General features: G+C 65.2%; 47 protein-coding genes, 1 tRNA gene and 1 pseudogene (1 of these 49 running past the window's edge). 22 read left to right on the top strand and 27 right to left on the bottom strand.

The features are described from left to right. Positions 1 to 431: 431 nt before the first annotated feature. The 7 genes from lpxH to ACFPPB_RS06370 form a co-directional block, all read right to left on the bottom strand. Positions 432 to 1,157: a UDP-2,3-diacylglucosamine diphosphatase gene (gene lpxH, locus ACFPPB_RS06340; protein WP_377325486.1), complete on the bottom strand. Its 726-nt coding sequence runs from the start codon at positions 1,155 to 1,157 to the stop codon at positions 432 to 434. Positions 1,158 to 1,162: 5 nt separating this feature from the next. Beyond that, positions 1,163 to 1,885 (bottom strand): peptidylprolyl isomerase, encoded by a 723-nt coding sequence (locus ACFPPB_RS06345; RefSeq protein ID WP_377325488.1) that lies wholly within the window; start codon positions 1,883 to 1,885, stop codon positions 1,163 to 1,165. A gap of 82 nt (positions 1,886 to 1,967) precedes the next feature. Then, a complete protein-coding gene (locus tag ACFPPB_RS06350; RefSeq protein WP_377325490.1) occupies positions 1,968 to 3,485 on the bottom strand; it encodes a Ppx/GppA phosphatase family protein in 1,518 nt (505 codons plus the stop codon). A 220-nt stretch (positions 3,486 to 3,705) separates the two neighbouring features. Next, positions 3,706 to 5,799 (bottom strand): polyphosphate kinase 1, encoded by a 2,094-nt coding sequence (gene ppk1 / locus ACFPPB_RS06355; RefSeq protein WP_377325492.1) that lies wholly within the window; start codon positions 5,797 to 5,799, stop codon positions 3,706 to 3,708. A gap of 57 nt (positions 5,800 to 5,856) precedes the next feature. After that, entirely contained in the window at positions 5,857 to 7,128 is a 1,272-nt protein-coding gene (phoR, locus tag ACFPPB_RS06360; RefSeq protein ID WP_377325494.1) for a phosphate regulon sensor histidine kinase PhoR, read from the bottom strand. A gap of 81 nt (positions 7,129 to 7,209) precedes the next feature. After that, a complete protein-coding gene (gene phoB, locus ACFPPB_RS06365; protein WP_377325496.1) occupies positions 7,210 to 7,899 on the bottom strand; it encodes a phosphate regulon transcriptional regulator PhoB in 690 nt (229 codons plus the stop codon). 94 nt (positions 7,900 to 7,993) lie between these two features. Continuing rightward, a complete protein-coding gene (locus ACFPPB_RS06370; protein ID WP_377325498.1) occupies positions 7,994 to 9,715 on the bottom strand; it encodes a M48 family metalloprotease in 1,722 nt (573 codons plus the stop codon). A gap of 148 nt (positions 9,716 to 9,863) precedes the next feature. On the opposite strand from ACFPPB_RS06370, the gene grxC reads away from it, so the two are divergent. The 4 genes from grxC to ACFPPB_RS06390 all read left to right on the top strand — a co-directional run bounded on the left by grxC (position 9,864) and on the right by ACFPPB_RS06390 (position 13,065). Continuing rightward, positions 9,864 to 10,127, top strand: a complete 264-nt coding sequence (grxC, locus tag ACFPPB_RS06375; protein WP_377325500.1) for a glutaredoxin 3 — start codon at positions 9,864 to 9,866, stop codon at positions 10,125 to 10,127. After that, on the top strand, positions 10,124 to 10,519 hold the full coding sequence (locus ACFPPB_RS06380; RefSeq protein WP_377325502.1) for a carboxymuconolactone decarboxylase family protein: 396 nt from the start codon (positions 10,124 to 10,126) through the stop codon (positions 10,517 to 10,519). The genes grxC and ACFPPB_RS06380 overlap by 4 nt, the downstream gene beginning before the upstream one ends. A 228-nt stretch (positions 10,520 to 10,747) precedes the next feature. Continuing rightward, the gene (locus ACFPPB_RS06385) at positions 10,748 to 11,761 is read left to right on the top strand and encodes an isocitrate dehydrogenase (RefSeq protein WP_377325504.1); all 1,014 of its coding nucleotides are present in this window, start codon (positions 10,748 to 10,750) and stop codon (positions 11,759 to 11,761) included. 128 nt (positions 11,762 to 11,889) lie between these two features. Continuing rightward, positions 11,890 to 13,065 (top strand): helix-turn-helix domain-containing protein, encoded by a 1,176-nt coding sequence (locus ACFPPB_RS06390; RefSeq protein ID WP_377325506.1) that lies wholly within the window; start codon positions 11,890 to 11,892, stop codon positions 13,063 to 13,065. Here the strand turns inward: ACFPPB_RS06390 and ACFPPB_RS06395 are convergent. The 9 genes from ACFPPB_RS06395 to ACFPPB_RS06435 form a co-directional block, all read right to left on the bottom strand. Continuing rightward, positions 13,028 to 14,419: a serine hydrolase domain-containing protein gene (locus ACFPPB_RS06395; RefSeq protein ID WP_377325507.1), complete on the bottom strand. Its 1,392-nt coding sequence runs from the start codon at positions 14,417 to 14,419 to the stop codon at positions 13,028 to 13,030. The genes ACFPPB_RS06390 and ACFPPB_RS06395 overlap by 38 nt on opposite strands. A 125-nt stretch (positions 14,420 to 14,544) precedes the next feature. Further along, positions 14,545 to 14,748: a hypothetical protein gene (locus ACFPPB_RS06400; protein WP_377325509.1), complete on the bottom strand. Its 204-nt coding sequence runs from the start codon at positions 14,746 to 14,748 to the stop codon at positions 14,545 to 14,547. Positions 14,749 to 14,877: 129 nt separating this feature from the next. Continuing rightward, on the bottom strand, positions 14,878 to 15,333 hold the full coding sequence (locus ACFPPB_RS06405) for a carboxymuconolactone decarboxylase family protein (RefSeq protein WP_377325511.1): 456 nt from the start codon (positions 15,331 to 15,333) through the stop codon (positions 14,878 to 14,880). A 37-nt stretch (positions 15,334 to 15,370) separates the two neighbouring features. After that, positions 15,371 to 16,273, bottom strand: coding sequence for an RNA polymerase sigma factor SigJ (gene sigJ, locus ACFPPB_RS06410; protein ID WP_377325513.1), 903 nt, complete (start codon positions 16,271 to 16,273; stop codon positions 15,371 to 15,373). A gap of 72 nt (positions 16,274 to 16,345) precedes the next feature. After that, entirely contained in the window at positions 16,346 to 17,302 is a 957-nt protein-coding gene (locus ACFPPB_RS06415) for an aspartyl/asparaginyl beta-hydroxylase domain-containing protein (protein WP_377325515.1), read from the bottom strand. Between the two features lie 62 nt (positions 17,303 to 17,364). After that, entirely contained in the window at positions 17,365 to 18,462 is a 1,098-nt protein-coding gene (locus ACFPPB_RS06420) for a class I SAM-dependent methyltransferase (protein WP_377325517.1), read from the bottom strand. Between the two features lie 108 nt (positions 18,463 to 18,570). After that, entirely contained in the window at positions 18,571 to 19,953 is a 1,383-nt protein-coding gene (locus tag ACFPPB_RS06425) for a PhoH family protein (protein ID WP_377325519.1), read from the bottom strand. Positions 19,954 to 20,086: 133 nt separating this feature from the next. Continuing rightward, on the bottom strand, positions 20,087 to 20,548 hold the full coding sequence (locus ACFPPB_RS06430) for a peroxiredoxin (RefSeq protein WP_377325521.1): 462 nt from the start codon (positions 20,546 to 20,548) through the stop codon (positions 20,087 to 20,089). 219 nt (positions 20,549 to 20,767) lie between these two features. Next, positions 20,768 to 21,349, bottom strand: coding sequence for a glycine cleavage system transcriptional repressor (locus tag ACFPPB_RS06435; protein ID WP_377325523.1), 582 nt, complete (start codon positions 21,347 to 21,349; stop codon positions 20,768 to 20,770). Between the two features lie 125 nt (positions 21,350 to 21,474). Here ACFPPB_RS06435 and dapA point away from each other — a divergent pair, with 125 nt between their 5' ends. Next, positions 21,475 to 22,371, top strand: coding sequence for a 4-hydroxy-tetrahydrodipicolinate synthase (gene dapA, locus ACFPPB_RS06440; RefSeq protein WP_377325525.1), 897 nt, complete (start codon positions 21,475 to 21,477; stop codon positions 22,369 to 22,371). Between the two features lie 33 nt (positions 22,372 to 22,404). After that, complete coding sequence (locus tag ACFPPB_RS06445; RefSeq protein ID WP_377325527.1) at positions 22,405 to 22,998, top strand: hypothetical protein; 594 nt, start codon at positions 22,405 to 22,407, stop codon at positions 22,996 to 22,998. Positions 22,999 to 23,080: 82 nt separating this feature from the next. Here the strand turns inward: ACFPPB_RS06445 and fdxA are convergent, their stop codons facing one another. Both fdxA and ACFPPB_RS06455 read right to left on the bottom strand, forming a co-directional pair. After that, positions 23,081 to 23,404, bottom strand: a complete 324-nt coding sequence (fdxA, locus tag ACFPPB_RS06450; RefSeq protein WP_377325529.1) for a ferredoxin FdxA — start codon at positions 23,402 to 23,404, stop codon at positions 23,081 to 23,083. 151 nt (positions 23,405 to 23,555) lie between these two features. Next, positions 23,556 to 23,631, bottom strand: a tRNA-Glu gene (locus ACFPPB_RS06455). Positions 23,632 to 23,806: 175 nt separating this feature from the next. Here ACFPPB_RS06455 and pcnB point away from each other — a divergent pair. The 5 genes from pcnB to panD all read left to right on the top strand — a co-directional run bounded on the left by pcnB (position 23,807) and on the right by panD (position 27,859). Beyond that, positions 23,807 to 25,165, top strand: coding sequence for a polynucleotide adenylyltransferase PcnB (gene pcnB / locus ACFPPB_RS06460; RefSeq protein ID WP_377325531.1), 1,359 nt, complete (start codon positions 23,807 to 23,809; stop codon positions 25,163 to 25,165). Then, positions 25,162 to 25,647, top strand: coding sequence for a 2-amino-4-hydroxy-6-hydroxymethyldihydropteridine diphosphokinase (folK, locus tag ACFPPB_RS06465; RefSeq protein WP_377325533.1), 486 nt, complete (start codon positions 25,162 to 25,164; stop codon positions 25,645 to 25,647). The genes pcnB and folK overlap by 4 nt, the downstream gene beginning before the upstream one ends. 30 nt (positions 25,648 to 25,677) lie before the next feature. Continuing rightward, positions 25,678 to 26,508, top strand: coding sequence for a 3-methyl-2-oxobutanoate hydroxymethyltransferase (gene panB / locus ACFPPB_RS06470; RefSeq protein WP_377325535.1), 831 nt, complete (start codon positions 25,678 to 25,680; stop codon positions 26,506 to 26,508). 18 nt (positions 26,509 to 26,526) lie between these two features. After that, positions 26,527 to 27,372 carry a pantoate--beta-alanine ligase gene (gene panC / locus ACFPPB_RS06475; RefSeq protein ID WP_377325537.1) on the top strand — a complete coding sequence of 282 codons (846 nt, stop codon included), beginning with the start codon at positions 26,527 to 26,529 and terminating at the stop codon, positions 27,370 to 27,372. A gap of 100 nt (positions 27,373 to 27,472) precedes the next feature. After that, entirely contained in the window at positions 27,473 to 27,859 is a 387-nt protein-coding gene (gene panD / locus ACFPPB_RS06480; RefSeq protein ID WP_377325539.1) for an aspartate 1-decarboxylase, read from the top strand. Between the two features lies 1 nt (position 27,860). Here the strand turns inward: panD and queG are convergent, their stop codons facing one another. Next, positions 27,861 to 28,973, bottom strand: a complete 1,113-nt coding sequence (queG, locus tag ACFPPB_RS06485; protein ID WP_377325541.1) for a tRNA epoxyqueuosine(34) reductase QueG — start codon at positions 28,971 to 28,973, stop codon at positions 27,861 to 27,863. Between the two features lie 15 nt (positions 28,974 to 28,988). Between queG and ACFPPB_RS06490 the strand changes: the two genes are divergently transcribed. The 5 genes from ACFPPB_RS06490 (at position 28,989) to ACFPPB_RS06510 (ending at position 35,527) form a co-directional block, all read left to right on the top strand. Next, positions 28,989 to 30,485, top strand: a complete 1,497-nt coding sequence (locus ACFPPB_RS06490) for an NAD(P)H-hydrate dehydratase (RefSeq protein ID WP_377325543.1) — start codon at positions 28,989 to 28,991, stop codon at positions 30,483 to 30,485. Continuing rightward, entirely contained in the window at positions 30,482 to 30,955 is a 474-nt protein-coding gene (gene tsaE / locus ACFPPB_RS06495; protein WP_377325545.1) for a tRNA (adenosine(37)-N6)-threonylcarbamoyltransferase complex ATPase subunit type 1 TsaE, read from the top strand. Before ACFPPB_RS06490 ends, tsaE begins: the two co-directional genes overlap by 4 nt. Before the next feature lie 181 nt (positions 30,956 to 31,136). Beyond that, on the top strand, positions 31,137 to 32,693 hold the full coding sequence (locus ACFPPB_RS06500; RefSeq protein ID WP_377325547.1) for an N-acetylmuramoyl-L-alanine amidase: 1,557 nt from the start codon (positions 31,137 to 31,139) through the stop codon (positions 32,691 to 32,693). A 76-nt stretch (positions 32,694 to 32,769) separates the two neighbouring features. Further along, the gene (gene mutL / locus ACFPPB_RS06505; RefSeq protein WP_377325549.1) at positions 32,770 to 34,587 is read left to right on the top strand and encodes a DNA mismatch repair endonuclease MutL; all 1,818 of its coding nucleotides are present in this window, start codon (positions 32,770 to 32,772) and stop codon (positions 34,585 to 34,587) included. A 34-nt stretch (positions 34,588 to 34,621) separates the two neighbouring features. Then, a complete protein-coding gene (locus tag ACFPPB_RS06510; protein WP_377325551.1) occupies positions 34,622 to 35,527 on the top strand; it encodes a DUF1684 domain-containing protein in 906 nt (301 codons plus the stop codon). 38 nt (positions 35,528 to 35,565) lie between these two features. Here the strand turns inward: ACFPPB_RS06510 and ACFPPB_RS06515 are convergent, their stop codons facing one another. Further along, positions 35,566 to 36,348 carry an enoyl-CoA hydratase-related protein gene (locus tag ACFPPB_RS06515; protein WP_377325553.1) on the bottom strand — a complete coding sequence of 261 codons (783 nt, stop codon included), beginning with the start codon at positions 36,346 to 36,348 and terminating at the stop codon, positions 35,566 to 35,568. Between the two features lie 170 nt (positions 36,349 to 36,518). On the opposite strand from ACFPPB_RS06515, the gene ACFPPB_RS06520 reads away from it, so the two are divergent. The 3 genes and pseudogenes from ACFPPB_RS06520 (at position 36,519) to ACFPPB_RS06530 (ending at position 38,931) form a co-directional block, all read left to right on the top strand. After that, entirely contained in the window at positions 36,519 to 37,274 is a 756-nt protein-coding gene (locus ACFPPB_RS06520) for an FKBP-type peptidyl-prolyl cis-trans isomerase (RefSeq protein ID WP_377325555.1), read from the top strand. A gap of 27 nt (positions 37,275 to 37,301) precedes the next feature. After that, positions 37,302 to 38,083: pseudogene (locus ACFPPB_RS06525) on the top strand (NUDIX hydrolase). After that, entirely contained in the window at positions 38,080 to 38,931 is an 852-nt protein-coding gene (locus ACFPPB_RS06530) for a sulfurtransferase (RefSeq protein WP_377325557.1), read from the top strand. Before ACFPPB_RS06525 ends, ACFPPB_RS06530 begins: the two are co-directional and overlap by 4 nt. A 647-nt stretch (positions 38,932 to 39,578) precedes the next feature. On the opposite strand, the gene ACFPPB_RS06535 is transcribed toward ACFPPB_RS06530, so the two are convergent. Both ACFPPB_RS06535 and ACFPPB_RS06540 read right to left on the bottom strand, forming a co-directional pair. After that, a complete protein-coding gene (locus ACFPPB_RS06535) occupies positions 39,579 to 40,337 on the bottom strand; it encodes an enoyl-CoA hydratase/isomerase family protein (RefSeq protein ID WP_377325559.1) in 759 nt (252 codons plus the stop codon). A 22-nt stretch (positions 40,338 to 40,359) separates the two neighbouring features. Further along, entirely contained in the window at positions 40,360 to 41,823 is a 1,464-nt protein-coding gene (locus ACFPPB_RS06540; RefSeq protein WP_377325561.1) for a DUF4139 domain-containing protein, read from the bottom strand. Positions 41,824 to 42,144: 321 nt separating this feature from the next. Here ACFPPB_RS06540 and ACFPPB_RS06545 point away from each other — a divergent pair, with 321 nt between their 5' ends. Beyond that, entirely contained in the window at positions 42,145 to 45,099 is a 2,955-nt protein-coding gene (locus ACFPPB_RS06545; RefSeq protein ID WP_377325563.1) for a TonB-dependent receptor domain-containing protein, read from the top strand. A gap of 70 nt (positions 45,100 to 45,169) precedes the next feature. Here ACFPPB_RS06545 and ACFPPB_RS06550 read toward each other — a convergent pair whose 3' ends face one another. The 4 genes from ACFPPB_RS06550 to ACFPPB_RS06565 form a co-directional block, all read right to left on the bottom strand. Continuing rightward, positions 45,170 to 46,570, bottom strand: coding sequence for an MFS transporter (locus ACFPPB_RS06550; protein WP_377325565.1), 1,401 nt, complete (start codon positions 46,568 to 46,570; stop codon positions 45,170 to 45,172). 99 nt (positions 46,571 to 46,669) lie between these two features. After that, on the bottom strand, positions 46,670 to 49,702 hold the full coding sequence (locus ACFPPB_RS06555; RefSeq protein WP_377325567.1) for a TonB-dependent receptor plug domain-containing protein: 3,033 nt from the start codon (positions 49,700 to 49,702) through the stop codon (positions 46,670 to 46,672). 104 nt (positions 49,703 to 49,806) lie between these two features. Beyond that, a complete protein-coding gene (locus tag ACFPPB_RS06560) occupies positions 49,807 to 50,892 on the bottom strand; it encodes a YncE family protein (RefSeq protein ID WP_377325569.1) in 1,086 nt (361 codons plus the stop codon). Between the two features lie 9 nt (positions 50,893 to 50,901). Further along, positions 50,902 to 52,737 (bottom strand): YncE family protein, encoded by a 1,836-nt coding sequence (locus ACFPPB_RS06565; RefSeq protein WP_377325571.1) that lies wholly within the window; start codon positions 52,735 to 52,737, stop codon positions 50,902 to 50,904. Between the two features lie 364 nt (positions 52,738 to 53,101). Here ACFPPB_RS06565 and ACFPPB_RS06570 point away from each other — a divergent pair, with 364 nt between their 5' ends. Together ACFPPB_RS06570 and ACFPPB_RS06575 are read left to right on the top strand one after the other, a co-directional pair. After that, positions 53,102 to 53,761, top strand: a complete 660-nt coding sequence (locus tag ACFPPB_RS06570; protein WP_377325573.1) for a response regulator transcription factor — start codon at positions 53,102 to 53,104, stop codon at positions 53,759 to 53,761. Continuing rightward, entirely contained in the window at positions 53,758 to 55,149 is a 1,392-nt protein-coding gene (locus tag ACFPPB_RS06575; RefSeq protein ID WP_377325575.1) for a HAMP domain-containing sensor histidine kinase, read from the top strand. Before ACFPPB_RS06570 ends, ACFPPB_RS06575 begins: the two co-directional genes overlap by 4 nt. A gap of 228 nt (positions 55,150 to 55,377) precedes the next feature. Here the strand turns inward: ACFPPB_RS06575 and ACFPPB_RS06580 are convergent, their stop codons facing one another. Beyond that, positions 55,378 to 57,671 carry the 3' portion of a WD40/YVTN/BNR-like repeat-containing protein gene (locus ACFPPB_RS06580; protein ID WP_377325577.1) on the bottom strand. It continues 835 nt past the right edge of the window, so the window shows 2,294 of its 3,129 coding nt (coding positions 836–3,129); the start codon falls outside the window, past its right edge; it ends in the stop codon at positions 55,378 to 55,380.

Here is a 57,671-nt window from a genome sequence, read left to right on the forward strand (position 1 = left end):
GGCCCACGATCAGCAGCGGCGCGACGTCCCGCTGGGCAACGGCAGCAACGATTCCACACATGGCAAAGCTTCCTCTGAGAGACACGGCGCCGGGCGGCCCCCGCGTGACGTCGGCCATTCTGGGCGGCCCGCATTACGGCAAACTTTCGTGGCGCGAACCGCAGGCAACGCCGCGCCCGACCCTCCGCTCAGTTCACCTTGCGGCGCAGATAGTTCAGCAGGTCGAGCCGGGTTGCGGAGACGCGTTCCATCGACATTTGCGCACCCATGCGCCGACCGGCTCGTAGCCTCCGATCACGGACGCGACACGTCTTACAGCGTGATGCGTGTATGGGCGGTGAGCGCAGTTCGAACCGCCGATCATCATGGTGCCGCATGCCAACCCTGCGAAGCGTATCGATCGGCCCCGGGGTACCGCACGGCGCGCGTTATCAGATGGCCAGTCCACGCAATTCGGCACCGTCGTCGTCTACCCGCAGCACAGATCCCTGCTCGTACCAGTCCCCCAGCACGATCCGCTCGGCGGCTTTTCCATCCAGCTCGAACGCATGTACCGCCGGCCGGTGCGTATGTCCATGAATCAGCCGCGTCACGCCGGCCTTGCGCATGGCCTCGGTCACCGCATCGCCATTCACGTCCATGATGCTTTCCATGGTGTTACCGGTATGCGCCTTGCTGTCTTCGCGCGCTTTCGCGGCGAACGCGCGGCGCGCTTCCAGCGGCATGGACAGGATCTGCTTTTGCCATTCGGGTTGGCGCACCTGCCGGCGCACGGCTTGGTAGGCGACGTCGTCGGTGCACAGCACGTCGCCGTGCATCAGTAACGTGGGGCGGTGGTGGATGTCATGCACGGTGCCGTCGTCGAGCAAGGTGAGGCCCGCCCGTTCGGCGAATGCCGCTCCGAGCAGGAAGTCGCGGTTGCCGGCCATGAAAAACACCGGCACGCCGGCGTCGCGCACGGCGCGGGTGGCGGCCGCGATGCGTTGCGGCAGCTCGGCATCGTCGTCGTCGCCCAGCCAGGCCTCGACCAGATCGCCCAGGATGTACAGCGCGTCGGCACGACGAACCTCGTCGCCGGCCAGATAGCTCTCGAACAGCTCGGTGATCTGCGGCCGGCTGGGATCCAGGTGCAGGTCGGAGATGAACAATGTGGACATCGGGATCAACCGCTGCCGGTGGGTTTGGCCGCTTTTCTGACCTTTTTGGCCACCGGTTTGGCGGGCGCCGGTCCGGCCTTGGCAGGCATCGCCGTGCTGCTGGCCGGGGTCGGGGTTTCCTCGCCGATGACGTGGGCGCTTTCGATCAGCACCAGCGGATCGGGCACGTCACCGGCGAACGGACCGAGCGCGCGGGTGGGCAGGGCGGCGATCTTGTCGACCACGTCCATGCCCTTGATCACCTTGCCGAACACGGCATAGCCCCAGGTCAGGCCGCTCTGGTTGCCGACAAAATCGAGCCGGCGGTTGTCGACCAGGTTGAAGAAGAATTGCGCGGTACCGGAATTCGGGTCGGCGCCGCGAGCTACCGCCACGGTGCCGCGCAGATTGGACAGGCCGTTGTCTGCCTCGCTGGGCACCGCCGGCCGCGTGCGCCTGGGCTGCAGGTCGCGCGTATACAGGCCGCCCTGCACCAGGTAGCCGGGAATGGCCCGGTGCAGCAAGGTGCCGTCGTAAAAGCCGTCGCGCACGTATTGCAGGAAATTCGCCACGCTTTTCGGCGCCTTGTCCGGGTACAGCTCCAGCGTGATATCGCCTTGCGAGGTGCGCAGCAGCACTTGCGGTGGCGGCGTGGCGGCGGCGGTGGCCGGTGGTGCCGGCTTGGCGGTTTGCGCCGTCAGCGTCAGCGGCAGGGCGAGAAGCAGCGTGGCGAGCAGGGATTTCAGCATGGGCGTCAAAGAGTTTGGGCGTCCGCACATGATACGCGGCCGCGGCGGGGCCTGGTTTGACGGGTTGGACCGAGCGGCACCATCAGCTGCTGGTGATGTCCAGCTTCAGGCCCAGTTCGGTCATCGGCGACTGCTCCTGCTGCAGATCGGCCTCGGTGAGTGGATGTTGCTCCAGCCAGCTCAGCGGCAGGGTCAGGCGCAGCGATTTGCTGCTGGCGGCCAGCCGCATCTGCGGCAGCGACTCGGCCCGGCGGGCACGCCGGAACAGCACGGCCAGGCGCAGCAGCGCGGTGGTGTAGCGGGCCAGCTGGCGGTAGCGTTGCGGCAGCGTGGCCACCATCGTCTTGTCCGGCTTGCGGCGATGCATTTCGACCACCGCGGCCAGCAGCTCCTGTTCCTGCCGCGAGAAGCCGGCCAGGTCGGCATGGCGCAGGATGTAGGCGCCGTGATGGTGATGCTGGCTGTGCGCGATGGCGAGGCCGATTTCATGCACACGCGATGCCCACGACAACCATTCGCGCGCGTCGGTGTCCAGCTTCCATGCGCCTGCGACCTGGTCGAACAGCATCAGCGCGGTCGATTCCACCCGGCGCGCCTGGGCGCGGTCCACGCCGTAGCGGGTGGCCAGGGCATCGATGCTGGCGGTGCGTGGATCGCTGCCGCCGGCGCGGCCGAGCAGGTCCCACAGCAGACCTTCGCGCATCGAGCTTGCGCATACGCGCAACCGCTCGATGCCGAGTGCGGCGAATGCTGCCTCGAAGATCACCACGCCGCCGGCGATCACCGGTGCTCGATCCTCGATCAGGCCAGGCAGCTTGAGCGCGCCGATCGAGCCCTGTTCGATCAGCGCGTCGCGCAGCGCGGCGAGCGATGCCGGGGTGATGCCGTCGTCGGAAAAATTCATTGCCTGCACGACCGCGCCGATCGACTTGGCGGTGCCGGAGGAGCCGTACGCATCCTGCCAGCCGGATTCGCGGTAGTCCTCAGCGAACTGCTGCAGCAGCACGCCAAGTTCACTGCGCGCGCGCTGCCAGCGCTTGCGGGTGAGCTTGCCGCCCGGGAAGAAACGCAAGGTCGAGGCGATGCAGCCGGCCTGCACGCTTTCGGTGTGCAGCGGAGCGACGCCACGGCCGATGATGAATTCGGTGCTGCCGCCGCCAACGTCGATCACCAGCCGCGGTTCGCGCGAGGCGGGCAGGTCGTGGGCAGCGCCGAGAAAGATCAGACGGCCTTCCTCGCGGCCGGACACGACTTCGACCGGATGCCCCAGCGCGGCTTCGGCGGCGGTCAGGAACGCGTGCGGCGAGGCCAGCCGGCGCACGGTATTGGTGGCCACCGCGCGCACCCGGATCGAGGGCAAACCCGCGATGCGCTGGCCGAAACGGGCCAGGCACGCCATGGCGCGGGCGCGCCGTTCGGCATCCAGCGTGCCGTCGGCGCGCAGGCCGGCCGCCAGACGCACGGTGTCGCGCAGGCGGTCGATCACCCGCGGCTCGCCGTGTTCCATGCGCGCCACCACCATGTGGAAGCTGTTCGAGCCCATGTCCACGGCGGCGATCAGTTCGCCATCGCGGATCGGTGTCTGTTCGGCTGGACTCACGCCCACGCTCCCGCAATGACAAAGCGCGGATTCTCGCATGGGTGCGAGAGGCTGAGAGGCTGTGCATTGAACGGCCTCTCAGCCCGGCCATGGATGGCCGGGCGCGAATCGGGCACGCAAGTGCCTGGTTCGCGTGAGCGAGTCCGGACCTGTGCCGGACTCGCGATGGGAAAAAACCACAGGAAGTGGTTTTTTTCACAAGCTCTGATGCGAAGCCGGCTCACTGGCAGAACCTGTCGAGCAGGGCTTGCTGTGCGTTGTAAGGCGGATTCTCGCCGGGGTCCGCGTGCACGTAGCGGCCGTCGCTGCCGAGCAGCCACGCCTGGGTGTTGTCGGCCAGCCCGTTGGCCAGGGTTTCCTCGAACACCCGTGCCGCCAGCTCGGGGTCGAGGATGGGGAAGGCCACCTCGATCCGCCGCATCAGGTTGCGCTCCATCCAGTCGGCGCTGGCGCAATACAGTTCCGCGTCGCCGTCGTTGGCAAACCAGTACACCCGGCTGTGTTCGAGAAAGCGGCCGACGATGGAGCGCACGCGGATGCGCTCGGAAATGCCGGGCAGACCGGGGCGCAACGTGCACGCGCCGCGCACGATGAGGTCGATCTCCACCCCGGCCTGCGAGGCGCGGTACAACGACTGGATCACGCGGGCCTCGTTCAGCGCGTTGAGCTTGGCCACGATGCGCGCGGGCCGGCCGGCCCTGGCATGCGCGATCTCACGCTCGATCTTGGCGAGCACGCTGGGGTACAGCGTGAACGGCGAATGCAGCAGCTGCTTCAGCTCGATCATCGGTCCGAGCCCGGACAGCTGCTGGAAGACCTTGTGCAAGTCCTCGCCGATCTCGGGGTTCGCCGTCATCAGGCCGATGTCGGTATACAAGCGACTGTTGGCCTGGTGGTAATTGCCGGTGGACAGATGCACGTAGCGACGCAGCGCCTCGCCTTCGCGTCGCACGATCAGCATCATCTTGGCGTGGGTCTTGTAGCCGACCACGCCGTAGACCACCTGCACGCCAGCCTCCTGCAGCCGGGTGGCGAGGCGGATATTGGCCTCTTCGTCGAAACGCGCGCGCAGCTCGATCACCACGGTGACGTCCTTGCCGTTGCGGGCCGCCTCCACCAGCAGGCCGACCAGCGGCGTGTCCTCGCCGGCGCGATACAAGGTCTGCTTGATCGCCAGCACCTGCGGATCGGCGGTGGCCTGGCGCAGCAGGTCGATCACCGCGGCGAAGCTCTGGTAGGGATGGTGCAGCAGCACGTCGCGCTGGCCGATCAGGTCGAACTTGTTGCGGCTGCTTTCCAGTGCCGGGGGCAGCTGCGAATTGAAGCGGGGGAACTTCAGCTCCGGCCGGTCCAGCCAGTCGTAGATCAGCCCGGCACGGATGATGTTGACCGGACCGTCGCAGCGGTACACATCGGTCTCTTCCAGCTGGAAGTTCTCGATCAGCATGGCGGTGATCGCCTTCGGGCAATCGTTGGCGATCTCCAGCCGCACCGGCCGCGCGTAGCCGCGACCGATCAATTCTTCGCTGAGCGCGAGCGCGAGGTTCTCCACCTCGGCTTCCTCGACGATCAGCTCGCTGTTGCGGGTGACCCGGAACTGGTACGAGCCGACCACCTTGAGGCCGGGAAACATCAGGTCGACGAACGCCTGCAGCAATTCCGCCAGAAACACGAAATGGTCGCCCGCGCCGCTGACTTCGGCCGGTACGCGGATGATGCGCGGCAGCGAACGCGGCGCGCGCACCAGCGCCATGTGGCCTTCGTGGCCGAACGCATCGCGGCCCTTCAGCACCACGGCGATGTTCAGCGTCTTGTTGAGAATGCGCGGAAACGGATGCGCCGGATCCAGTCCCAGCGGCGACAGCACCGGCAGTACTTCGTGTTCGAAATAACCCTGCAGCCAGCGCCGCTGGCGCGGCGTCCAGCGCCTGCGGGTGAGGATGTGGATCTGCGCGGCACCGAGCTGCGGGCTGATCTGTTCCTGCCAGGCGGCGTATTGCTCGGCGACCAGGTCCAGCGCCCGGGTGCGTATCCGCGCCAGCAATTCGCCGGAGGGGATGCCGTCCGGTCCTGGCGCGGCCGAGCCGTATGCATGATGGTGCTTGAGCATCGCCACCCGCACCTCGAAGAATTCATCGAGGTTGTTGGCCACGATGCTGAGGTAGCGCAACCGCTCCAGCAGCGGCACGGCGGGATCGCGCGCCATCGCGAGTACGCGGAAGTTGAATTCCAGCGCGGCCAGTTCGCGGCTTAAATAGAGGCCCGGAGCGGTCAGGTCGGGTTCGCTGGGCAGGGCAGGCGATGGATGATGCATGCCTCATTCTGGCCCATGGCGCGGGCCAAGGAAACGCCGTCGTGGATCGGAGCATCCCTAGCCGTCGTCGCTGCCACCGGGAGTCAGCAGGCGTGCATGACCGAAGTGGCAGGCGAAGGTGGAGCCGACGCCGGGCGCGCTCTCGATCCGCAACTGCGCCTGATGCAGGTTCAGCACGTGCTTGACGATGGACAGGCCCAGTCCGGTGCCGCCGCTGTCGCGCGATCGGCTGGAGGAGATCCGGTAGAACCGCTCGGTGAGCCGGGCCAGGTGCGTGGCCGGGATGCCGAAGCCGGTATCGCTGACCGAATACACCGCGCCGCCGGGTTCGCGCTGCCAGCGGATCGTGATGCTGCCGCCGGCCGGCGTGTAGCGCACCGCGTTGCTGACCAGGTTCGACAGCGCGCTGTGCAGGTCTTTCGGCGAGCCCAGCAGGTCCGCCTCGGCGGTGGATTCGAGCAGGATACGGTGACGGCCCTGGCTGAGCGCATCGGCTTCCTTGCGCACCGTCGCCAGCAGCGAGGCCATCGGTACCCGTTCGTCGGCGATCTGATGCTGGGTTTCCAGCCGCGACAAGGTCAGCAGATCCTCGACGATCTGGCCCATCCGTTTCGACTGCGCACGCATCTCGCTCAGCACCGGCGCCAGTTCGGGCACGTCTTCGGGATCGATCAGTTCGAGATAACCGTGGATCACCGTCAGCGGCGTGCGCAATTCGTGCGAGACGTTCGCCACGAAGTCACGACGAATTTGTTCGAGCCGGTTCAGATGGCTGATATCGCGCGCCAGCAGCAACTGTTCGTGGTCGCCGAACGGCAGCATGCTGACATTGAGCTGGCTGTCCGCCTGCCCGGGTGCGGTCGCGTCGTTGAGCGGCTCCAGCGCGCCATCACGCAGCCAGCCGGCCAGCGCCGAATTGGCCATCCGCTGTTGCAGCAACACGCCGCGGTCCTGCGGCCGGCGCAGCCCCAGCAGATTTTCGGCGGCATGGTTGAACCAGCGTATGTGTTGTTGCTGGTCGATCAGTACCACCGCGTCCGGCAACTGGCTGGCGGCGTTGCGCAGATCGCGAAGATTGGCGGCAAGGCGGCGGGAACGCGTCATGAAACGGTCATGCTGGAGAGGGCTGACGTTAGCCGGTGCGGGCATCATGGGCAGTGTTTGATGACGGATCCGAGTCAGCAGCAAGACGACTTCGGCCAGTGCGACCAGCGCAACACCGGTGGCGACGTGCCCGCCGGCAAACCAGCCCAGTACGGCGCCGGCGAGCAGGGCGCCGGCGAGAGCGGCAGGCAGTTTCCTCCAGGAAGGCGTCGCAGGCTGGGTCATTCGGGTGTGGCGCCACAGCGCTTGGAGGGCAAGGCGCCAGCATCGGTAAAAGCCGGCGCCACCGCAAGCACGCCATCGCGCTTAGACGCTGGTGGAGAAGCGGTAGCCGGTGCCGCGCACGGTCTGCACCAGATCGTCGAGCTTCCACGGTTCCAGCGTCTTGCGCAGGCGCCTGATGTGCACGTCGACGGTGCGCTCCTCCACGTACACGCTGCCGCCCCAGACATGGTCGAGCAGCTGCGTGCGCGAGTAGACGCGCTCGGCATGGGTCATGAAGAAATACAGCAGGCGGTATTCGGTCGGACCGATCGGTACCGGCTCGTCGCCGGCGAACACGCGGTGCGCCGGGCCGTCGATGCGCAGGACGCCGGCCTCGACCATGCCGGAGCCGTCGTCGCCGTGACTGCGCCGCAGCACCGCCTTGATCCGGGCGATCAGCTCGCGGGTCGAGAAGGGTTTGACCACGTAATCGTCGACGCCGGCTTCCAGTCCGTTGACGCGATCCATTTCCTCGCCGCGCGCGGTCAGCATGATGATCGGGATCTCGCGGCTGAGTTCTTCCTTGCGCAGGCGCCGGGCCAGTTCCAGCCCGCTGGTGCCTGGAAGCATCCAGTCCAGCAGGATCAGGTCGGGCACCTGCTCGGCGATCGCCAGCTGGGCCGCACGGGCATCCGCCGCCTGCATCGCGTCCATGCCGGCCTTGCGCAGGGCAAAGGCGATCATTTCGCGAATCGAGGTTTCGTCTTCAACGATCAGGATGCGTTTGTGCACGCCGGGCTCTGCCGATGGCTTGTGACGGGGATATTGCAACGGATGAATGTTACGTGTCGATGACACGCGTCAGTATGACCGGATCGATGCTTGCCTAGGGCTGGGTGGCATCGAACGGCGCAGCGCCGGAGTCCATGCCGGCCGGCCCGGCGCCGATGCCGAAGCACAGCCGTCCGCTGCAATCGTTGCGCGGCTGCAGTTGCTGCTTGCCGTCGGGATTGTCTTCGGTCTGGATCTTGCGCTTGCGCAGCTCCAGCACCAGCGGGGTCAGTTCGGCGATGCGCGCCTGGATGCGCACGCGTGCGTAGTAATCCAGGTCGTCGCGCTTGAGCAGACGCTTGAGCTGCTCCATCGCGTCGAACGGGCGGCCGGAATAGTAGCTGGCGTCGGCAAAAGCCTCGCCGGCACGCACGCTGTCGCCGGCCTTGTCGCTGGCGCGGGCATAAGTGCTGTAGATCTCGGGCTCGCTGGCATTGTCCAGCAGGGGCCGCAACAGATCCGCGGCAAGACGCGCCTGCCCCTTGTCGCCTTCGACGGTAAGTGCCTTGGCATAGGCCAGAGCCACCGCGCGGTTGCGTGGCGACTGCGTATTGAGCGCGTTGTAGAGGGCCAGAGCGGCGGCCCGCTGCCCGGCCTGCAGGCGGGCGTCGGCCAGCGCCAGTTTCAGGATCAGGCTGTCCGGCGCCGATTGCAGCAACGGCTGCAGCTGGTCGATCGCCTGCGCGCCGCGGCCGCTGCGCATGAGCGCCAGCGCGTAGCCGTAGCGGTTCGCCGGCGTGTCGAAGCCACGCTGGTGCTGCAGGCTGGAGCCGTAGTAGATGGTCAGCTTGGGAGCATCGCCGGCCAGCACCCGCACACGTTCGCGCATCAGCGCATAGGTAGCCAGCCCGCCGTTCTTCGGTGCTGGCATCAGCGCGCTGGGGTCTTTCACGAACATCATCGGCGCCGTGCTCTTTTCCCACTGCAGTTTGTCCATGGCGGAGCCGGCCGGGCGCAGCTTCTGCGCGGCGATCAGCGCGCCGGCACGCGCCTTGGCGTCACTGATGCGCATGGTGGTCACCGGGTGGCTTTGCAGCAGGGCCGGCACATCCTCGCCACCGGCGCCGGCGCTCATGGCATCCTCCATGCGCTCGAAAAAATTGGCCATCGCGTTCGGATCGAAGCCGGCATTGGCCAGCGTCTGGATACCGACGCGGTCGGCCTCGACCTCGTCCTTGCGGGTGAAATTGATCGACTTCTGCGCGATCAGGCCCTGGCCGCCGGCCAGCACCGCCATCGGCGCATCGCCGCTGTGGCCGCCGGCACCGGCGGCAATGGCGCCAAGCAGCACCAGCGCCATCAACGGCGCATCCTTCTTGGAATCCTCGAACGCACGCTGCAGGTGATTCTGCGTGATGTGGCCGATTTCGTGCGCGATCACGCCGGCCAGTTCACTTTCGTCCCGGGTGATCGTGATCAGCCCGGAATTCACCGCGATATAGCCGCCGGGCGCCGCGAACGCGTTGATCTCCGGATCCTTGACGATGAAGAACGCGTAGTGGTCTTTCGGCTTGTCGCAATGGGCGACCAGGCGGAAGCCGAGATCGTTGATGTAGTCGTCCAGCAGCGGATCGTCCACGACCATGTCGAGCGCACGCATCTGGCGCAGCATCGAGGCGCCGTAATCCTGCGCTTCCTGCGGCGAGATCAGCGCGTTCGCCGAGCTGCCAAGATCCGGCAGCCGCACGTCCTGCTGCGCACCGGCGGTGCAGGCCAGTGCGGTGCAGATCAGGGCCGTCAGCAGGCGGGGAGCGGGTCGTCGTGGTGTCATGGTCATCGATGGGAGACAATAGCACTGTGACCGTGGTTCGCCGCTTCGGTTCAGTCCGGACCAGCCGCTTGAGCTGGCGCGCGCGCGGCCCCATTTGATCATGGTCTTTTTCCTATGTTGCCATGGTCTTTTTCCTATGTTGCGGAGTGTCGTGATGTCCAAGATCGAGGTCTACTCCACCGCGGTATGCCCTTACTGCGTGGCGGCCAAGAATCTGCTCAAGTCGAAGGGACTGGAGTGGAGCGAAGTACGCGTCGATACCGATCCGGCCCAGCGCGACGCGATGTTGGCGCGCAGCGGCGGGCATCGCACCGTGCCGCAGATCTTCATCAACGACCAGTTCGTGGGTGGCTACGACGATCTGGTCGCGGCCGACCGCAGCGGCAAGTTGATGCAGCTGCTGGGGCAGACCGCATGAGCGACAAGCTGGCCGAATTCACCGCGTTCCGCCAGCGCATGAACGAACGCATTCTGGCCGAAGACAATCAGGTCGTGCGGCGCTTCTTCGCGCTGGACACGCAGACTTACAAGGCCGGCGCGCTGGACGTGAAGACCAAGGAGATGCTCGGCCTGGTCGCCTCGCTGGTACTGCGCTGCGATGACTGCATCAGCTATCACGTCGCGCAGTGCAAGGAAGCCGGTGTCGAGCGCGATGCGTTCTTCGAGGTATTCAGCGTGGGCCTGGTGGTGGGCGGGTCGATCGTGATCCCGCACCTGCGCCGGGCGGTGGATCTGCTCGACCAGCTCGAGTCGGGTGCCCGCAACGATACGGCCGCCTGCGCCGATCACGCCGGCATCGATCAAATTTGAAGTTGGCCACGTTGACGAATAGCCGCGGGCGAGCGTTCCTCCGGCGCGAACGTCTGCGGCTTTTTGCAATGCTGCGTACGAGTATTTGCAACGGCTGGCGAGGCCTTCGCCCTGTTCGCACGGCGTGGCATCGGGGATAATTGACAAGTTTCGGCACGTGCCCGGTTTTATTTGGCGCTCCCCCTCAGCACCTGCCGCTCGTCAGTTTCAGTTATCAGGAGTTCCCCCATGAGCAAGACAATTGCCGTGATCCCCGGCGACGGCATCGGCCCGGAGATCATGACTGCCACGCTGCGCGTGCTCGATGCGCTGGATTGCAGTCTCAGCTACGACTTTGTCGATGCCGGCATGGCCGCGCTGGAAAAGCACGGCGAGCTGCTTCCTCAGGCGACGCTGGACAAGATTGCCGAACACAAGGTGGCACTGAAAGGTCCGTTGACCACCCCGATCGGCGAAGGCTTCACCTCGATCAATGTGACCTTGCGCCGGCATTTCGATCTGTACGCGAATGTGCGCCCGGCGGTGAGTTTTCCCGGCACCAAGTCGCGTTACGAAAACATCGACATCATCACGGTGCGCGAGAACACCGAAGGTGCGTACCTTTCCGAAGGACAGACGCTGTCCGAGGATGGCGAGACCGCCATCTCGATGATCCGCAACACCCGCACGGGCAGCACCCGCATCGTGCGCTACGCGTTCGAGCTGGCAGTGAAGAAGGGGCGCAAGAAAATCACCGCGGTGCACAAGGCGAACATTCTGAAGACCAGCTCCGGGTTGTTCCTCAATGTGGCGCGCGAGATCGCGAAGGAATACCCGCGGATCGAGTTCAACGAGATGATCGTGGACAACACCTGCATGCAGCTGGTGATGAACCCGCAGCAGTTCGACGTGATCGTCACCACCAATCTGTTCGGCGACATCCTGTCCGACCTGTGTGCTGGCCTGGTCGGCGGCCTGGGCCTGGCGCCTGGCGACAACATCGGGACCACGGCGGCGATCTTCGAGGCGGTGCACGGCTCGGCGCCGGACATTGCCGGCAAGGGCATCGCCAATCCGTGCGCACTGCTGCTCGCTGCCGCCGACATGCTCGACCATCTGGACATGGTGGCCAAGGGCGACCGCCTGCGCCAGGCGATCCGCGACACCATGACCAGCGATCGCGCCAGCGTGACGCCGGACCTGGGCGGCAAGGGAAGCACGAGCAGCTTTGCCGACGCGATCGTGAAACGCCTCGCGGCCTGACCGGGGACGCAGGCTTTACTGAAAACCGTTGTTTTGAAAGCCGTGCCCGCTCCTCGGCTTTTTTGTTGGATCAACGTCGGTCAAACGGCTAGGCTTCCGGCCAGTCGTGCGACCGCCGGAATTCGTCGATGCCGTCACAGGTGATCCCCAACCAGGCCTATGTGTTCTGGGTATTCGTCTACATCGCTGCCGCCGTGCAGGCGGCGATGCTGGCGCTGGCGCTGTGGCGACGGCCGGTCAATACCGGGGCGAATCGGGTGCTGTCGGTATGGGTCGCGCTGACCGGCGTGGATCTGCTGGTCAAGGCGGTGTACTGGAACTCGCTGGCGCCGGAATGGTTCAGGGCGTATCGCTTCGTCGCGTTGTTTCCGTTCCTCTACGGCAGCCTGTTCTATGTCTATGTGCGCGCGCTGATCGAGGCCCGGGGGTTTCGTCTGCGCGAAAGCGTGCATCTGCTCGGTTTCGGCATAATGCTGGCACTGAATACGCATGTGCTGCTGATGAGCGACCAGCAGATGCAGGCGCTGTCGGCGCGCTGGGTGGCCGGCGAAAAGACCATCGGTTCATGGTTCGACATTCCTTTATTCATCTACAGCCTGTCGTACGTGGCGGCCGCGCTGATGCGTGTGCACCGCTATCGCCGCCGGCTGCGCGAGCGGCGCTCGGATGCCGACCGCATGTCGCTGCGTTGGATCGATGTGATGGCGGCTTGCCAGGTCGTCATCTGGATCATCGCCACCACGCAGTGGCTGGCAACGCTGCCGGGCATCGACTACCGCCTGCTGTTCGGCGCAGTGGCTGCGTGGGTGTGCGTGATGGGTTGGCTCAGCTTGAACCAGTCGCCGGTGGCGAGCGAACCGGTCGCCCCGGTCGAGGAAGCGGCGCCCGACACCACGGGCCTCGACGACGCGCGCTTCCCCGCCGTGGAGGCGCGCCTGGCGCAGCTGATGCTGGGCGACGACGCGCTCTACCGCGAACCGGCGCTCACCATCGGACAGGTGGCGAAGCGCAGCGGTTACCCCGAATACCTGGTGTCGGCGGTGATCAACCGGCGTTTCGGCGGCACGTTCTGGGATTACATCAACCGCCTTCGGGTTGAGGCGGTGCGCGCGCGCCTGGCCGATCTCGGCGACGCGCGCACCATCCTCGACATTGCCTACGACTGCGGCTTCACATCGAAGTCCACTTTCAATGCCGCCTTCAAGCGGCAGGTGGGCGAGACGCCCAGCAGTTACCGCAAGCTGGTCGCGTCGCGGCAGCCGGCGGTCATGTCCGCGCCGGTCGATGGTGCAGGGCGTCGATGATCGCAGCGACCAGATCGTCGACGCCGGTGCCGTAGTCGAGCGAGATGCCCATGCGCACGACCACCAGCCGTTCCGACGGCACGATCACCACATATTGCCCCAGGGCGCCGCGCGCGTAATACATGTCTTTCGGCAATCGCGGCATGCCCCAGGGCGCATTCCATACCGGCACACGGCTGCTGTTCACCAGGTTGGTCCAGAAGCCGGCACCGTAGCCGGTGTCCAGCGTCTGCGACCGGCTGTAGTCGACCCAGCCTTCGGGCAGGATGCGCCGGCCGTCGACGACGCCATCGTCGAGATAGAGCTGACCGAACCGGGCGAAGTCGCGGGCCGAAGCGTAGACGCTGCCCGAACCGATCGGCGTGCCGGTGGTATCGGTCTCGACCACCGCGCTGCGCATGCCCAGCGGTGCGAACAGTTCGCGCCGCACGAAGCGTTCGGCGTCGACGGCGCTGCCGCCCGCCGCATCGCGGACGATTCGCGAGAGCAGCACGTAGCCGAGATTGCTGTAGCCCCAGGCGCTGCCGGGCGGGTGGGCCAGCGGCATCCGTGCCGCGTATCCGGCCATGTCGCGCTCAAGGAATAACATGCGGGTCATCGGGCTGATCGCGCCGTCGGTTTCGTCGAAGGGCAGGCCGCTGTCCATGCGCAGCAGCTGGTCGATGGTGACGGCGTGGTGCGGGTCAGCCGGCGAGCACCAGGCAGCGATCGGCGCCGGCTGGTTCAGCCGCAGCCGGCCCTGGCGTACCAGGATGCCGATCAGCGCGCTGGTGACCGACTTCGACAGCGAGTGTCCCCAGATCGGCGTATCGACTCCGTAGCCCTGGGCGTAGCGCTCGGCGATCAACTGGCCATCGTGCAGCACTACCACGGCCTTGGTCAGCCGCGGATGGGCCGGATCAGGCTCGGCGAAGGCGCGATCGAGCGCGCGGCGGATCGCTGGGTCGGCCGGTTCGACTAAGTTCGCCGGATAGCTGCTGGCGATCGGGGCAGGCTTGAAGCCTGCCGCTTCGGGCACCGCTTCGTCTCCGTGCACAAGCAGGCAGCCGAGTCCCTCGCGATATACGGCCCGCGCGGCGAATTCGCCGAATACCGAGGTGCGCACTTCGTGTCTGGCGTGGTCCACCTCGTAGTGGATCGCGCCGCCGATGCTGCGCATCAGCGGCAGCTGTTCCTCGGTGAACGTCCGATCCGGGTCGAGCCGTGACAGGAACGCGGAGGCGCACAGCGAGTGGCTGATCGAGCCGGTGGCGGTATAGAACAGATCCTTGCCGGCGGTGCCGATCCAGATGGCGGCGGCAATCAGGAAGACGATCAGGGTGACGAGGGTGATTTTCAGCAAGCGCAAGGCCATGGTGGTCCGCCGGGTCGGGTTGTCGGGATGGCCAGCATGGAGAACGCAGGTATCGGCGATCGTCCGATCCGGCGGAATCGTACGGCGCGAAGCGCCGTACGGGTGCGATCCAGCCGGTTCGGACGTCAGTTCGGTGTGCAACCGGCATTGGCGCAGCCGCTGAACTCGCGTTCGACGCGGCGGCGCAGCGCCGGATTACTCAGTAGCGGCAACAGCGGCCAGTAGGCCGGGATCTGCCGGCACAGCAGGGCGAATCCGGCGGCGCCGCGCAGCGTGGTGCCGCTGCGCAGATCCTGCACCACGACTTCGCCGAGGCGTAGCGGACCCACGGGCGAAGCGCCCGTGGAATCCTCGAAACGGTCCAACCAGTCGAGCCGACGGTGCCACCGCGCATAGCGTGCGCATTTCGCACAATCCGGGTGGCGGTATAGCCTGATCGCGGCCATGGCGACGGTCGCTCAGTGCTTACCTGGCCGGTAGTGGCCGGGCTCCGCGCGCGAAGGGATGGCGATGCGGTTCCAGCCGTTGATCAGGATCACCGCCATGTTGAGGTCGATCAACTGGTCCTCGCCGAATTCGGCGCGGGCCTGCTCATAGACGTCATCCGGCACGCCGTGGATCGAGTCGAGCCGTGTCACCGCCTCGCACCAGGCCAGCGCGGCGCGCTCGCGCGTGCTGTAGAACGGCGCCTCGCGCCAGGCCTGCAGCAGGTACAGGCGCTGCTCGGTTTCGCCGGCGGCACGGGCATCCTTGCTGTGCATGTCCAGGCAGTAGGCACAGCCGTTGAGCTGCGAGACGCGCATCTGCACCAGTTCGATCAGACTTTGCTCGAGGCCGCTGTTGCGGACGTAATCGCCCAGTGCGAGCAGCGGCTTGATGGCTTCAGGGCGTTTGTTGACATTGAAACGGGACATGGGGTTCTCCTTGCAACGTGCGGCCGGTAGTGGCCGTTCAATGCAAGGACGTGCTTGCGTTCGACTTCGTGACAGCTGCCAGCCGCGCCAGCTTGCCCGGGTGGCGCAACGAATGCACGGCGGTGATGCGTTCGCCGTCGTCGTCGATCCAGCTGGCCGAGATCAGTATGCCGCCGCTCCAGCTGAGCAGGGCCGGGGTGCCATTGAGCTGGTGGATTTCGTGATGCACGCCATGCCGTTGCTGCTGCAAGGCGATCTGCACGTACAGCCTAGCCAGCCGCTCGGCACCGTGCAGCGGATGCAGAGTGGCGCGGGCCAGGCCGCCGCCGTCGGCGACGTGCAGCGCGTCTTCGGCGAACAGGGCGCGAAGGGTTTCCAGGCTCGGCTGCTGCAGCGCCTGTGCGAAGCGTTCGAGCAGGCGGCGTTGCGTGCCGATATCAGGTATCGCCTGGCGCGGCCGGGCCTCGCGCAGCCGCTGCTTGGCCCGGTGCACACGCTGGCGGCAGGCTTCCTCGCTGATCTCCAGCATCGCGGCCGTCTCGGCGTGGCTGTAGTCGAACACCTCGTGCAGCAGGAAGGCGGCGCGCTCCTCCGCGCTCAGCCGTTCCAGCAACAGCAGAAAGGTGAGGGTGAGGCTTTCGGCACGTTCCAGCTGCGCCTCGGGCTGCTCGGATTCGGCGGCCAGCGGCTCCGGCAGCCAAGGGCCGGAATAGTGCGCGCGTTCGGTCTTGGCCCGGCGCAGGCGGTCCAGTGCGATGCGCGTGGTCACGGTGACCAGCCACGCCTCCGGATCGTCCAGCGCGTCGGTGTTCTGCGCGTGCCAGCGCAGCCACGCGTCGTGCAGCACGTCCTCGGCATCGCTGGGCGTGCCGAGCATGCGGTACGCCAGGCCGAACAGGCGTGGACGGTGTTGCTGGAAAAGTGCGGTGTGCGGATCCAAGGCGTTCTCCATTGCGGCGTCCAGACAGGACGCGCGGGGATCACACAATGTGACCGCCCAGCGGAGCGTCGTTTATCGAAACAGCGGCCACGGCGCCAGGAAGATCAGCCACATCAGCAACAGGATGCCGACGTATTTGCAGGCCTTGTACAGCTTCCTGTGGCGACTCCTGAACGCCACCTTGAAGCGATGGCCGGCACCCTTGCGACGCTGGCTGAGTGCGAACAGGCGATTGATGAAGCCGGTTTTCTCCGTTTCGCCCTCGGCATTCGGCGAGGCGGTGATCTTGCCCATGAACGCGCCGACCCGGTGATTGATCGCGTTCATCCAGCGCGTGCGCAGCGGCCGCTCGACGTCGGCAAAAAGGATCACCCGGGTCTGCTCGCTGGTGTTCTCGGCCCAGTGCACGTAGGTTTCGTCGAACACCACGTCCTTGCCGTCGCCCCAGGCGTGCTCTTCGCCATCGACGAAGATGCGGCAACTCCTCGCATTGGGCGTGATCAGCCCAAGGTGATAGCGCAACGAGCCGGCAAACGGGTCGCGGTGCGGATTGAGTTTGCTGCCCGGCGGCAGCAGCGCGAACATCGCCGCTTTCACGCTGGGAATCGACTTCAGCAAGGCCACGGTCTGCGGGCACAACGCCTCGGCCGAGGCCAGCGGCTCGCCGTACCATTTCAGATAGAAGCGCTTCCAGCCCTGCTTGAAAAAACTGTTGAAGCTGGCGTCGTTGTTCTTCACGGCGGCACGGATGTAGCCCTCGTCGAACAGGTGCGTCGCCTCGTCGCGAATGAGCTTCCAGTTCGCCTGCAGCAGATCCAGTTGCGGGAAGCCGCGGCGATCGAGAATCGGCCGCGCCGGCACCGCCGAGAACGCATACATCAACAGGTTGTAGGGCGCGAAGATCGCCGAGTGATCGACCAGCTGGCGATCGAAGCGCAGCCGCACGCGCCCGCGCAGATGCACCAGCAGCACGCACAGCACGAAAAAGGCGAGCAGAGCCAGCAGGACGAGCCTAGGGGTGAGGGTCATGTCGACGCTTGCAACCATGGGATGACTGTCAGTCGGGCATTCTACTCGCTTGATCGCTGCCGCTATCGCGTGTCGATACAGGCCTTCACCTGCTGTTCCCGCGTGAGATCGACGTGCTGTTGCGGGCTGATCGGCTCGAACACGGCCCGGGCGGCACTGCCCTTGTGGCGCAGGGCGGCGATCATGTTGGCGGCGGGGTAGCGCCCGGCGGCGAGGGCGGCCGCGTCGATCGCGTGCAGGCGATCGATCCAGGCGCGGTCTTCAGCCAGCTGCGGGTCGAAGTTGAAGCCGATCCGCCGTTCGACGAACGGCATGATGGCGCCGCCGAAGCTGAAGAACAGCTCGAAATCGAACTCGGCCAGCAGACAGCCCACGACGTCCTGCGCACGCACGCCTTCGTTGGAATACGCGGCATGGTCGATTGGCCGGTAACGTTCCGATGCCGTGTTGAAATGGCGATCGTGGCGTTTGCCGGACTGCAGAGTCGTCCACGCTTCCTGGACCACGATTTCCACGTCCGGCCACAGCCGATGGCCGTTGCGACCGATGATGTCGGAACCGAGCAGGACGCCTTGCGGGGCCAGCGAGCGTCGCAGCGATCCGCAGAAAGTCTCCAGCGCGGTGACGTGGTGGAAGAACTGGTTGACGATGATCACGTCCTGCCCGGGCAGCTCGAACGGCAGGTTGCAGTCGCGCGTCTCGAACGTCATGCCTGCCTCGACGCCGCGTTCTTTCGCCGCGGCTGCCGCATGACGCATCAGCGCGGGATTGAAATCGGCGCAGGTGATTTGCGCCGCGATACCGTCCGCGTGCAGCCGTGCGGACAGCTCGATCTCCATGCCGCAGGAGCCGGTGCCGACGCTGAGCACGCGCACCGGCGCGTTTCCACTGGCCGAGCTGCGCCGGATCTGGTCGAAGAAGAAGCTTTCCGGCGAATCGATGCCGAGCCGCTGCGCGTCGGGAGCCAGGAAGCGCCCGGACCAGTAGTCGAAGATCGGCGGCAGCGTTTCGCTCTGATATTGCGGGGTGACGCTGAACGCCACGCGTTCGGCCAGGGCGAGCAGCCGGCGGCGAGCCGGCGCCGGCAACGAGCGCGCCAGCAATGCGATGGCGCGCTTGGCCGGAAGCCGGTGGCGATAGGCGAAACGCTTCAACGACATGGAGGCGGCATCAGTCCGGCATGTCTGGCGATGACACCGGGGAGCGCGGCGCGGCAGCGCGGGGCCTGCCGTCCTGCGACAGGCCCCGCGGTTTCCTGCTTCTCGAGGTCACAGCGCTTCCGCCGCGAAATCCGCCAGCCGTGAACGTTCGCCGCGACGCAAGGTGATGTGCGCCGAGTGTTCCCAGTTCTTGAAGCGATCGACCGCGTAGGTGAGGCCGGAGGTGGTTTCGGTAAGGTAGGGCGTGTCGATCTGCTCGACGTTGCCCAGGCATATGATCTTGGTGCCGGGGCCGGCGCGGGTGATCAAGGTCTTCATCTGCTTGGGCGTTAGGTTCTGCGCCTCGTCGATGATCAGGTAGCGCGACAGGAAGGTGCGTCCGCGCATGAAGTTGAGCGAGCGGATCTTGATGCGCGAGGCGAGCAGGTCGTTGGTGGCCTGGCGGCCCCAGCTGCCGCCGTCCTCGGGATTGGCGAGCACTTCCAGGTTGTCGGTCAGCGCGCCCATCCATGGCGTCATCTTCTCTTCCTCGGTGCCGGGCAGGAAGCCGATGTCCTCGCCCACCGAGACGGTGGCGCGGGTCATGATGATTTCGCGGTAACGCTGCTGGTCCATCACCTGCGCCAGGCCGGCGGCCAGCGCCAGCAAGGTCTTGCCGGTGCCGGCATTGCCGAGCAGGGTGACGAAGTCGACGTCCGGATCCATCAGCGCATTGAGCGCGAAATTCTGTTCGCGGTTGCGTGCGCCGATGCCCCATACGTGATGGTTCGCATGGGAGTGGTCATCCAGCAGCACCAGCGTGGCGCTGGTGTCGTCGATATGCAGCACGCGCAGCTCGACCGCGTTTTCGCCGGGCAGGAACAGGCACTCGTTCGGATACCAGGTGTCCTCTTCGCGCCTGTCCACCTTGTAGAAGGTGCGTCCGCGCTCGGTCCACGACTGCACTTCCGGGTGCTGGTCCCAGAAGTTCTCCGGCAACTCGGCCGAGCCGGTGTACAGCAGGGAAAAGTCGTCCAGCGCGCGGTCGTTCTCGTAGTCCTCGGCGACGATGCCATTGATGCTCGCCTTGATCCGCAGGTTGATGTCCTTGGTGACAAGGATGACTGCGCGGTCGGGATTCTGGTCGCGCAGTTCGATCACCGCCAGCAGGATCTGGTTGTCCGCCTTGGTGTGGCCGTTGCTGCTGGTACGGTGCTGGAAATACAGCCGTCCGACCGAGCCGCCGCGCTTGAGCTTGATGCCCTGCGGATTGCTCAGCTCCAGCCCGTCGCTCAGATGGTGCTGCTTGCCCTGTTCGACCAGCTCGTTGAGAAAACGGCTGACCTGGCGGGCGTTGCGCGAAACTTCCGAGGCGCCCTTCTTTTTTTCGTCCAGTTCCTCCAGCACGGTCATCGGAATGAAGACGTCGTGTTCCTCGAAGCGGAACAGCGAGGTCGGGTCATGCAGCAGGACGTTGGTGTCGAGAGCGTAGATGCGCTTGCTTCCGGTCATGCGGAAGTGTCCTCGCTGGTGGATGGATGAAGGAGCCGCGGCGTACGGCGAGCCGCGGAGAGGCGACGCCGGCGCGGATCGCCGGCGGGATGCAGGCGATCGATGCCGGCGCAAACCATGGATGCCGGGGCGGTCACTTGCCGGGAATGGCGTCGAGCACGGCCTGGGCGTGGCCGGGGACTTTCACGCCGCGCCAGGCCTGGGCCAGTTTCCCGTCGGGGTCGATCAGGAAGGTGCTGCGCACGACGCCCAGATGGCGTTTGCCGTACAGCACCTTTTCGTGGATCACGTCGAAGGCCTGGCACCAGGTCTCCTCGGGGTCGGAAACCAGCGGGAACGGCAGTTCCTGCTTGGCGGCGAAATTGGCGTGCGATTTCGGCGAATCGCGCGACACGCCGATGACTTGCGCATGGCGCCGTCCGAATGCCGGATACAGGTCGCGGAAATCCTTCGCCTCGCTGGTACAGCCGGGGGTGCTGTCCTTGGGGTAGAAATACAGCACGACCCATTGACCCTTGAGGCTGGCCAGCTTCAGTGTGCTGCCGTCGCCGGTGACACCGTCGAGAGCAGGGACTTTCTTGCCGACTTCGGGCATGACTACTCCTGCGCAGCGAGTGGCCGCTGCGCATGCATGTGGAAAAGAGAATTCGGGAACCGGCTGACGGCAAACATTGCGGGTGGCACGCAGATATCGCTCGGATTGGATCGACCCACTGACGGCAATGCAGCGTTCCTCGGTAGTCCCGGGACCAAGACTAGCGCGTGCGCACCCGCCGATAACAGTCCTTGTCAGATGCGCCGGATCGCGCGATCCTCAGAACTTCACCGGATCCATGATCGCATCCAGGTTCAGGCCGTCGCACAGTTCGAGAAAATCGTCGCGCAGCGCGGCGATGTGGATCTCCGCCGGGACGCCGATGGTGAACTGGGCCTGGAACATCTCCGCTCCGGTCTGCATCGCGTGGTAGCGGGTGGAGTTCAGCTGCTCCACGCTGATCTCGTGCTGGGTGAAGAACTCCACGATCCGTGCCACGATGCCGGGCCGGTCGGCGGCCACCACCTCCACCAGGTACGGCAGCAGATGCGAGCTGTTTTCACGCGGGCCGGTGCGGTAGTGCACCAGCCGCAAGCTCTCGTCGCGGGCCAGTTTGGTCAGCGCGGTTTCCAGCTTGGCGAGTGCGTCCCACGCGCCGCTGGCCAGTAGCATCAGCGAGATTTCCGTGCCGATCGTCGACACGCGTGACTCGGAGAGGTTGCAGCCGGCGTCGGCAATACGCTTGGCCAGTGCCAGCAGCGGCGATTTGCTCGTTGACGTCAGCGCCTGGATCAGCAACTGATTGTCGTTGCCTGCGCGCGCAGCCGATGAAGTGGAAGAAGAGGCGGAAGAGGGTTTCAAAAGTGGCCTGCCTGTGGCGTCGTCGGCGCGTTGGTAACTGGTGAGGGTACTCCGATCGAGCTTACTTGCCCGCCTCGCGAGGCGGCAAGTAACATGCAGGGCTTGCCTTGTAGCGGAATCGAGACTTGAACATTCGCGGAAGCATCTGCGCGCTGGCCACCCCGTTTGCGGCCGATGGCGCACTCGACCTGCCGGCGTTTGGCCGGCTGCTCGATCATCAGCTCGCCGGCGGCACGCAGGCGCTGGTGGTGGCCGGTTCCACCGGCGAGGCGCACATGCTGGAGCATGACGAGTTCGACCGGCTGCTGGCGTTTGCCGTCAAGCACGTGGCCGGGCGGGTGCCGGTGCTCGCCGGTACCGGCGAGGCGGGTACCGCCAAGACCGTCGCCATGACCCGCCGCGCCGGAGCGCTGGGCGCCGATGCGGCGCTGGTGGTGACGCCGTATTACGTGCGTCCGACCCAGGAAGGCCTGCGCCGGCATTTTCTCGAAGTAGCCGAACACGGCGGCCTGCCGGTGGTGCTGTACAACGTGCCCAGCCGTACCGGCTGCGACCTGGAGCCGGAGACGGTGGCCGTGCTGCGCGAGCATCCGGCGATCATCGGCATCAAGGAGGCGCGAGGCGACCGCGAACGGATTTCGGCGCTGGCGGAACTTGTGCGTGCGGATTTCGTCTATCTGTCCGGCGACGATGGCAGCGCCGGTGCGGCGATGCTGGCCGGCGCGGCTGGTACCATCTCGGTGGTGGCCAACCTGGTGCCGCAGGCGTTTCGTGCATTGTGTGATGCGGCCACCGGTGGCGATCCAGTCGCTACCGAACGGTGTCATGCGGCGCTCGATCCGCTGGTGCAGGCGCTGAATTGCGCGCCGAATCCGATCGCGGTCAAGGCCGGCCTGCCTGTTCTGGGGCTGGGTCTGGCGCTGCCGAGGTTGCCGCTGATGGAACTGAACGACGGTCCGGATCGCGCCCGATTGCACCAAGCGCTGTCCAGTCTGGCATCCTTGGCGACTGCGGCCGGTTGACGGTTGCCTGCCTTACTCACGGAATCTGACTACATGAAGAAAACCTCGCTCCTCGTGGCCCTGCCGGCCGTGGCCCTCGGTGGCCTGCTGCTTTCCGGCTGCGGCATGTTCCGCTCGCACAAGGCGTGGGACACGGCCCAGCAGCAGTCGCCGCTGGAGATTCCGCCGAGCCTGGACCGTCCCTCGACCAGCGATGCGCTGGTGATTCCGCCACGCGGCGCGAACCGGCCGACCGCCAATGGCGCGACGGCCAGCGTCGGCGGCAACGAGGGCCAGATCACCGACGGATTCGTGCTGGCCGACAGTGTGGACAATACGTATCGCCGGGTAGGCCAGGTGCTGGAAGGCGGCAGCCTGGGGCAGGTGGTCGGCCATGACGACAGCGCGCACAGCTATACGCTGAGCGTTCCCGATACCATTGCGAAGCAGAAGAAGAAAGGCTTCTTCGGCCGGCTGTTCGGGCATGACAAGAGCGAATCCACCGGCACCGCGGACGGCGCCGGATCGCGTCAGGTACAGGTCAGCGTCAGCGCCAGCGGCACCAATGCCAGCGAAATCCGTGCCGAGGGCAACGCGGCTGCAGTGGCCAAGGTGATCGACACGTTGAAGTCGCGTCTCGGCGGCTGAGCCGGCGCAGTCGCCATAACAGTCGCCATAAACGGAAACGCCGCCCTGGAGGCGGCGTTTCCGTTTATGGGATGGCAGGCATTCAGCGCTGCAGTAGCTTGAGCTTGTCCGGCTTGCCTTCCCAGTCCTTGGCGTCGGCGGGGTTGTCCTTGCGTTCGGTGATCACCGGCCAGCTCTTGGCCAGTTCGGCATTGAGCGCCACGAACGCTTCCTGGCCGGCCGGCACATCGTCTTCCGGATAGATCGCGTTGATCGGGCACTCCGGTTCGCACAAGGTGCAGTCGATGCACTCGTCCGGATCGATCGCGAGAAAATTGGGGCCTTCATGGAAGGCGTCGACCGGGCAGACCTCAACGCAATCGGTGTATTTGCACTTGATGCAGTTGTCGATGACGACGAAAGTCATGGAGGCGTTTCGGCTTTAAGAGAGGTGGTCGAGAGGCTCTTGTGAAGAGTGCGGCCATGGATGGCCGCTTCTGATCTGGCCAATAGCCAAGGTGCGTGAGTTGTCGGGACCTTTCCAGACAACGGCAATCATGGAAGATTGCACAGGCAGATGGTGCTCCCTACGAGGTTCGAACTCGTGTTCCCGCCTTGAGAGGGCAGTGTCCTGGGCCACTAGACGAAGGGAGCGTTATCTTGCGAGGCGCGCTAGTATAACGGAATTGTTTCGCGCGGCAATGCTCGACATGCCGTTCGAAGCATGCCCCGCCGGTGCTGCCCACCGCCCCTGCGGGACGATCCGCGGCACTGCACACCGCGACTTATGGCAACCAAGGGCGGCTTCGCCCGCAAGGATTCCGACCGCTTGAATCTCGAATCAAGGACCCTCATCGTGCCCGCGCTGCGGATCATTCCGCGCGACCAGCACGTCATCTCCCGCAGGAACATCAGCAAGGCGGCGTTGCGGGTGCTGTACCGCCTGAACGAGGCCGGTTACACCGCATATCTGGTCGGCGGCGCCGTGCGAGATCTGCTGCTGGGCCTGCAACCGAAGGATTTCGACGTTGCAACCAGCGCGACGCCGGACGAGGTGAAGAAGCTGTTCCGCAACTGCCGCCTGATCGGCCGGCGCTTTCGTCTGGCGCACGTGGTGTTCGGTCCGGAGATCATCGAGGTGGCGACGTTCCGCGGCCTCGGCGAGGAAGGCGGCGAGGGCGACCGGCACATCGTCGACGGCCGCATCGTGCGCGACAACATCTGGGGCACGATCGAGGAAGACGCGATCCGCCGCGACTTCCGCGTCAACGCGATGTATTACGACATCAGCGACTTCTCGGTGCGCGATTATGTCGGAGGCATGCAGGATCTGGAGGATCGCGCGCTGCGGCTGATCGGCGATCCGGATACCCGCTATCGCGAGGATCCGGTGCGCATGCTGCGTGCCGCGCGGCTGGCGGCCAAGCTCGACATGCGTATCGACGCGGCGGCGATGGCGCCGTTCGAGACGCTGGGTCCGTTGCTGGCCGATGCCGCACCGGCGCGGCTGTTCGACGAGTCGCTGAAGATGTTCCTCAGCGGCAACGGCCTGAAGAGTTTCCGCATGCTGGAGCAGTGCGGCCTGCTGAAATTCCTGTTTCCGGCGACCGCGCGGGCGCTCAAGCGCGGCGACGAGGCATTGCGTTCGCTGGTCGAACAGGGTCTGGCCAATACCGATGCGCGCATTGCCGAGGGCAAGTCGGTCACGCCGGCGTTCCTGTTCGCGGTGTTGCTGTGGGGCGAGGTGCGCGACGTGGCGCATCACTGGATCGCCCGTGGCCAGGAGAGCACCGAGGCATGGGCGCGCGCGTCGGCCCAGGTCGTCAGTGAACAGTGCCAGCGGGTGGCGATCCCGCGCCGGTTCACCTTCACCATGGAAGAGATCTGGTCGCTGCAGCCGCGTTTCGAGCAGATCCAGCGCAAGCGGGTATTTCGCCTGATGACGCATCCGCGCTTTCGCGCCGCGTTCGACTTCCTGCTGCTGCGCGCCGACGAATCGCCGGCGATGCGCGAATTGGGCCAGTGGTGGGCGCATGCGCAGCAGTTGCCGCAGGACGTGCTGGCGGCGGCGCTGCCGGCCGGCGGCGGCAGCAGCAGCGTCAGCGACTACGTGGCGCCGCCGGTGGCCGGCAAGCCCCCGCGTTCGCGCCGCCGCCGCAAGCCCGGCGGGAAATCGGGTTCGGTGTGACGCTGGCTTACGTCGCGCTGGGCAGCAATCTCGGCAATCCACGGCAGCAGTTGCTCGACGCGATGGACGCGCTGGCACAGCTGCCCGAGACCCGTCTGTTGCGGCGCTCGCACCTGTATCGCACGCCTCCATGGGGCATGCTGGAGCAGCCGCCGTTCGTCAATGCCGCCGTGCAGCTGGATACGACGCTGTCGCCGCATGCCTTGCTGGATGCGCTGCTGGCGATCGAACTGCAGGCCGGCCGCGTGCGTGCCGAGCGCAACGGTCCGCGCACGCTGGATCTGGATCTGCTGTACGTCGAGGGCGTGCAGCTCGACGATCCGCGGCTGACGCTGCCGCACCCGCGCATGGCCGAACGTGCGTTCGTGCTGCTGCCCCTGCGTGACGTTGCGCCCACGTTGCCGCTGCCCGGACAGGGCACCGTGGCGGAACGGCTGGCGCAACTCGACCTTGCCGGTTGTGCAAGGCTGCTTGAGCCATAATCGGCGCCCGCCATCCCACCAGGAATTGCCGTGTACGTGCAGAACGCGAATGCCCCCGAACGCAAGCCGGTCACCGTGCCGGGCCTGCTCGCGATGAAAACGCAGGGACAGCGCATCGTCATGCTGACCGCTTATGACGCCAGTTTCGCCTGGCAGCTGGAGATGGCCGGGATCGACATCGCGCTGGTCGGCGATTCGCTGGGCATGGTGGTACAGGGACATCGCAGCACGCTGCCGGTGACCCTCGATCACATGGTCTATCACACCACTGCCGTGGCGCGTGGCTTGTCGGCGACCTTGCTGGTGGCGGATCTGCCGTTCATGGCCGATCGCGATCTTGCGCATGTGCTGGAAGCGGGCGCTCGGCTGGTTGGCGAAGCCGGTGCGGCGATGGTGAAGGTCGAAGGCGCCGCACCGCACATTCTCGAAGCGATCGCGGCGCTGACCGTGCGCGCGATTCCGGTATGTGCCCATCTGGGGCTGACCCCACAATCGGTGCACAAGTTTGGCGGTTTCCGCATCCAGGGCCGCGAACAGGCGGCTGCCGATCGGGTGCTGGACGAGGCTTTGGCCGTGCAGGCGGCTGGTGCGAACCTGCTGGTGCTGGAGGGCGTGCCGGTCGAACTGGGGCGGCGGGTGACGGCGGCGCTGACGATACCGGTGATCGGCATCGGTGCCGGTCCGCATTGCGACGGGCAGGTACTGGTGATCCATGACATGCTCGGCATCACGCCGGGCAAACGGCCCAAGTTCAGCAAGGATTTCCTGGCCGGACGCGACTCCGTCGCTGCGGCTATCGCGGCGTATGCTGAGGACGTGCGCAGCGGCGCCTTTCCGGCGCCCGAGCATTGTTTCAACTGAGCAGCGAGCCGACGCACCATGCAGACCGTACAAGATGCCCCGGCCTTGCGCGCCGCGATCCGCGGCTGGCGCGCCAAAGGGCGGACGGTGGGCTTCGTGCCGACCATGGGCAACCTGCACGCCGGTCATCAGTCGCTGATCAGGCTGGCGCGGGCGCGTACCGACCGGGTTGTCGCCAGCGTGTTCGTCAACCCGACCCAGTTCGGCCCGAACGAGGATTTCGAACGCTATCCGCGCACCTTGCTGCAGGATCAGGCGGCGCTGACCGAGCAGGAATGCGACCTGCTGTTCGCGCCTGACGTGGCGACGATCTATCCGTTCGGCGCCGAGCACAGCGTCAGCCTGCGCGTGCCGCAGATCACCGACACGCTGGAGGGAGCGCATCGGCCCGGACACTTCGATGGCGTGGCCACCGTGGTGTGCAAGCTGTTCAATCTGGTGCAGCCGGATCTGGCGGTGTTCGGCCAGAAGGACTTCCAGCAGCTGAAGGTGATCGAGCGAATGGTGCGCGATCTGTCGTTGCCGGTGATGGTGATGGCGGCGCCCACCTTGCGCGCCGACGACGGACTGGCGCTGAGTTCGCGCAACCAGTATCTGTCCGCCGCCGAGCGCGCGCGGGCGCCGTTGATCCACGACACGTTGCTGAAGATGCGTGAACTGATGGGCAAGGGGCATTCCTGGCAGGCACTGGAGCAGACTGCCTCCGCACGCCTGATCCGTGCCGGATTTGCGCCCGATTACGCGGTGATCCGCCGCGCCGAAGATCTGGCCGAGCCGGCCGAGGGCGAGCGCGAGGGCCTGATTGCGCTGATCGCCGCACGCCTGGGCAATACCCGCCTGATCGACAACTTGCTGTTCGATTGACGCAGACCCATATTGGAGCCGATATCGTTGATGTTGCAGCGCAGCGTCAACGGTTCGATAATTGCCGACTTTGCAGGCTGTCCCTGCGGGAAAGAACGTCATGCAACTGAACATGTTCAAGTCGAAGATCCATCGTGCCACGGTCACCCATGCCGAACTGCACTACGAAGGCTCGATCGCGATCGACGGCAACCTGCTGGATGCCGCGGGCATCCGCGAGTACGAGCAGATCCACGCCTGGGACATCGACAACGGCCAGCGCTTCGTCACCTACGCGCTGCGCGCCGAGGAAGACTCGGGCATCATCTCGGTGAACGGCAGCGCCGCACGTAGCGTGCAGGTGGGTGACTTGATCATCATCGCTGCGTTCGCCCAGCTGAGCGAGGCCGAGCTGGAGCACTTCCAGCCTACCTGCGTCTACGTCGACCAGAACAATCGCATCAGCCACACCAATCGCTCGATCCCCAAGCAGATGGCGGCTGCCTGATTCAGCTCGATGCGACGGCGTCGGTTTGACGCCCCAGCGCCCACGCCACATGCTCGCGCACGATCGCCGAAGGGTGATCGGCGCGGGCAGCTAGCGCTTCGCGCACGTCCGCTGACGGCGGCGCATTGCCCAGCGCCACCGCGATGTTGCGCAGCCAGCCTTCGTAGCCGGTGCGGCGGATCGCCATGCCTTCGGTGCGCTTGAGGAATTCCTCTTCGCTCCATGCAAACAGCTCGACCAGCTTCGCGCCGTCGAGGCTGTGCCGCGGCGCGAAATCCGGCTCGGCGGTCTCCTGCGCGAACTTGTTCCACGGGCACACCAGCTGGCAATCGTCGCAGCCGAAGATGCGGTTGCCCATCGGCGCGCGCAACTCTTCCGGGATGCGGCCTTTGAGCTCGATCGTGAGATAGGAGATGCAGCGTTTCGCATCCAGCCGGTACGGTCCGAGGATCGCCTGGGTAGGACAGATATCGATGCAGCGGCGGCAGCTGCCGCAGTGCGCGCTGGCGGGCTGGTCGATCGGCAGCGGCAGGTCGGTGTACAGCTCGCCGAGAAAGAAATACGAGCCGGCGCGGCGGTTGATCAACACGGTGTGCTTGCCGATCCAGCCCAGCCCCGCGTTGCGCGCCAAGGCTTTTTCCAGCACGGGCGCGGAGTCCACGTAGGCGCGATAGCCGAAGTCGCCGACCACTGCATGGATGCGTTCGGCCAGTTTCTGCAGCCGGTTGCGCATCAGCTTGTGATAGTCGCGCCCCAGCGCGTAGCGCGACACGTAACCGGCCTCGGCATCTTCCAGCACGTTCCACGCATTGGCCGTGCCCGGCGGAATGTAATCCATGCGCACCGAGATGACCCGTTGCGTGCCGGGCTCCAGTTCGGCCGGGCGCGCGCGCCGGCTGCCGTGCCGGGCCATGTACTCCATCTCGCCATGGTGGCCATCCTCGAGCCAGCGCTCGAGATGCCGCTCGTCCTCGCCCAGATCGGTGCCGCTGATGCCGGCTTCGGCAAAGCCCAGTTCGATCGCCCAGCGTTTGATGTCGCGGGCGAGGGATGCGTAATCGGGCGTATGGTGGATGCCGGTGCTGGACATCCATCCATTGTAGAGGCGGTGCATGCCTATAATTCGCGCATGCCGATCCACCCGTACAGCCGCGATCTCCATACCGTCGGACAACTGCGGGTCATGGAACGTGCCGCGCTGGCGGCCCTGGGAATCTCCGGCCAGGAGCTGATGCGCCGCGCGGCCAGCGCCGCGCTGAGCAGCCTGCGCCGGCACTGGCCGCAACTGCAGCAGATCTGCATTCATTGCGGTCCCGGCAACAACGGCGGCGACGGCTTCCTGCTGGGCGTGCTCGCACGTGAAGCCGGGCTGCAGGTCGAGCTGGTGGCGCTGAGTGCGGCCGCACATGGCGACGCGGCGCTGGCGCGTGCGGCGTGGGAGGCCGGCGGCGGCAAGGTGCAGCTGTGGGACATCGATGGCGTGCTGCCTGCGGCCGAACTTCATGTGGATGCGCTGTACGGCATCGGCCTCAATCGCGCGCCCGAGCCGGCGGCGGCGCGGCTGATCGAGCAGATCAATCACAGCGGCCGGCCGGTGCTGGCGCTGGATGTACCCAGCGGCTTGAACACCGACAGCGGCGATTGCCCCGGCGTGGCGATACGCGCCAGTGTCACGGTCACCTTCATCGCCGGCAAGCGCGGGCTGCATACCGGCCGCGCCGCCGATCAGGTCGGCGTGCTCGAACTGGCCACCCTGGGCGTACCCGATAGCCTGTATGCGGCGACGTCGCCCGATGCCCAACTGCTGGTCGCCGCCGCGCTGCCGCCTCGCCCGCGTTACGCGAACAAGGGCGACAACGGCCATGTGCTGGTGATCGGCGGCGAGCACGGCATGGCCGGCGCGGCGCGGTTGGCTGGCGAGTCGGCGTTGCGCGCCGGCGCCGGCCTGGTCAGCGTGGCGACCCGCGCCGGGCACGTCTTCGCGCTGAATGCCGCGCGGCCGGAACTGATGGCGCATGGTGTGGATGGTCCGCAAACGCTTATGCCGCTGCTCGAACGCGCCAGCGTGCTGGCACTGGGGCCGGGCCTTGGCCAGGCTTCCTGGGGTCATGCGCTGTGGTTGACCGCGCTGGATGCGAACAAGCCGCTGGTGCTCGATGCGGACGGCCTGAACCTGCTGGCGCGTGAGCCGCGTCGGTTTACCGTGCCTGCCGTCATGACGCCACACCCGGGCGAAGCGGCCCGACTGCTCGGCGTCGCCACCCGCGAGATCGAGCGCGATCGTTTCGCGGCCGCCCGCGAGCTCGCCAAGCGGTACGCCGCAGTCGTCGTACTGAAAGGTGTCGGCAGTCTCGTCGCCGATCCGGATGGACGTCTGGACGTCTGTCCTTGGGGCAACCCCGGGATGGCTTCCGGCGGCATGGGCGATCTGCTGACCGGTGTCGTCGCCGCGCTGCTGGCGCAGGGCTGCAGCGCATGGCGCGCCGCCTGCCTCGGCGTCGGCCTGCACGCGCGTGCAGGCGATCTTGCCGCGCAGCGGGGCGAACGCGGACTGCTGGCCAGCGACCTGCTGGCGCCGTTGCGCGAACTTGGCAACGGCATGTCGGGCTGCGGGCGCGATACATGACCGGGCATATCGAACCTGGGCGGGAATGGTCGTTGCCGGACGAGGCGGCCACCGCTGCCCTGGGCGCGCAGGTGGCCGACGTGTTGGACGATGGGCTGGTGCTCTACCTGCATGGCCCGCTCGGCGCTGGCAAGACCAGTTTCGCGCGCGCCCTGCTGACCGCGCTGGGTGTGGGCGAACGGGTCAAGAGTCCGACCTACAGCCTGGTCGAGGGCTATATGGCGGGGGGACGACCAGCCTGGCATCTGGACTTGTACCGGATCGCCGATCCCGGTGAGCTCGAGTGGCTGGGGCTGGACGCGCTGGCCGATCCGGCCGCGCTGGTGCTGGTGGAATGGCCCGAGCGCGGCGCCGGCGCCTTGCCGGCAGCGGATCTCGAGCTGCGCCTGGGCTATGCCGAGCTGGGCCGCCACGCATTGCTGCGCGCCTTCACCCCGCGTGGCGAAGAGCTGCTCGCGCGGCTGAGTTGAATGCAGCTAAGTATCGATTTCCCTTGAGAAATTGGCGATCCGGCGTTCCGGCAAGGATCTGTTCGGAATGCGCGACTTGCAGTCGGTAACTTGATACAGCCTGATGAATGATTCGCAGGTTATGGATATTCAAAGGAAAACTTGCTTGCTTTCGATGATCGACTGCGTTTCAATGCGGCTCATGAGGGGCTACCTGAACAATTTGGGTGGATTTGTCGCCGTCGTCGTTCTGGCGATCGCGCCGCTGTGCGTGACGCGGGCGGCCGACCTGAAGGATGCGCGGGTCTGGGCCGGCCCGGACTACACCCGTGTAGTGCTCGATGCTTCCGGCCCGCTGCATTACACGGTCAACCAGAAAGATGGCCAGATCGTGGTCGATCTTCCCGGCAGCGGGGTAAGCCGAGATTTTTCCGATCCGGCCGCGCAAGGCCTGCTGCGGGGCATGAGTCACGCCCGCATCGGCGATCGCCTGCAACTGACCGCCAAGACCGATCCGGGCAGCCGCCTGAAGAGCTTCGTGCTCAAGCCGGCCAGTGGCATGGATTATCGGCTGGTGCTGGATCTTTATCCCGGCAATGACAGCGGCAGCAAGGACGACCGCGCCAGCGTCGCCGACGCGGCCCCGGCCGCGCCGGCAGCAGAGGCTCCTGCGTCGGTCGAGGTCCTCAAGTACGGCAGCAGTCCCAGCCACAGCAGTCGCGTCGCTACCGAGCAGGCCGCGGCCATGCTCAACGGTCAGCGCGCGGTGGTGGTTGCGGTCGATGCCGGCCATGGCGGCAAGGATCCGGGCTCGCACGGACCCGACGGCACGCTGGAGAAGAATGTCACGCTGGCTGTGGCGCGCAATCTCGCGGCGGAAATCAATCGCCAGCCAGGCATGAAGGCCGTGCTGACGCGCGATGGCGACTATTTCATCCCGCTCACGCAACGCTATCGCATCGCCCGCGAAAACAACGCGGATCTGTTCGTGTCGATCCACGCCGATGCCTTTACCAGCGACGACGCCAAAGGTTCGTCGGTGTGGGTGCTGTCGCCGCGCGGAAAGACCAGCACGGCCGCGCGCTGGCTCGCCGACAGGGAGAATCGCGCCGATCTGATCGGCGGCATCACGCTGGACGACAAGGACGACGGCCTGGCCAAGGTGCTGCTGGATCTGCAGCAGGGCTGGGCGATGCAGGCCAGCGACATCGTCGCCGGCAACGTGCTCAAGGCGCTGGGCCAGCTCGGGCCCACCCATCGCGGCTATGTCGAACGGGCGAATTTCGTGGTGCTGCGTTCACCGGACGTGCCTTCCATCCTGGTCGAGACCGCCTTCATCAGCAATCCGGCCGAGGAACGCAAGCTGCGTGATCCGGCGCATCAGAAACAGCTCGCCGAAGCGGTGATGAGCGGGGTGAAGAATTACTTCGAATCGACGCCGCCGCCGGGTACCTGGTTCGCGGCGCAGGCCGCTCGCCGCAATGGCAATGGCGTCGAGCTTGCGTCGAGCAAGCCCGCCGATGTCGACGAGGAGCCGGCGACAAAGTCGACCAGCACCCGCCGCGTCACGCTGGCCGGCAATCCGCCGGCACCTCCGGCGGATGCCGGCGTACGCGACCTGCATCGGGTCGGCCGGGGTGAAAGCCTGCGCAGCATCGCTCGCCAGTACGGCATCAGCGTCGGCGCGTTGAAGACGGCCAACCAGCTGAACACGGACACGGTGCATGCCGGCACCTTGCTGGCCATACCCACCGGCTGATCCGGCCGGTTGATCTGAATCGGGTCGGCGTCGTGTCGCCGACAGCTACACCGCCGTTCGCTGCTAGAGTTCGCGGATGACCGTGATCCGCCTGCTTCCCCCCGAACTCATCAACCAGATCGCCGCCGGCGAGGTCATCGAACGACCTTCCTCGGTGGTCAAGGAACTGGTCGAGAACAGTCTCGACGCCGGTGCCACCCGCATCGAAGTGGACATCGAAGCGGGCGGCGCCCGCCTGATCCGGGTGCGCGACGACGGCGGCGGCATCCATGTCGACGAGCTGCCGCTGGCAGTGGCCTCGCACGCGACCAGCAAGATCGGCAGTTTCGACGATCTGGAACATGTCGCCAGCATGGGCTTCCGCGGCGAGGCGCTGGCCTCGGTATCGTCGGTATCGCGTTTCGCGCTGACCTCGCGCGCGCGCGATCAGGATGCCGCGTTCCGCGTCGAGGTCGACGGCGGCAAGCTGCAGGCGGCGCGCCCCGCGCAGCATCCGCAAGGTACCAGCGCCGAAGTGCGCGACCTGTTCTACAACGTGCCGGCGCGGCGGAAATTCATGCGCGCCGAACGCACCGAATTCGCGCATATCGACGACTTGCTGAAGTCGCTGGCACTGGCGCGCGGCTCGGTGGAATTCCGGCTCAGCCACAACGGCAAGCCGGTGCGCATCTGGAAGGCGGCGCGCAACGAGCAGGCCGAGCTGCAACGCGTGGCCGAGGTGCTTGGCGAGGACTTTCCGGCACAGAGCCTGCGCATCGATCACGCCATGGCCGGGCTGCACCTGTCCGGCTGGGTGGGCCTGCCCACCGCCTCGCGGGCGCAGGCCGATTCGCAGTATTTCTACGTCAATGGCCGGCTGGTACGCGATCGCATCGTCGCCCATGCGGTGCGCCAGGCGTATGCGGACGTGCTGTTTCATGGTCGTCATGCGGCGTTCGTGTTGTATCTGGAACTCGATCCTGCCGGGGTGGACGTCAACGTGCATCCGGCCAAGCACGAAGTGCGTTTTCGCGAGCAACGGCTGGTGCACGACTTCCTGTTTCGCACCTTGCACGAGGCGTTGGCGCAGACGCGCGCCGGGGCGAATATGCCGCCGGCGACGGAATCGGTGCCGGTGCCGATGGTTGCCGGAGCGCATGCCGCACCGGCGTATTCCAGCGCAGCCGCGTGGCCTGGCCAGTTCAGTCAGAACCGTTTGAATCTGGGCGTACGGGAAGCGCCGCTGGCCGGCTACGCCGCCTTGCTTGGCGAATCAGCGTCCGCATCGAGTCCGTCTTCCGCGCCGATGCCGGCGGCGGAAGAGGGCGAAACGCCGCCGCTGGGTTTCGCGATAGCCCAGCTGAAGAGCATCTTCGTGCTGGCCGAGAATGCGCATGGCATGGTGCTGGTGGACATGCATGCGGCACACGAACGCATCACCTACGAGAAGCTGAAGTCCGGTCGCGTCGCCAGCAACCTGCGCTCGCAGATGCTGCTGGTTCCGCTCGGCATCGCAGTCAGCGCGAAAGAGGCGGCGGCGGCGGAAGAGCATGCCGAGGCGCTGGCCGAGTGGGGCCTGGAGTTGTCGCGCAGCGGTCCGGCGACGATCGTGGTGCGGCGCATTCCAGCATTGCTGGAGGGCGCTGACGTGGCGCAGCTCAGTCGCGACGTGCTGTCCGAACTGGCCCAGCACGGCAGTTCGCGCCGCCTGCAGGAGCTGGAGAACGAGTTGCTCTCCACCATGGCCTGCCACGGTTCGGTGCGCGCGGGGCGGCGGCTGACGATCCCCGAAATGAATGCGCTGCTGCGCGAGATGGAAGCGACCGAGCGCTCGGGACAGTGCAATCACGGCCGCCCGACCTGGGTCCAGCTCAGCCTGGCCGAACTCGACAAGTTGTTCATGCGCGGCCGTTGAAGCACCATTTGCAGTCGTTCCGCTGGAGAGACCGATGATCCGTGCCAGCCTGTTTGTTGCCGCCGCCATTCTGGGAGTCGCCGCCGTGCATGCCACCGATACCGACCGTTACAAGCAAAGCATCGAGCAATGGCGCACCGGCCGGCTCGAGCGGCTGACCGCACCGGACGGATGGCTGAGCCTGATCGGCCTGGAATGGTTGAAGCATGGCCCCAACCGCATCGGCAGCGCGGCCGACAATGACATCGTGCTGAAGGCCGGCCCCGCGCATCTGGGTGTGGCGACCCTGGGCAGCACCGGCGAAGTGCATCTCGTGCTGGCCCATGACAGCGGCGCGTTGGTCGACGGCAAGCCGATGCACGAAGCCACGCTGATCGATGACGTGAAAGCCAGCGACGGCATGCAGACCACGGTGAGCTTCGGTACCGCGAGCTTCTATGTGATCGACCGCGACGGCCGCAAGGGGCTGCGCCTGAAGGACAGCGACGCGCCCAGCCGCAAGCACTTCCTCGGCATCGATTCGTTTCCGATCGATCCGTCATGGCGGATCGAGGCGACCTGGGTTCCGGCTGCGCCGGGCGAGACGCTGGAAATGGGTACGGTCATCGGGACCATCGACAAATACCCGGTGCCGGGCAGGCTGGAGTTCGACCGCGACGGAAAGCGTTTCGAGATCCTGCCGGTGATCGAGGTGCCGGGCGACAAGCAATACTTCGTCGTGTTTGCCGATCGCACAAGCGGCAAGGAAACCTACGGCGCCGCGCGCTTCCTGTATGTCGATCCGCCCGAGGATGGCAAGGTCGTGCTGGATTTCAACAAGGCTTACAACCCGCCGTGCGCGTTTACTCCATTCGCCACCTGTCCGCTGGCACCGCCCGAAAACCGGCTGGACCTGCGCGTCACCGCGGGCGAGAAGAACTACCGTGGTTCGAATCACTGATCAGTGCACCGCATGCCGCCGCGATGCGGCGATTGGGCTCAGCGTCCGGCGAACTGAGGCTTGCGCTTTTCAAGAAACGCCGTAGTGCCCTCACGCATGTCTTCGGTGGAGAATGCCAGCGCGAAGCCCTGCGTCTCGAACTCCAGCCCCTGGTCGATCGCGGTTTCGCCGCCCTGCAATACCGCGTCGAGAATGCCGGCGGCAGCCAGCGGCGCGGCGCTGGCGAGCTGGTCGGCCAGCGCGTTCACCGTTTCATCCAGCGCTTCGGAGGTGACCACGCGGCAGACGATGCCCAATTCGTACGCGCGTTGCGCGGTGACCGGCGCGCCGGTGAGGCACAGCTCCAGCGCGGCGCCTCGGCCCGCCAGACGCAACAGGCGCTGGGTGCCGCCGAAACCGGGAATCAGGCCGAGATTGATTTCCGGCTGGCCGAATTTCGCCTTCTGGCCGGCTACGCGCAGGTGGCAGGCCATCGCCAGCTCCATGCCGCCGCCGAGCGCGAAGCCCTGGATGCGCGCGATCACCGGCTTGCCTAGCCGCTCGATCGAGCTCATCAGGCGTTGCCCGGTGCGCGAGAAACTCCGCGCCTGCACCGGCGTATAGCCATTCATCTCGGCGATATCGGCGCCGGCGACGAAGGCTTTTTCGCCGGCGCCGGCCAGTACCACCGCACGCACGGCATCGTCCTGCGCGGCCTGCGCAAACGCGAGGGTCAACTCGTTGAGTGTGTCGCGGTTCAGCGCGTTGAGCTTGTCGGGGCGGTTGACGGTGATCGTGCGCACCGCGCCGCGGTTGCCGATTTCCAGGTTGCGATAAGCCACGAGCGACTCCCGATGGATGCGAAGGGGCGATGGTAGCAGCGGGAACCTTTGCCGCCGCGGAGTTTCTCAAGCCACGAGCGCGATCGCTGCAGGGATTCGTCGAACCGCTTAGGATGATCCGTCAAGATCGACTGTCGCGATACGATAGGGAAGGTCCGGTGGAGAAAGGCATGGTACATCTGCATGGCGGGCTGCTCGGCGTGTTGCTGTTGCTGGGCGGTGCAGTGCATGCGCAGAGCCAACTGTCGGCGCCGACCGCGTCGGCGGCAACAGCCGCTCCCGCCGTCACGGCGAAGCCAGACAAGGAAAAGCTGTCGTATGCGATCGGCTATCAGATCGGCAGCCAGTTCGCGGACGGCAAGCCGGACGTGGACATTCCCACGCTGTTGCGTGCGATCCAGGATGCCTACGCCAAGCGTCATCCCAGCGTGTCGATGCAGGACATGCACCTGCAGCTGCAGCGCCTCGATCAGCAGATGCATGCCGACGCGCTGGCCGAATTCAAGCGCATCGCCACCGCCAATGCGCGCAAGAGTGCCGCTTACATGGCGCGCAACCGGCAGCGGCCCGGTGTGGTGCAGTTGCCGTCGGGCATCCAGTACTCGGTGCTCAGTCAAGGTACCAGCACGGTGAGTCCGACGGTGACCAGCATGGTTACCGTGAACTACCGCGGCATGCTGATCGACGGCACCGAATTCGACAGCACCTGGGCACATGGCGCACCGGTGAGTTTTCCGGTGAACGGCGTCATTCGCGGCTGGCAGGACGTGATCCCGCGCATGCACATAGGCGATCGCTGGAAGGTGGTGATTCCGCCGCAGCTGGCCTATGGCGAGGAAGGCATGTTGCCGCGGATCGGTCCGAACGAGGCACTGGTGTTCGAGATCGAGCTGCTCGACATCAAGTCGGCTTCCGACAAGCCCTGACTGGCGCCGGTGGTAACATGACGGGGCATGTCGAACGCCCCGAATCCCGCCGAAACGCCTCCGTTGAGTCCTTGTACCGGCATCTGCCGGCTGGACGAACATGGCTATTGCGTGGGCTGTCGGCGCACCGGTGAGGAAATCGGCCGCTGGCGCGCGATGAGCGACTCCGAGCGGCTGTTCGTCATGCAGGTGATCCTGCCGGGCCGCGAACGGCCGTGATGCAGGCGCTGATCAATGCGCTGCTGCCATTGTCGGCGCCGCCGACAGGGCCGGGTTGGAATCACACGGACATGGCCGAGCTGCTCGGCCACGCGCAGCGCAAGCCGGCTGCCGTGCTGGTGGGCTTGCGCGAGGGCGTGCAGCCGCGCCTGGTGCTCACCGTGCGCACCGATAACCTGCAGTCGCATGCCGGCCAGGTGGCCTTTCCCGGCGGCCGCAGCGAGCCGGCCGACGGCGACGCGCTGACCACGGCCTTGCGCGAGAGCGAGGAAGAGATCGGCCTCGATCGAACACTCGTGACGCCGCTGGGTTATCTGGACCGCTTCGAGACCATCAGCGGTTTCCGCATCACGCCGGTGGTGGCGAAGATCGCTGCCCAGGCACGGCTGTATCCGGCGCCGGACGAGGTGGCCGAAGTATTCGAGGTGCCGCTGGCATTCCTGCTGGAGCCGGCCAACCTGCGCCGCTACACGATGGAGTTCCGCGGTCATCAGCGGCCGATGGTGGAATTCGTCCACGGCGGTCATCGCATCTGGGGCGCCACCGCCGCCATGCTATTCAACCTGCTGCAGAGGATGGGACGGACATGACGCTGAAAACCACCTTGATCGAGGCGGCCGAACTTGCCGCCTTGCCGTCGCAGGACGTGCTCGTCGTCGACTGTCGTTTCGATCTGGCCGATCCGGGCAAGGGCCACCGCGATTATCTGGACGGCCATATTCCCGGCGCCGTATTCGCCAGCCTCGATCACGACTTGTCCGACCTGTCGCGCGAGTCCGAAGGCCTGGGACGACACCCGCTGCCGCTGGAGCCGGCGTTCAACATGCTGCTGTCGCGCTGGGGCTGGCATGCCGCGATGCAGGTAGTGAGTTATGACGCGGGCAGCGGCGCGCTGGCCGCCGCACGGCTGTGGTGGCTGCTGCGGCTGGTCGGTGTGCGGCAGGTCGCCGTGCTCGATGGAGGCTATGCGGCGTGGCTGGCTGCAGGCCTGCCGACGGAGTCGGGAGCGCCGGTTGCACGACCCGCCAGCCGGGTGTCGCTGCATTACGACGCCAACCAGGTATTGGTCGATCACGCGGCACTGCCCGGTGGCGCGTCCGGGCAGTTGCTGGATGCACGGGCGGCACCGCGTTATCGCGGCGACGTCGAGCCGCTGGACCGGGTCGGCGGCCATGTGCCCGGCGCGTTGAACCGCCCGTTCGCCGACAACCTCGGCGGCGACGGCCGCTTCAAATCGCCCGCCCGGTTGCGCGAGGAATTCCTTGCGGTGCTGGGTTCGATCGCGCCGTCGGACGTGGTGCACATGTGCGGTTCCGGCGTGACCGCCTGCCACAACCTGCTGGCGATGGAACATGCCGGGTTGCACGGCTCACGGCTTTACGCGCCATCGTGGAGCGGCTGGGTCAGTGATCCCGCACGCCCAGTCGCCAAAGGCTGACCTTTTTTTTGTAGGAGCCCGCTGGCGGGTGATGCTCTTGCTCTGATCTTTCCTATCCCGCCATCCATCGAAGCAGGAGCATCGCCCGCGAGCGGGCTCCTACGAGATTGCGGTTATTTCTTTTCTTTCGGTCGCGCCACCGGCCGTTGCAGCACGGCCTGCGTCCAGGGCGTCAGGATCGGCACGGCACAGGTAGGAGCCCGCTAGCGGGCGATGCCGTTGCTCTGATCTTTCCTCTCCCACCATCGAAGCAGGAGCATCGCCCGCGAGCGGGCTCCTACAATATTGCGGTTATTTCTTTTCTTTCAGTCGCGCCACCGGCCGTTGCAGCACGGCCTGCGTCCAGGGCGTCAGGATCGGCACGGCACAGGTAGGAGCCCGCTAGCGGGCGATGCCGTTGCTCTGATCTTTCCTCTCCCACCATCGAAGCAGGAGCATCGCCCGCGAGCGGGCTCCTACAATATTGCGGTTATTTCTTTTCTTTCGGTCGCGCCATCGGCCATTGCAGCACGGCCTGCGTCCAGGGCGTCAGGATCGGCATGGCACAGGTAGGAGCCCGCTAGCGGGCGATGCCGTTGCTCTGATCTTTCCTATCCCACCATCGAAGCAGGAGCATCGCCCGCGAGCGGGCTCCTACGAGATTGCGGTTATTTCTTTTCTTTCAGTCGCGCCATCAGCTGTTGCAGCACGGCCTGGGTCTGCGGATGGAAGAACGCGTCGGTGAAGTCTTCCAGGGGCAGGGCGTCGAGGTCGGCGTAAGCCGCGGCCAGGTCCGCTCGCGCCAGCGTGCGGGTGGCGAGCATCGCGTGCGGCGGCAACGCCAGCAATTCGCCCAGCCAGTGCAGCGCACGCGTGGTGACCTGTTCGACGCCGGTGAGTTCATCGACGAAGCCGCAGGCTCGCGCTTCGGCTGCCTCGATCATGGCGCCGGAAACCAGCAACCGTTCGGCGCGGTAGGTGCCGACCACGCGGCGCAATGCCAGCTGGATCGCCTCGGGCACGATCAGTCCCACCTGCACTTCGTTCAAGCCGATGCGGTACGGACCCTCGGCCATCACGCGGTAATCGCAGAACAGCGCCAGCACCGCGCCGCCGGCCGGACTGTGGCCGGTGATCGCCGCGACCAGCGGAATCGGCGCGCGGGCCAGCGTGCCGCACAGCGAAAAAAATTCGCGCCAGTATTCGAGCACGCCGGCGCGGTCGCGCGACAGCAGAGCCGGTATGTCGACGCCGGCGGAGAACAGGCCTTGAGCGCCGGACAGCACGATGCCGCGGATGCCATCGAGCACACTGTCATCGATGGCGGCATGCAGCGCGCGCAACAGGTCCAGGTTCAGCGCATTGACCGGCGGGCGCGCCAGCTGGATCTCGCGTATGCCGCCGTCATGATTGGTGATGTTGAGCATGGGGAACTCCGGCTCGATGGATTTAGGGTTGGGGGTTGTCGGCGTCGGTCCAGCTGTACCGCACGGCATAGTCCAGCGTGGCCTTGCCGTTGGCCGGTACTTCGACGCGAAACTCCAGCGTGTCCGGCATCTGCTCGCTGGGCTTGCTGCTGGATGAAATCAGCGTCCACTGCCGCCAGCGCGACGGATGTTCACGCACGGTCACTGTGCGTGCGCTGTCGCCCGCGTTGCTGAGGTCGATGCGGAATGCTTCGGTCATGGTACGGCCGGCCCTGTCCACGCTGAGGCTGGTGCGGGTGCGCTCGGCGCGCAGGTCAAACGCGGTGCCCAGCGTGATCGTGGCGTCGCTGCCTTTCGGGGTGTCGTTGATGCGGCCCTCGCCGATGAACTGCGGCGTGCCGTTGCGGTCGGCGGTGAGTGCGCGCAGGTAGCCGGCAGGCAGGCTGTCGAATGCCTTCAGCTTCAGCGTGCTGACGATGGCGTTGCCGCCGCCCTGGTTGAAATCCTGGCTGAGGATGGGCTGTTGCGGCTGGAAGCCGTTGCCGTTCTCGTACAATGCAGTGCGTACGCAATCCAGCGTGCGGTCGGCGTACAGCGGTACCTGGCTGACGCTGCCGTCAGGCAGCTCGACCGGGGAGGGCAAGGTGTAGCTGCGGTAGTCGCCGATGCTTTCCTGTTGCGGCATGGCCTCGGCCTTGGCATTGAAGCTGCGTGCCATCGCCATCATCGGGCGCGGTGCCGAGGTCTTGGCCATGTTCGGCTCGCCGGCGATCAAGGTGAGCTGTGCATCGTGCCAGTCGCGGCCGCTGCGGTTGGCGATGCTGGCATGCGATTCGAACTGCAGGCGGCAGGCCGTGCCGGGTTGCAGCGTCGCCACGTAGGCGGCGCGCCAGCCGAGGCCGGCGGTGGGATAGCTGAGCACGGCTGGAGCCTGGCCCGCGTGCGCCGCATCCACACGCAGACTGAGGCTGGAACCGGTGGGGAAGTGACCGTCCCGGACGCGGACGGCGGCAAAGTCGCGGATCAGCGTGGTCAGGTTGTCGCCGCCGCGCACCAGCAGGCCATCGCCCGCCCGCAGCAGCGTGCCGCTGGCCAGCAGCTGTCCATTGCTACCCACCACGTCGACATTTCGGCCGACGAGCCCGGTGAGTGCCGCGTTGTTGCCCTGGCCGAGCAGCAGGCGTTGCGACACCACCTTGCTGGAGCCGTCGGTGAACGCCAGCGCCATGGATTCTGCGTCGAGGTAGACCGGCAGATCGCCGATCACCACGTCCTGCACGCCGCGCTTCAGGTCGATGCTGCGGCGCTCGCGCACCACCGCGTAGCCTTCACCCACGCTGCCGTCGGTACCGGATGCGTACAGTGCGGGACTGTCGCTGCGATAAAGCGTGAGTTCGGTCGTGCTGGTGGCGGCGGTCGCGGTAGCGGTGGCGGACAGCACGGTGGCGCAGGCGAGGGCCAAGACAGTCGGGGAAGGATGGCTCACGGGCGAACTCCTTTCGGTGGGTTGTGCGCATCTTAAGGGCTGCGGATGAAGCCCCGGCATCTGCGTGGGAAGCCGGGAAACCCCGGGTTGGCCAAGAAGCCGTTTAAGGCCGACTGGAAAAATCGTGGCAGCGGAGACCGTTGCTGCTTTGCAAGGTTGCCAAGAGCAGGCGAAAGCGATAAATATAGATCGATCTAAACGCCGTGGTTCGGGCGCCGTCGCTCGGCTGTTGCCCGGACCGGAGCCGGTTTTTTAGACAGCAGGTCTGGCGGGAGGGCGCCGGATTTAACGCAATCTGGGTTTCCTCGGGGAGAGTCGACCATGAGCAACATCGGTTTCAGGCGCAGTGTGCTTGCGAGTGCACTGGCATTGGTATTCTTTGCGCCTCTGTCTGTGGCGGCGCAAACGGCAACGCCACCAGACGACAGTCAGCAGAACGCGCAGCAGCCTGCATCGGCCGGCAACGCCCCAGCCACGCAGCAGGACGCGGCGAAGAAGAAAGACACCACCACCCTGCAGAAGGTCGTGGTTACCGGTTCGCTCATTCCGCGGGTGGAGGTTGAAGGGGCGACCCCGGTCATCACCATCAGCGGCGCGCAGATCAAGCAGGAAGGCTTCACCACGGTCTACGAGTTGATGAATTCGATCACCCAGACCGGTGTCGCCGAGACACCGCCTTCCTGGGGCAGCAGCTCGGTCAATGCGCGGCAGCTCAACCTGCGCAACCTGGGCTCCGGTCGCAGCCTGTTGCTGGTCAACGGCCACCGGATCAGCGACTACCCGCAGTCGGCCCACGCCAGTACCAACTTCCAGAACTACAACAATATCCCGACCGGGATGATCGACCGCATCGAGATCCTGGCCACCGGCGCGTCGTCGCTGTACGGCTCGGATGCCGTCGCCGGCGTGGTCAACGTCATCCTGAAGAAGGAATACCAGGGCGACGACATACAGATGACGCTTGGCGGGGCCACCCGCGGCGGGCGCGACTACGGCGATTTCAATTTCATTGGCGGCAAGTCCGGCGACAACTGGCATGTGGTCTACAACCTGGAGCGCTCCCATCGCAGCGGGTTGTTCGGGCGCGATCGGCCCTACTCCGACTCGGAAGCCGATGCGGGCTACGGCGCCTACGACCAGAACGCGAGGCTTTTCGGGTGGAGGACTTACGATGGCTTGTCTCTCTACAACGCCGACGGTAACTTCATCGCGCCACCGGCCGGCGCCTGCAACCAGTTTGGCAGCAACTTCGCGCTGCGCGACTCCAAGACCGTCGCCACCAATGGCCATACGGTGGACCCGACCAACGTTACCGATCAGGGCCTCTATTGCACGCAGCCGGCGCTGTTCAGCAACTGGGTGCTGACTCCGGGCAGCGACAACAAGGATGCCTATGTGGCTGGCGACTACGATTTTGGAAACGGCCTGCAGGCCTACGGCTCGATAGGGTTGTGGGACACTCTCGGCACGTCCAATACGGAGTTGCCGTTCCTGTACGCGATGGGTGGCCTGCCGAACAATTTCTACGATCAGACCAGCGGCCAGGTGATCAGCAACTACTTCCGCCAGCTCACGCCGAAGGAACTGGGCAGCTACGGCAACACGCACGACAAGGAGCAGAACTGGGACATCCACGCTGGCCTGCGCGGCACGTTCTTGGACGGTCGCTTCAACTGGGACTTCAACCTGGGTACCAACAAGTACATCGTGCACGAACGCTATACGGGCCTCAACGAACAAGGCATGTTCGACTTCTTTTTCGGCCCGCAGCTCGGAACCACCAGCGTAGGTGGCAACACGTTGCCGGTTTACGCGCTCAATTCGGCGCGTTTCTGGAATCCGATCACGCCGGCGCAATACCAATCGTTCGGCGTAGTGGGCGAAAACACCGCCGTGAGCTGGATGGATCAGGCATCGCTGAACGTCAACACGGATGAACTGTTCAAGACGTGGGCTGGTTCGGTTGGTTTTGCCACAGTGCTGGAAGCGGTACACCAGGGATTCAAGTTGTCGCCGGATCCACGCGGTAATACCACCACTTTCGGCGACCCGTTCCAGGATTACATTACCGGCGGCGGCACGCGCAATCGCGTATCGCTCGGTTCGGAACTGCGCATTCCGCTGCTGTCCAACCTGACATGGACGCTGTCCGGACGACTGGACAAGTATCGTGACGCCAGCGCCGCGGACGTCGCACGTACCTGGGGCAGTTCGCTGGAGTATCGCCCGTATGAGGGACTGCTGCTGCGTGGATCGTATGGCACCAACTTCCATGCGCCGGACATGCAGTACATCTACAAGAATCCGTCGGTGTCGCAGGTCGGCATCTACGCCGACCCTTATCAGTGCGTCGTTGCCGGCGCCACGAATTGTCCGCAGGTACAGCACAACACCTATTTCAGCTCGTACCTGTCCGGTGGCCCAAGCCTGAACAACGAAACCGGCAAGTCCTGGACCTACGGTTTCGTGTGGCAAATCCCTGGCGTGGACGGCTTGTCGCTGTCGGCCGATTACTGGCGCATCGGTATCAACAAAGGCATCAAGGATGTTTCGGAAGGTGATGTTTTGACGGACGAGGCAGGTTGCCGCACCGGTCACAGTTTCGACAGCAACGGCACCTATATTGCGAACTACATCGCGCACCCGCCGGGGTCAGCCTATTGCCAGGCGGTGATCGCCAGCGTCAAGCGCGATGCCAGCGGCAACATCACTGCGGTGTACAGCGGTGCCATCAACGAGAGCCAGCTGACCGTGACCGGTATCGATGCATCGCTGGCTTACCGGCTGAGAACCGCCAACTGGGGCAATTTCAACCTCAGCATCGACTACACCGACAACCTCTCGTACAAGGAACGCACGCTGGCCTCGGATCCTCTGCTCAACACCCGCTACCAGCATGCGGCAAGCAAGGTGCGCGGCACCATCAACTGGCGGCGGGGTGCCTGGGATGCGACCTTGTATGGAGACCGTACCGGCCGTGTTCGGGCACCCAATTTCGGTAGCTGCAACGCCTTGCCGAACGGTATTCGTCCCAATGTAGGCGATCCCGATTGCACCATGTATTTCGGACACGACCCTGCGTGGATCACCTGGAGCACCAACATCGGCTATCACTTCGATGACCGCATGAAGGTCAGCCTGAACGTCTCCAATATCTTCGACAACGTCGGCAAGATTCCATATTACGCAGGTGGTTTCGAGTTCATCTCGACGTTGAACAATGCCAGCTACGTCGGCCGCGAAGTATCGGTGACATTCGACTACGAGCTCGATTGATCCCCAGCGGGGCCGGCCCTCACCGGCCCCGCTTTTTTTTGTTGGCAGATATTCCTGCTGCCGAATCGAATCAGTGATTGATTCTCTCGAGTGCCATGCCCCGGGTCGTCGGCCCGAACACGCCGATGACGGCGATGCCGGTGACCATCGCGATGGCGATGAACACGGCTACCGCAAGGACGCCGCCGGCATTCAGGAAATAGCCGATGGCGAGGCCGGCAAAGGCGGCGGCGAGCCGGCTCCATGAGTAGACGAAACCGATGGCGCGGGCCCGGATGCGGGTGGGATAGAGCTCCGCCTGATAGCTGTGGTACGCGTACGACATCACGTTGGCGGCAAGGGTGAACAGCACGCCGAGGGCGATCAGGATGGGAGCGCTGCTGACTTGCGAGAAGGCCAGCATCGCGAGCCCCATGACCAGCAGTCCCAGGATGATCTGCAGCTTGCGTTCGACGCGATCCGCGAACAGCGTGCCCAGCAGCGGCCCGAACGGATTGGCTATCGCGATGATGAACGAGTACTCGAGACTGTGCGTCAAGGTGATCCCGCGGGCGATCAGCAAGGTGGGCACCCATGCCGCGAAACCGTAGAAACCGATCACCTGCGCCATGTTGAATACCGACAGCATCAAGGTGCGCGTCCGGTAAGTCGCCGAGAATATCTCCAGGAATTTCCCGCCGCCTTTCTCTTCGATCGACTCCTGCCGGGGCGGCGGCAAGTCGAGGCCGGTCTCCGCGCGGACCTTTGCTTCGATCATCGAGACCACCGCTTCCGCTTCGTCGACGCGCCCTTTCAGGGCAAGCCAGCGCGGACTCTCCGGTATCTTGCGCACAAGCAGCCACACGACCCCCGCGCCGACGGAACCGATCAGCACCACCCACCGCCAGCCGTCGAAGGCGAGCGGAGTGAGCGGCACCAGCAGCCACGCAAGCAGCGCGACAATCGGAACCACGCAGAAGGTAATGAACTGGTTGATGGAAAACGCCCGGCCACGCTCGGGACCTGGAATCAATTCCGATATGTACGTGTCGATGGTCACCAGCTGCACGGCGAAGCCGATGCCCGCGATGAAGCGCCAGATGTTCAGCATCTCGCCGGTTTGCTGAAACGCCATGATCGCGGTGCAGACGACGTACCAGATCAGCGACCAGGTGAATACCGGCCGTCGGCCGAAGCGGTCCGGCAGATGGCCCAGCAGCACCACGCCGAACCACAGGCCGGCGAACGTGCTGAAGACGAACGTGCCGAAGCCGGCGATCTTGATGCCGTCGAGCGCGGCAAAAAATCCCAGCGATTGCGGTGTGAAGAGGCCCGATTTGATCATCCCCGGCGCCACGTAGCCGGTGAAAAACAGGTCGTAGAATTCAAACACGCCGCCCAGCGAAATCAGTATGACTATGGTCCATACCGCTCGCGACGGCGGCAGTCTGTCTAGGCGGGCGGCGATCCTGGCTGAGGCAATTTCGGACACGTTGTATACCTGTCAGTCGTGGGAGCAATCCCCGGCGCGATCGGCGCCGGGGATCAAGGCGCGGACGAGCAGCAGCATCGTCCGCGGTAAGTCTCAACCTCAGAGGGACACCTTCAGGTCTACGTACACCATCCGACCGATGGGTGAATACGTGCCGATATCGCTGGTGGTGAACTGGTTCGTGAAGGAACGCGGGAAGATGGGCGGCATCTTGTTGCCGATGTTGTTCACGCCAAGGGCGAGCGTGACGCTCCTGTCGCCCTCGTCCCCGCCGAGCGGCCATGTGTACGAACCGCGCAGATCCCACACGCTGTAGCTCGGCACTCGAATGCCGGGAAGGTTGCCGGCGGGACCCGCGTCGTTGACATTGGAGGTGTAGCTATTTGCCAGTGTCATGTCCAGGTTTCCGTAGGACCAATCAAGCGTCGAGTAGAAGCTTGCCTTCGGCAGCGTCCCGGCGAACACGCCGATGTTGCTGGCGTTGCCTGCGTACTGCTGGGACGGACCGCCTGCGAAGCGCTGGAACTTGTACGAATTGAACAGCATCCCTTTGCTCGACACGGCCCAGGTTCCGTAATGGTTCGTGGGAAGGACGTAGTCCAGTCCCAGCATCCAGGAGTGCTCGATCAAGGTACTCTGGTTACGGAACCGGTCGATGACGTAGAGCTGCGAATATTTGCTCGGATCGGGCAGGCCGGTGGCCGAGTTGGTCAGGAAAGCCTTCAGCGATCCCGGGGTTCCGAAAGGATCGGCGCCGCCGAGGTTGGTGAAGTTGCCCGTGCTGACGCTGTCGAAGTAGGGCGAGGCCGAACCCAACGCATTGACCGATTGCATGATGGTGGTGAAGTCCGCGCCACCCGGGAAACCGTGCACGGTGATCGAGGAGTAGTCCGCGGTGAGCGTCAGACCCTTGACGAACTTCGGACGAAATTCGAAGCCGATGGAGCGCGACGTCGAGGTCGACGGCTTGAGCGACGGATTGACGCCATCTTCGCCGTTGAAGGTGTTCCCGGTGGCATACGGTTTGCCGAATACGATGCCGATGAGATTGTCCGTCACCGGACGGGTATCGAACGGGCCGTAGGCCTGATACAGCTGTGGCGCGGCGAACGACTTCGTGAGGGTGCCATGAAGCACGAACTGATTATCGAAGGGCTCCCAGCGGAACCCCAGCTTCGGCGAGTGGCTGCTGCCGGCGTCGCTGTAGTGCTCGAAGCGGCTGGCGGCGGTGAGATCGAACTGGTGCAGGCCAGGGATATTCATGCTGCTCGAGGTGATCGGGACCAGCGTCTCGGCATACACCGCGCTTACGTTGCGGCCGTGACTGAACGGATCGGTGAACATGCCGCCGTTCCAGTTCTGGTCGTTGCCGGCGGTGGAGCCGGTGACCGGATCGGTGACGCGGCCATTCGGGTCGGCGTGGCCGGAAACCTCTTCATGCCGCCAGCTGACTCCGACGGCGAGGTTCACACGCCCCGCGGGCAGTTCGAACAGTTTGCCGACGGCGTGCGCATCCGCGGAGTAGAGCTTGCTGTCGCCATTCAGCACCTCGGTGCCGAGCACGTTGGCCAGCGCGGCTGCCGAGTTGCCGGTCACCGCGAACGGATTGAGCGCCGGCTGCAGCACCAGCGGGTTATTGATCGAATAGCCGCCGTAGACCTGGCTATAGGCGCCGCCAGCGACCGCGTTGCCGCTGGAGTCGTATCCGCCGGCGACGGCCCGTGCCAGATTGGGCGTGAAAATCAGCTGGGTGTCGCGCTCGCTCAGCTTGCTCTCGCTGTAATCGACGCTGGTATGCCAGGTCCACGAGCCGGGCAGCTTGCCCTTGAGTCCGAAGGAGAAGCGATAAGCGTCGGTGGTGTCGAATACCTGTTTGGGCCGCGACCTGTCGGCGAAGGTCACGCCCGTCGCGGCGGTGGTCAGCGGGTTGTAGGGCGCACCGGCCGGAACGGTGAGCGTGGCATGGGCGAAGGGCTGGCCCGCAGCCGCCCATGAGGTGGATTGGACCTTGTTCTGCGAGATCAGCACATCGCCGAAGGCCTCGATCTGGTCGTCGGTGAAAGGCTGTGAGGTCATGTTCACGACGAGGTTCTTGTGCTCCTGCTGCTGCAGCAGCATGGCGTATTTCGAATAGTCGAACCCTTTGGACAGCTGTGCAGCGCTGGTGGCGTTGTAGACGCTTGGGGACAGGGCCGCGTAGCTGCCGGCGGTCGCGGCGGTGCCGGTCGGTACGGGCGGCGTGAGCAGCCCCGGCGCCAGCACGTAGCTGCCACCGCCGACGACGCCCGGCAGGCCCGTGCCCGGAACGACACCGTACATCGGGCTGGTGAACGAGCGCGAGCTCTGGAAAAGAGGGCTGGTCTTGGCATCGCTGACGGTGGCGGTGATGTTCACCGGACCGATGTCCCCGCCGAGCGTCACAAACGCCGAACGATCCTTGTAGCCGCCATCCGCTGTGCCGTAATGGGCGCCGAAGGTCACGCCGTGATAATCCTGCTTGAGGATGAAGTTCACCACGCCGCCGACGGCGTCGGAGCCATAGAGCGAGGAGGCGCCGTCGGTGAGCACGTCGACCCGCTCGAGCGCGGCGGCGGGAATCTGGCTGATGTCGACGAAATTCTTGCTGCCGCTCAGGCCTGCGACCGCGTCCAGCGCCATGCGCTGGCCGTTGACCAGCACCAGCGTCGGCAGGTTGCGCAGCTCGACCTGCGAGCCGCCGGCCGTGAATTGGTTGCGGTTCTGCGCGTTGCTGGCACCGGCATTGCTGCGGCCGGCGAAGGCCGGAACGACCTTGCGCAACGTCTCCAGCATGTTGCTCGAGACACCGGTCTGGCCGAGCTGGTCCGCATCGAGGGTCGTGACGGGAACGGCCGCGGCGTTGGGGTCGATCGGCAACAGCGTGCCTGTCACCGTGACCTGCTGCATCAGGGTGGTACTGGGGGCTGGCGGCGTCTTGGTGGCTGAAGTGGCCGACGGCGGTTTGCGGGCCGAGGGCGTGGCTGTGGTCCCTTCCTTTTGCTTGACCGAGGTGCCCGCGTCGGTGCTGGCGACTGTTGCCGCCGCGGCATGGCCAACCAGGCCCGCGCCGAGGAAGAGGGCGCTGAAGAGCGCATTTCGTGGGTAGTTCTGCATGGTGGTGTCTCCCCCGAGATATTAGGTTAGGTTGCGGGTGATCTGCGTGGCAGGCATCCTTCCACATCCCTGGCCGATACGCAGCGACTGTTGAGTGTCTCGTCTCAGTTTTTCTGATAGGTCAGTACGGTAAAGGTGTTGTCGAAATAGAAATTCGGATAAAACGGCGCCACGCCGGTGTTCACTTTCATCGCCGGATCGACGCCGCCTTCGGCGGCAACCAGATACACGCGATCCCGGGCGGTATCCAGAGCCAGCGTGCGGGCCATTGGTCGTGTCGTGATGGCCTGGTCGAGCGCGTAGTCATCGGCACCTGTCTGCTTGATCACGACCAGATTGGCGTCAATGCCGTTGGCGGTGTAGATGCGATGGGTGCCAAGGTCGTAAACGACACCGTCGTTACCGCGACCGATCGGGAGCGTGGTGACTAGAGCCCCGCTTGCCGCGTTGAGCACCGCCAGCACCGGCCGGTCACTGCGGCAGCCGACGAAGATGCGCTGATTCCCGGCGTCATAGTCCAGCCCGACAGGTTGGTGGCACGGTGTGGTCGACCAGTTGGCGGTGACGGTATGCGTGTGGGCATCGATGCGCACCACCTGGTCGCGGTCGCGCTCGGCTACAAAGATATTGCCATGTTCATCTGGCGCCGACGCTTCGATGTTTCCGCTGTCCAGCGGCATGGTGGCGACGAGCTTGCCGCTGCGGGCATCGACGAAGGCCACCTTGTGGCTGTCGCCCATGGTGAAGAACAGTTGTCCGGTCACCGGCTCATAGCTGCCGGCATCGGCGTCCTGGCCGAAATGGACATGGCGGATGGTTTTCAGCGACGACAGCGAAAACTCGGTGCTCGAGCCGTCGCCATTGACGCTATAGCCGCGATCGAGCTGCGGCACCAGGATCGCCTTGTTCGCCCCTTCGGTACCGGCAATCGTGGTGACCACCTTGTGGGTGGTCACGTCGAAGACGGTGACGCCGTCGTGCCGGCGACCGATGAACAGGTGCGACCGTGCGGCGTCGTAGGTCACGTAGTCCCACCCCGGCGCCTGGCCCGGCAGGGTCACTGCCGAGCCGAGGTGATAAAACGGTGCGGCATGGCCCGGTGCCGGCAGCAAGGCGAAGCAGAACAGGGCGAGCGGTGCCGCCATCCGGCGGCGCGAACGCGTTTTTTCCTGCTGGCGGTCGGTGCGCATCAGTTGCTCCTACTTGCCCAGCTGGAACCAGAGGATCTCGCCGCCCTTGCCCTTTTCGCCTGGCGAAGCGGCCAGGTACAGGCGATTCAGCTGCGGAATGACGATGCCCGACTTGGCGCCGATGGCGCTGGCAATCCACGGGCGCGCGGCATAGAGGTTGGGAGTGACCTGCTGGAACACGCCGAGATGGCCATCGCCGCCGGGCACATAGACACGCCTGCGCGCACTGTCCCAGAACAGGCCGTCCGACGTCGCCGGTGCATCCAGCATCGCCACCGTGGCACCGGTGTCGGTATTGAGGACGAACAGCTTGCTGGGGTTGCGGGTGCCGACGAACAAGCGGTGGTCAGCCTCGTCCAACGCCATCGATAGGTTGGTCGTGGCGCCACTGAGCGGCCAGCGCGCAGTCACCTTCAGCGTCTTCTTGTCGACCACGGCCACATAGTTCTGGTCGGCCACGTTGACGAACAAGCGGTTGCCCTGATGCTCGGCCTTGACGGCCTCGACGTGATCGGAGTCGAACTTCAGTTTGGCGTACACATGACCGGTGAGCGGATCCACTTCATTGAGGAAGCAGTCCTTCATGTCGACGTCCTTGCCGCCGGTAACGATGTACAGGTGGCCGGTCGAGGGATCATATTCGGCCGAATCGGCACCAGGCTCCAGCTTGATGTGGCCAACGACCTTCAAGGTCGTGGCATCCAGAATCTTGGTCATGCCCTTGCCGCTGTCGCTGATGATCAGTCGATTGTGCTCGGGCAGGTAGACAAAGGCGTGCGGCGTCTCGACGCCGTGGAGCGTGCGCTGATGCTGGCCGGTCTTCAGGTTGAACAGCTCGATCGAGCCGTGATCCTCCGCCGCAAGGAACAGCCGGTTACCCTTGACGTCGACACCGAAGTGGTCGAAGTCGCCGGAATAGCCGGGGTGCCAGTCGGTGCTGCGTCCGATCAGCGTGGCCGTCGGGTTGGGATCCGTGACGGCCACCGGGGCTACCGGCTCCATCAGCTTGGCCAACGTGGGGATCTTCGCGCGCAACTCGTCGCGGATCGCAAATCCCTCGCGCTTCAGCGCTTCCTTGTCATCGCCAGGCTTGTACGGAAGCACGATGCCCACCGCGCCCAGGGTCTTCCCGCTGGCGTCGAGCAGGCGCGTCTCGACCTCGAAGCGGCGGCCGTTGACCTCAAGGTTGGGAATGCCGGTATTGATCGCACGCATGTCATCGTCGTCGGCCGGCTTGCCGAAACGGCCGATACTGGTACCCACCACCACGTTGGTCGATTGGCCCGGCGGCACGATGTGCAACATCAGGATCAGCAGCCTGGGATGCGCGGCCATGGTCTGATCGACCAGCTGTTGCGCGTAGGTATGCGTCGGGAGGGCCGTATCGAACTGGTAAGGCTGGGTCAGGTTGCCGACGTTGGAGATCTTCCTGCGAAGTTCGTCGCGTACAGCCTCCGCATGTTTTGCCAGTGCCGCCTTGTCGTCGCCGGCTTTGTATGGATAGACGATGCTCACCGCACCCACCGTGTCGTGGGTGACGTCCTGCAGCGGCAACTCGACTTCGAAGTGGTCGCCTTCTGCGTTGACGGCGATGGCCGGCTTGCCGGTGTTGACGACGCCCATGTCGTCGGAGTCGGCCTTCTTGCCGATGCGGCCGATGTTGGAGGCGATGATGATGTTGTCCGCCTGCTTCGGCGGCGTCACGTGCAACGCCATGATGGCGATGTCGGGATGCGCCGCGAGCGTGCTGTCCACCAGCTCCTGTGCGTAGCTCTGCGGTGGAACCTGGGCAAACAGCGACGGCGCCAGCAAGGCAGTCGCCAGAAACAATGCGGAACGGACCATGGAAGCTTTCCTCGACGGTTGGATGGCTGGTAAGGAGGTCATGCAGCTGTTGGCAATCGGCGTAATCCGTGGACGGAGCAGAACGCCGGTTGATCGAAACGCGCCTCGGCGATCCGAAGCATGGCTACACCCTAGTCCCGTCACCTTACGGATACCTGTAGCCATTCTTAAAAGATATTCAGAGTGCGGTTCGCGTCGTGGACGCGCGCGCAATGCCATGCGCGGGTCGTCCATCGAACGCGACGACTCGATGCAAAGTAGGGTTGTGCAGTGCGGCAAAACCGGTTGTGCGGCGCGTCATCGGTTTCGCGCGCCGCTATCCTAGACTCGTTGCGCCAGTGTCAATCGGCGGGGGTAGCGCAACATGAAAGTATTGATAGTTGAAGATCAGCGGCGGCTGGGGGAGTTTCTCAAACAGGGATTGGGCGAGTGTGCTTACACCGTGACCTGGGTGGGCACTTGCCGCGAGGCTCGCGATGCACTCGCGGAAACCAACTACGACGTCATCATTCTCGACCTGAGCCTGCCGGACGGCGACGGGCTTCATCTGCTTTCCGAATGGCGCCGGGCCGGTTTCAACGAGCCCGTATTGATCCTCAGCGCACGCGACAGCGTGGAGGATCGCATCAAGGGCCTCGACCTCGGCGCCGACGATTATTTGCCGAAGCCCTTCAGCTTCGAGGAGCTGCGCGCTCACGTCCGCTCGCTGCTGCGGCGCCAGTCGGCGATCAAGCAGACGGTGATCACGCATCGCTGCGTGCGGCTTGATCTGCTTGGCCACACGGTCAAATTGAAGGAACAAAACATCGACCTCACCAGCCGGGAATTCGCGCTGCTCGAGATCTTCATGCAGAACGTGGGGCGCACCCTTACCCGCTCGTACATCTCCGAAAGGATCTGGCCGGGGCTGACCGACAACAATCTTCTGGACGTCTATATGAGCCGCCTGCGCATGAAGCTCGAGTCCAATCCGTCGGAGCCGCTGTTCAAGACACTGCGCGGGATCGGTTATCAGCTGGTATGAAGTCGATCGGTGCGCGCATCACGTTCTGGTATGCGTTGAGCGCCACTTTGACGGTCGCCTGCCTGTTCATCGCCGGGTACGTGCTGCTGCAGAACTACATCATCCGCGACCTGGATCTTCTGAACGCGACCGAGTTCAGCCAGATCAAGGCGCGTCTCGGCTCGGACTATCCGTCGCTCAATCCGGAGATCATCGATGAGCGCATACGGCAGACCACGGAATATGCGTCGGTGCTGTTCTACATAAGCATCGATTCGCCCGTTCGCGGGAATCTGTTTCGCTCGAAGAACCTGACCGGCAATCCCTTGCCGGATGTGCCGATGAAACATGTCTTCGAGGGAACCATGCCGGGGGTCGGCGAGCTGCGCATCGCGGAGTTCGTACTGCCGCCCTTCGACGTCAGCATAGGCACGCCCATGAGCCAGGTTCGGCGAACCATGGTCGCCTACACCGAGGTGTGCCTTGCCCTGCTCATCGGCATGCTGCTGGCCAGCATCGCGATCGGATTGGGCCTGTCCCGCGTGATGCTGCGCCCGGTTCGCCTGATCGGTGAAACGGCAAACCGCATCCGCTCGGACAACCTGACCGAGCGCATCGCCGTCACCGGGGTCGAGGACGAGATTTCGGATCTGGCCACGTTGCTCAATCAGATGTTCGACCGCCTGGAATCTTCATTCAATCAGGTGCGCCAGTTCACGGCCGAGGTATCGCACGAGCTGAAGACGCCGCTCTCGCTGGTGCGGCTGCACGCCGAGAAGCTGCTGGTCGAGGGGAGCCTGAGCCAGGCGCAGGAGGATGCGGTTCTCGTCCAGCTGGAGGAACTGGCCCGGGTGAACCAGATGGTCGACGAGTTGCTGTTCCTCTCGCGCGCCGAAGCGCAGGGGATCCGGATGGATCTCGTGGTGCAGGATCCCCACCGGTTCCTGCGGAACTTCGAGCAGGACGTCCAGGCATTGACCGAGCACCAGGGCTGCCGCTTCGAATGCACCCATCGCGGCGAGGGGCTGGTGGCTTTCGAGGAGCGCTGGTTGCGTCAGGTGGTCCTGAACATCCTCACCAACGCGCTGAGGATGTCGCCTCCCGGCGGGTTGATCACCCTGCGCTCGGAACTGGACGGCCATATCTGGCGGGTGAGCATCGAGGACGAGGGGCCGGGACTCACTGGCGATCAATACGAACGCGCCTTTGAGCGCTTCGTCCGCTTCGGCCAAGTGAACACCGATGATCGCGGCAGCGGCCTGGGCCTCGCGATCTGCCGCAGCATCATCCAGCTTCATGACGGGCGAATCCACGCCGAATGCGGCAACGGTGGTACCGGCTTGCGGGTGGTGTTCGAGATTCCGGCAGGCCACCACGATGCTGTCGACAAGGTACACGCGGCCTTCTGATTGCTGCCGTAAACGGTACTTCGAACAACCCCCGACTTTTGTAGGAGCGCACCCTGTGCGCGAATGCTCTCGCGGATATAGGAAGAGCATTCGCGCACAGGGTGCGCTCCTACAGGTGTTCCGGACCGGGGCTTTCGAAATTTCCTAAATGCGCATCATGGATACGCACGATCACATCAGCCGCTGGCACCACACCAGGATGTGATGCGGAGCGGCGGAGCGCGACTGTCACAAGTCGACGGGCTTTTCTCCGGCAGCCTTCAGTCGCGCGTTGAGCGCGGCCAAGTCGACGCCCTTCAGCTGCTGCCAGGCGTCTAGCGTGCCGGTCAGCGTGTGCGAGAGCGTGGCGTACGAGGCCTGGGCGTCTGCGCTCGGATCCGCATCGGCGCCATCGACCGCCTGTTCGAGTTTTGCCAGGTTCATCGACAAGGCGCGCAAGCTGTCGAGCCGGCGCGGCGGCGAGGGCATCGAATTGCCCGCATGAGGGTGCGCCTCGACGCCGGACAGGTCCGAGATCTTGTCCGTCAGTGCAGCGATCGATGCACGCAGGCCGCTATCGGCATGAGCCTGCCGCGCGTCCAGCGCCTTGAGCAGTTTGCCGGCTTCGGCACTTGCCGCGGAGGCGCGCGCCGAGGCGTCTTCCACTTTGCGCGCCAGTTCGAATTCGCGCTGGAAGGCTTCCTGCGAAACGTGCACGCGCGGGTCGGGTTTCAGCAGCAGGGGTTGCCTGTAGCTGTGGCCGTCGACGTGGAGCTCGACGGTATAGGAGCCCGGCGGCAACCATACGCCACCACGTTCCGGTGCATCGCCGGACGCCGCCGCCACGGTCGGCTCCGAATAGCGCAGATCCCAGACGAATCGATGCATGCCGGCTGCCGTCGACAGCCGCATGGGTGCCGGCATCCACTCCGGTGCGATTTTCAGCTTGGCCGGGTCGGCCGGCGTCAACGGGTCGGCACTGCTGAAGCTGCGTACCTTGTGGTTCTGCGCATCGAACACCGTCAGCGTTACGGCGGTCTTCACCGCTTTCGGCAGCGCGTAGTCGATGACCGCGCCGTCGGGCGGGTTCGCCGCCATCGGCTCGTCCTTCGGAAACGGCGTGCCGGTGAAACCCGGCGGGCGCACGCGGATCGCATCGGCCGGCTTGAACAAGGTGACCTTGTTCAAGCGCGTGCCGTCCAGTTGCCGCAGTGCGCTGACGTCGTCCATGATCCAGAAGCCGCGGCCATGGGTGGCGATCACCAGATCGTCGCCGTGCACGTCGATGTCGCGCACCGAGGTCATCGGCAAATTCTGCTGCAGCGGCTGCCAGTGCGCGCCGTCGTCGAACGACGCATACACGCCTTTTTCGGTGCCCGCATAGAGCAGGCCGCGATGCAGCGGATCCTCGCGCACCACATTGACGAAGCTGTCGCGCGGAATGCCAGTGTCGATGCGCGTCCAACTGGTACCGCCATCGGCAGTGCGGTAGAGGTACGGCGTGTCGTCGTCGAGGCGGTGACGATCCACCGCGAGATACGCGGTGTTGGCGTCGAAGTGCGAGGGCTCGATGCCGGTCACCTTCGACCACGGCGTGAGCGCCTTCGGCGTGACCTGTTGCCAGTGCGCGCCGTCGTCGCTGCTGCGCCACACCAGACCATCGTCGGTGCCCACCCACAGCGCCTGCGCGGAGAGCGGCGACGGCGCGATGGCATAGATCACGCCGCGCCGCTTGTCCGCATGATTGTCGTCGGCGGCCGTGGTGGCGTCGAGACTCGACGGCGTACCCGCATCCTCGCGAGTGAGGTCGGGACTGATCGGCGTCCAGTGATCGCCGCCGTCGGCGGTGCGGAACAGCCGCTGATTGGCGAAATACAGCACCTTGCTGTCGCGTTTGGAGAAAGTCAGCGGCAGCGTCCACGCGGCGCGATAGTGCGCGGTCGGGTAGGCGAGGGTGGGATCGATGTCGCGAACCTGGCCGGTGCGCGCATCGAGCTTGTCGACGGCGCCGCCGTAGACGATGTCGTGGTCGTCGGGATCGGGGGCGATCATGCCGCTTTCGCCGCCCGGGGTGATCTCGTGGAATTGCCTCATCGTGATGCCGTCGCCGCTGCCGCTGCGGCTGGGCAGTGCGACCGCGCCGGAATCCTGCTGCGCGCCGTAGACCCAGTACGGAAAGCGGTTGTCGGTGCTGACGTGGTAGATCTGCGCAGTGGGCTGGTTGTACCAGCTGCTCCACGTGCGGCCGCCGTTGAGCGTGATCAGCGTGCCCTGGTCCACACCGAGGATCTGCCGATCGGAGTCGGTCGGGTCGATCCACATCTGGTGGAAGTCGTCGCCGGTGGGGTCGCCTTTCAGCGCGATGAACTGCTTGCCGCCGTCGTCCGAGCGCAACACGATGGTGTTCATCACATATACGCGGTCGGCCTTCTTCGGGTCCACCGTGAGCCGGTTGAAATACCAGCCGCGCTGCCAGATGCGCTGGTCGCCGGTGACGTGCTTCCAGTGCGCGCCGCCGTCGTCGGAGCGATACAGGCCGCCTT

It is taken from the genome of Rhodanobacter terrae, assembly GCF_042657005.1.
GTDB classification, from domain to species: domain Bacteria; phylum Pseudomonadota; class Gammaproteobacteria; order Xanthomonadales; family Rhodanobacteraceae; genus Rhodanobacter; species Rhodanobacter terrae.

Bases quoted from the DNA above. Each gene is read 5' to 3' on its own strand.
- lpxH (WP_377325486.1), bottom strand. From the start codon at position 1,157: ATGTCCACATTGTTCATCTCCGACCTGCACCTGGATCCCAGCCGGCCG.
- ACFPPB_RS06345 (WP_377325488.1), bottom strand. From the start codon at position 1,885: ATGCTGAAATCCCTGCTCGCCACGCTGCTTCTCGCCCTGCCGCTGACG.
- ppk1 (WP_377325492.1), bottom strand. From the start codon at position 5,799: ATGCATCATCCATCGCCTGCCCTGCCCAGCGAACCCGACCTGACCGCT.
- phoR (WP_377325494.1), bottom strand. From the start codon at position 7,128: ATGACCCAGCCTGCGACGCCTTCCTGGAGGAAACTGCCTGCCGCTCTC.
- ACFPPB_RS06370 (WP_377325498.1), bottom strand. From the start codon at position 9,715: ATGACCATGACACCACGACGACCCGCTCCCCGCCTGCTGACGGCCCTG.
- grxC (WP_377325500.1), top strand. From the start codon at position 9,864: ATGTCCAAGATCGAGGTCTACTCCACCGCGGTATGCCCTTACTGCGTG.
- ACFPPB_RS06380 (WP_377325502.1), top strand. From the start codon at position 10,124: ATGAGCGACAAGCTGGCCGAATTCACCGCGTTCCGCCAGCGCATGAAC.
- ACFPPB_RS06385 (WP_377325504.1), top strand. From the start codon at position 10,748: ATGAGCAAGACAATTGCCGTGATCCCCGGCGACGGCATCGGCCCGGAG.
- ACFPPB_RS06390 (WP_377325506.1), top strand. From the start codon at position 11,890: ATGCCGTCACAGGTGATCCCCAACCAGGCCTATGTGTTCTGGGTATTC.
- ACFPPB_RS06395 (WP_377325507.1), bottom strand. From the start codon at position 14,419: ATGGCCTTGCGCTTGCTGAAAATCACCCTCGTCACCCTGATCGTCTTC.
- ACFPPB_RS06405 (WP_377325511.1), bottom strand. From the start codon at position 15,333: ATGTCCCGTTTCAATGTCAACAAACGCCCTGAAGCCATCAAGCCGCTG.
- ACFPPB_RS06415 (WP_377325515.1), bottom strand. From the start codon at position 17,302: ATGACCCTCACCCCTAGGCTCGTCCTGCTGGCTCTGCTCGCCTTTTTC.
- ACFPPB_RS06420 (WP_377325517.1), bottom strand. From the start codon at position 18,462: ATGTCGTTGAAGCGTTTCGCCTATCGCCACCGGCTTCCGGCCAAGCGC.
- ACFPPB_RS06425 (WP_377325519.1), bottom strand. From the start codon at position 19,953: ATGACCGGAAGCAAGCGCATCTACGCTCTCGACACCAACGTCCTGCTG.
- ACFPPB_RS06430 (WP_377325521.1), bottom strand. From the start codon at position 20,548: ATGCCCGAAGTCGGCAAGAAAGTCCCTGCTCTCGACGGTGTCACCGGC.
- ACFPPB_RS06445 (WP_377325527.1), top strand. From the start codon at position 22,405: ATGAAGAAAACCTCGCTCCTCGTGGCCCTGCCGGCCGTGGCCCTCGGT.
- fdxA (WP_377325529.1), bottom strand. From the start codon at position 23,404: ATGACTTTCGTCGTCATCGACAACTGCATCAAGTGCAAATACACCGAT.
- panC (WP_377325537.1), top strand. From the start codon at position 26,527: ATGCAGACCGTACAAGATGCCCCGGCCTTGCGCGCCGCGATCCGCGGC.
- panD (WP_377325539.1), top strand. From the start codon at position 27,473: ATGCAACTGAACATGTTCAAGTCGAAGATCCATCGTGCCACGGTCACC.
- queG (WP_377325541.1), bottom strand. From the start codon at position 28,973: ATGCACCGCCTCTACAATGGATGGATGTCCAGCACCGGCATCCACCAT.
- ACFPPB_RS06490 (WP_377325543.1), top strand. From the start codon at position 28,989: ATGCCGATCCACCCGTACAGCCGCGATCTCCATACCGTCGGACAACTG.
- tsaE (WP_377325545.1), top strand. From the start codon at position 30,482: ATGACCGGGCATATCGAACCTGGGCGGGAATGGTCGTTGCCGGACGAG.
- ACFPPB_RS06500 (WP_377325547.1), top strand. From the start codon at position 31,137: ATGAGGGGCTACCTGAACAATTTGGGTGGATTTGTCGCCGTCGTCGTT.
- mutL (WP_377325549.1), top strand. From the start codon at position 32,770: ATGACCGTGATCCGCCTGCTTCCCCCCGAACTCATCAACCAGATCGCC.
- ACFPPB_RS06510 (WP_377325551.1), top strand. From the start codon at position 34,622: ATGATCCGTGCCAGCCTGTTTGTTGCCGCCGCCATTCTGGGAGTCGCC.
- ACFPPB_RS06520 (WP_377325555.1), top strand. From the start codon at position 36,519: ATGGTACATCTGCATGGCGGGCTGCTCGGCGTGTTGCTGTTGCTGGGC.
- ACFPPB_RS06530 (WP_377325557.1), top strand. From the start codon at position 38,080: ATGACGCTGAAAACCACCTTGATCGAGGCGGCCGAACTTGCCGCCTTG.
- ACFPPB_RS06535 (WP_377325559.1), bottom strand. From the start codon at position 40,337: ATGCTCAACATCACCAATCATGACGGCGGCATACGCGAGATCCAGCTG.
- ACFPPB_RS06545 (WP_377325563.1), top strand. From the start codon at position 42,145: ATGAGCAACATCGGTTTCAGGCGCAGTGTGCTTGCGAGTGCACTGGCA.
- ACFPPB_RS06555 (WP_377325567.1), bottom strand. From the start codon at position 49,702: ATGCAGAACTACCCACGAAATGCGCTCTTCAGCGCCCTCTTCCTCGGC.
- ACFPPB_RS06560 (WP_377325569.1), bottom strand. From the start codon at position 50,892: ATGCGCACCGACCGCCAGCAGGAAAAAACGCGTTCGCGCCGCCGGATG.
- ACFPPB_RS06565 (WP_377325571.1), bottom strand. From the start codon at position 52,737: ATGGTCCGTTCCGCATTGTTTCTGGCGACTGCCTTGCTGGCGCCGTCG.
- ACFPPB_RS06570 (WP_377325573.1), top strand. From the start codon at position 53,102: ATGAAAGTATTGATAGTTGAAGATCAGCGGCGGCTGGGGGAGTTTCTC.
- ACFPPB_RS06575 (WP_377325575.1), top strand. From the start codon at position 53,758: ATGAAGTCGATCGGTGCGCGCATCACGTTCTGGTATGCGTTGAGCGCC.